The 57,671-nt window shown below is 52.9% G+C and carries 49 protein-coding genes (1 of these 49 only partly in view); 45 read left to right on the top strand and 4 right to left on the bottom strand.

Annotated features, from left to right (window positions below; genetic code table 11):
* From ACTNC3_RS00765 to ACTNC3_RS00755, 3 genes are all read left to right on the top strand, one after another.
* Positions 1 to 1,294, top strand: partial view of a 2-hydroxycarboxylate transporter family protein gene (locus ACTNC3_RS00765; RefSeq protein WP_441226152.1) — the 3' portion only. Its footprint begins 44 nt before the window's first position; the window shows 1,294 of its 1,338 coding nt (coding positions 45-1,338); its start codon lies beyond the left edge, outside the window; the stop codon is at positions 1,292 to 1,294.
* A gap of 127 nt (positions 1,295 to 1,421) precedes the next feature.
* Positions 1,422 to 2,330, top strand: coding sequence for a hypothetical protein (locus tag ACTNC3_RS00760; RefSeq protein WP_410042456.1), 909 nt, complete (start codon positions 1,422 to 1,424; stop codon positions 2,328 to 2,330).
* 205 nt (positions 2,331 to 2,535) lie between these two features.
* Positions 2,536 to 3,396: a YitT family protein gene (locus tag ACTNC3_RS00755; RefSeq protein ID WP_441226151.1), complete on the top strand. Its 861-nt coding sequence runs from the start codon at positions 2,536 to 2,538 to the stop codon at positions 3,394 to 3,396.
* 142 nt (positions 3,397 to 3,538) lie between these two features.
* Here ACTNC3_RS00755 and ACTNC3_RS00750 read toward each other — a convergent pair whose 3' ends face one another.
* Positions 3,539 to 4,465: a LysR family transcriptional regulator gene (locus ACTNC3_RS00750; protein WP_410042458.1), complete on the bottom strand. Its 927-nt coding sequence runs from the start codon at positions 4,463 to 4,465 to the stop codon at positions 3,539 to 3,541.
* Positions 4,466 to 4,733: 268 nt separating this feature from the next.
* On the opposite strand from ACTNC3_RS00750, the gene ACTNC3_RS00745 reads away from it, so the two are divergent.
* From ACTNC3_RS00745 to ACTNC3_RS00720, 6 genes are all read left to right on the top strand, one after another.
* Positions 4,734 to 5,387, top strand: a complete 654-nt coding sequence (locus tag ACTNC3_RS00745) for an HAD hydrolase-like protein (protein ID WP_410042459.1) — start codon at positions 4,734 to 4,736, stop codon at positions 5,385 to 5,387.
* A 15-nt stretch (positions 5,388 to 5,402) separates the two neighbouring features.
* Positions 5,403 to 5,987, top strand: coding sequence for a nitroreductase family protein (locus ACTNC3_RS00740; RefSeq protein WP_410042460.1), 585 nt, complete (start codon positions 5,403 to 5,405; stop codon positions 5,985 to 5,987).
* Between the two features lie 337 nt (positions 5,988 to 6,324).
* Entirely contained in the window at positions 6,325 to 8,307 is a 1,983-nt protein-coding gene (locus ACTNC3_RS00735) for an aconitate hydratase (RefSeq protein ID WP_441226150.1), read from the top strand.
* A 192-nt stretch (positions 8,308 to 8,499) separates the two neighbouring features.
* Complete coding sequence (locus ACTNC3_RS00730; protein ID WP_441226149.1) at positions 8,500 to 9,375, top strand: LysR family transcriptional regulator; 876 nt, start codon at positions 8,500 to 8,502, stop codon at positions 9,373 to 9,375.
* A gap of 220 nt (positions 9,376 to 9,595) precedes the next feature.
* The gene (locus tag ACTNC3_RS00725; protein ID WP_441226148.1) at positions 9,596 to 10,771 is read left to right on the top strand and encodes an isocitrate/isopropylmalate family dehydrogenase; all 1,176 of its coding nucleotides are present in this window, start codon (positions 9,596 to 9,598) and stop codon (positions 10,769 to 10,771) included.
* Positions 10,772 to 11,010: 239 nt separating this feature from the next.
* Positions 11,011 to 11,955, top strand: a complete 945-nt coding sequence (locus ACTNC3_RS00720; protein ID WP_410042464.1) for an AEC family transporter — start codon at positions 11,011 to 11,013, stop codon at positions 11,953 to 11,955.
* A 66-nt stretch (positions 11,956 to 12,021) separates the two neighbouring features.
* On the opposite strand, the gene ACTNC3_RS00715 is transcribed toward ACTNC3_RS00720, so the two are convergent.
* Complete coding sequence (locus ACTNC3_RS00715; RefSeq protein ID WP_441226147.1) at positions 12,022 to 13,089, bottom strand: LysR family transcriptional regulator; 1,068 nt, start codon at positions 13,087 to 13,089, stop codon at positions 12,022 to 12,024.
* Between the two features lie 177 nt (positions 13,090 to 13,266).
* Between ACTNC3_RS00715 and ACTNC3_RS00710 the strand changes: the two genes are divergently transcribed.
* On the top strand, positions 13,267 to 13,482 hold the full coding sequence (locus ACTNC3_RS00710; RefSeq protein WP_441226146.1) for a type II toxin-antitoxin system Phd/YefM family antitoxin: 216 nt from the start codon (positions 13,267 to 13,269) through the stop codon (positions 13,480 to 13,482).
* A 118-nt stretch (positions 13,483 to 13,600) separates the two neighbouring features.
* Here the strand turns inward: ACTNC3_RS00710 and ACTNC3_RS00705 are convergent, their stop codons facing one another.
* Positions 13,601 to 14,518 (bottom strand): LysR family transcriptional regulator, encoded by a 918-nt coding sequence (locus ACTNC3_RS00705; protein ID WP_441226145.1) that lies wholly within the window; start codon positions 14,516 to 14,518, stop codon positions 13,601 to 13,603.
* Between the two features lie 257 nt (positions 14,519 to 14,775).
* Here ACTNC3_RS00705 and ACTNC3_RS00700 point away from each other — a divergent pair, with 257 nt between their 5' ends.
* The 29 genes from ACTNC3_RS00700 (at position 14,776) to fsa (ending at position 50,480) form a co-directional block, all read left to right on the top strand.
* The gene (locus ACTNC3_RS00700) at positions 14,776 to 17,073 is read left to right on the top strand and encodes a hydratase (protein ID WP_441226144.1); all 2,298 of its coding nucleotides are present in this window, start codon (positions 14,776 to 14,778) and stop codon (positions 17,071 to 17,073) included.
* A 325-nt stretch (positions 17,074 to 17,398) separates the two neighbouring features.
* Positions 17,399 to 17,698: a citrate lyase acyl carrier protein gene (gene citD / locus ACTNC3_RS00695; protein WP_441226143.1), complete on the top strand. Its 300-nt coding sequence runs from the start codon at positions 17,399 to 17,401 to the stop codon at positions 17,696 to 17,698.
* On the top strand, positions 17,698 to 18,600 hold the full coding sequence (locus ACTNC3_RS00690) for an aldolase/citrate lyase family protein (protein ID WP_441226217.1): 903 nt from the start codon (positions 17,698 to 17,700) through the stop codon (positions 18,598 to 18,600). The genes citD and ACTNC3_RS00690 overlap by 1 nt, the downstream gene beginning before the upstream one ends.
* Before the next feature lie 2 nt (positions 18,601 to 18,602).
* Positions 18,603 to 20,165, top strand: coding sequence for a citrate lyase subunit alpha (gene citF, locus ACTNC3_RS00685; protein WP_441226142.1), 1,563 nt, complete (start codon positions 18,603 to 18,605; stop codon positions 20,163 to 20,165).
* Between the two features lie 242 nt (positions 20,166 to 20,407).
* Entirely contained in the window at positions 20,408 to 20,941 is a 534-nt protein-coding gene (gene citX / locus ACTNC3_RS00680) for a citrate lyase holo-[acyl-carrier protein] synthase (RefSeq protein WP_441226141.1), read from the top strand.
* 108 nt (positions 20,942 to 21,049) lie between these two features.
* Positions 21,050 to 22,159 (top strand): triphosphoribosyl-dephospho-CoA synthase, encoded by a 1,110-nt coding sequence (locus tag ACTNC3_RS00675; RefSeq protein WP_441226140.1) that lies wholly within the window; start codon positions 21,050 to 21,052, stop codon positions 22,157 to 22,159.
* 10 nt (positions 22,160 to 22,169) lie between these two features.
* The gene (locus ACTNC3_RS00670) at positions 22,170 to 23,342 is read left to right on the top strand and encodes a [citrate (pro-3S)-lyase] ligase (RefSeq protein ID WP_441226139.1); all 1,173 of its coding nucleotides are present in this window, start codon (positions 22,170 to 22,172) and stop codon (positions 23,340 to 23,342) included.
* A 303-nt stretch (positions 23,343 to 23,645) separates the two neighbouring features.
* Positions 23,646 to 24,203, top strand: a complete 558-nt coding sequence (gene efp, locus ACTNC3_RS00665) for an elongation factor P (protein ID WP_410042475.1) — start codon at positions 23,646 to 23,648, stop codon at positions 24,201 to 24,203.
* 171 nt (positions 24,204 to 24,374) lie between these two features.
* Complete coding sequence (gene argS / locus ACTNC3_RS00660; protein ID WP_441226138.1) at positions 24,375 to 26,189, top strand: arginine--tRNA ligase; 1,815 nt, start codon at positions 24,375 to 24,377, stop codon at positions 26,187 to 26,189.
* 25 nt (positions 26,190 to 26,214) lie between these two features.
* Positions 26,215 to 26,778, top strand: coding sequence for a phosphodiesterase (gene yfcE / locus ACTNC3_RS00655; RefSeq protein WP_410042477.1), 564 nt, complete (start codon positions 26,215 to 26,217; stop codon positions 26,776 to 26,778).
* Positions 26,779 to 27,041: 263 nt separating this feature from the next.
* Entirely contained in the window at positions 27,042 to 28,187 is a 1,146-nt protein-coding gene (fucO, locus tag ACTNC3_RS00650) for a lactaldehyde reductase (protein ID WP_410042478.1), read from the top strand.
* 78 nt (positions 28,188 to 28,265) lie between these two features.
* The gene (locus ACTNC3_RS00645; RefSeq protein ID WP_441226137.1) at positions 28,266 to 29,768 is read left to right on the top strand and encodes a hypothetical protein; all 1,503 of its coding nucleotides are present in this window, start codon (positions 28,266 to 28,268) and stop codon (positions 29,766 to 29,768) included.
* 382 nt (positions 29,769 to 30,150) lie between these two features.
* Positions 30,151 to 32,742, top strand: a complete 2,592-nt coding sequence (locus ACTNC3_RS00640) for a heavy metal translocating P-type ATPase (RefSeq protein ID WP_441226136.1) — start codon at positions 30,151 to 30,153, stop codon at positions 32,740 to 32,742.
* A gap of 126 nt (positions 32,743 to 32,868) precedes the next feature.
* On the top strand, positions 32,869 to 33,183 hold the full coding sequence (locus tag ACTNC3_RS00635; protein WP_410042481.1) for a metal-sensing transcriptional repressor: 315 nt from the start codon (positions 32,869 to 32,871) through the stop codon (positions 33,181 to 33,183).
* A 209-nt stretch (positions 33,184 to 33,392) separates the two neighbouring features.
* The gene (ftsH, locus tag ACTNC3_RS00630; protein WP_441226135.1) at positions 33,393 to 35,465 is read left to right on the top strand and encodes an ATP-dependent zinc metalloprotease FtsH; all 2,073 of its coding nucleotides are present in this window, start codon (positions 33,393 to 33,395) and stop codon (positions 35,463 to 35,465) included.
* A gap of 281 nt (positions 35,466 to 35,746) precedes the next feature.
* Positions 35,747 to 37,708: a fructose-1,6-bisphosphatase gene (locus ACTNC3_RS00625; protein ID WP_441226134.1), complete on the top strand. Its 1,962-nt coding sequence runs from the start codon at positions 35,747 to 35,749 to the stop codon at positions 37,706 to 37,708.
* A 98-nt stretch (positions 37,709 to 37,806) separates the two neighbouring features.
* Positions 37,807 to 39,171 carry an MATE family efflux transporter gene (locus tag ACTNC3_RS00620; protein ID WP_441226133.1) on the top strand — a complete coding sequence of 455 codons (1,365 nt, stop codon included), beginning with the start codon at positions 37,807 to 37,809 and terminating at the stop codon, positions 39,169 to 39,171.
* A gap of 373 nt (positions 39,172 to 39,544) precedes the next feature.
* Positions 39,545 to 40,249, top strand: a complete 705-nt coding sequence (locus ACTNC3_RS00615; RefSeq protein ID WP_441226132.1) for a FadR/GntR family transcriptional regulator — start codon at positions 39,545 to 39,547, stop codon at positions 40,247 to 40,249.
* Positions 40,246 to 41,589, top strand: a complete 1,344-nt coding sequence (locus tag ACTNC3_RS00610; RefSeq protein ID WP_441226131.1) for an ABC transporter substrate-binding protein — start codon at positions 40,246 to 40,248, stop codon at positions 41,587 to 41,589. Before ACTNC3_RS00615 ends, ACTNC3_RS00610 begins: the two co-directional genes overlap by 4 nt.
* A 121-nt stretch (positions 41,590 to 41,710) precedes the next feature.
* Positions 41,711 to 42,583 (top strand): carbohydrate ABC transporter permease, encoded by an 873-nt coding sequence (locus tag ACTNC3_RS00605; RefSeq protein ID WP_441226130.1) that lies wholly within the window; start codon positions 41,711 to 41,713, stop codon positions 42,581 to 42,583.
* Positions 42,583 to 43,416, top strand: a complete 834-nt coding sequence (locus ACTNC3_RS00600; protein ID WP_441226129.1) for a carbohydrate ABC transporter permease — start codon at positions 42,583 to 42,585, stop codon at positions 43,414 to 43,416. Before ACTNC3_RS00605 ends, ACTNC3_RS00600 begins: the two co-directional genes overlap by 1 nt.
* A gap of 120 nt (positions 43,417 to 43,536) precedes the next feature.
* The gene (locus ACTNC3_RS00595; RefSeq protein ID WP_441226128.1) at positions 43,537 to 44,337 is read left to right on the top strand and encodes a transketolase; all 801 of its coding nucleotides are present in this window, start codon (positions 43,537 to 43,539) and stop codon (positions 44,335 to 44,337) included.
* A 5-nt stretch (positions 44,338 to 44,342) separates the two neighbouring features.
* On the top strand, positions 44,343 to 45,275 hold the full coding sequence (locus tag ACTNC3_RS00590) for a transketolase family protein (RefSeq protein ID WP_441226127.1): 933 nt from the start codon (positions 44,343 to 44,345) through the stop codon (positions 45,273 to 45,275).
* Between the two features lie 111 nt (positions 45,276 to 45,386).
* Positions 45,387 to 45,788 carry a cupin gene (locus ACTNC3_RS00585; RefSeq protein WP_441226126.1) on the top strand — a complete coding sequence of 134 codons (402 nt, stop codon included), beginning with the start codon at positions 45,387 to 45,389 and terminating at the stop codon, positions 45,786 to 45,788.
* A 227-nt stretch (positions 45,789 to 46,015) separates the two neighbouring features.
* Positions 46,016 to 47,125, top strand: a complete 1,110-nt coding sequence (locus ACTNC3_RS00580; protein WP_441226125.1) for a TRAP transporter substrate-binding protein — start codon at positions 46,016 to 46,018, stop codon at positions 47,123 to 47,125.
* Positions 47,126 to 47,174: 49 nt separating this feature from the next.
* Positions 47,175 to 47,705 carry a TRAP transporter small permease gene (locus ACTNC3_RS00575; protein ID WP_441226124.1) on the top strand — a complete coding sequence of 177 codons (531 nt, stop codon included), beginning with the start codon at positions 47,175 to 47,177 and terminating at the stop codon, positions 47,703 to 47,705.
* Positions 47,705 to 48,973, top strand: a complete 1,269-nt coding sequence (locus ACTNC3_RS00570; protein ID WP_441226123.1) for a TRAP transporter large permease — start codon at positions 47,705 to 47,707, stop codon at positions 48,971 to 48,973. The genes ACTNC3_RS00575 and ACTNC3_RS00570 overlap by 1 nt, the downstream gene beginning before the upstream one ends.
* Before the next feature lie 15 nt (positions 48,974 to 48,988).
* The gene (locus ACTNC3_RS00565) at positions 48,989 to 49,666 is read left to right on the top strand and encodes a FadR/GntR family transcriptional regulator (RefSeq protein ID WP_441226122.1); all 678 of its coding nucleotides are present in this window, start codon (positions 48,989 to 48,991) and stop codon (positions 49,664 to 49,666) included.
* Positions 49,667 to 49,817: 151 nt separating this feature from the next.
* A complete protein-coding gene (fsa, locus tag ACTNC3_RS00560) occupies positions 49,818 to 50,480 on the top strand; it encodes a fructose-6-phosphate aldolase (RefSeq protein WP_441226121.1) in 663 nt (220 codons plus the stop codon).
* Between the two features lie 52 nt (positions 50,481 to 50,532).
* Here the strand turns inward: fsa and ACTNC3_RS00555 are convergent, their stop codons facing one another.
* Positions 50,533 to 51,765, bottom strand: coding sequence for a 6-phosphofructokinase (locus ACTNC3_RS00555; protein ID WP_410042487.1), 1,233 nt, complete (start codon positions 51,763 to 51,765; stop codon positions 50,533 to 50,535).
* A 282-nt stretch (positions 51,766 to 52,047) separates the two neighbouring features.
* Between ACTNC3_RS00555 and ACTNC3_RS00550 the strand changes: the two genes are divergently transcribed.
* From ACTNC3_RS00550 to ACTNC3_RS00525, 6 genes are all read left to right on the top strand, one after another.
* Positions 52,048 to 53,622 carry a glycoside hydrolase family 28 protein gene (locus ACTNC3_RS00550; protein ID WP_441226120.1) on the top strand — a complete coding sequence of 525 codons (1,575 nt, stop codon included), beginning with the start codon at positions 52,048 to 52,050 and terminating at the stop codon, positions 53,620 to 53,622.
* Between the two features lie 75 nt (positions 53,623 to 53,697).
* Positions 53,698 to 53,949: a hypothetical protein gene (locus ACTNC3_RS00545; protein ID WP_441226119.1), complete on the top strand. Its 252-nt coding sequence runs from the start codon at positions 53,698 to 53,700 to the stop codon at positions 53,947 to 53,949.
* Entirely contained in the window at positions 53,876 to 54,565 is a 690-nt protein-coding gene (locus ACTNC3_RS00540) for a carbohydrate ABC transporter permease (protein WP_441226118.1), read from the top strand. The genes ACTNC3_RS00545 and ACTNC3_RS00540 overlap by 74 nt, the downstream gene beginning before the upstream one ends.
* Before the next feature lie 3 nt (positions 54,566 to 54,568).
* Positions 54,569 to 55,735: a glycoside hydrolase family 88/105 protein gene (locus ACTNC3_RS00535; protein ID WP_441226117.1), complete on the top strand. Its 1,167-nt coding sequence runs from the start codon at positions 54,569 to 54,571 to the stop codon at positions 55,733 to 55,735.
* A gap of 55 nt (positions 55,736 to 55,790) precedes the next feature.
* Entirely contained in the window at positions 55,791 to 56,750 is a 960-nt protein-coding gene (locus ACTNC3_RS00530) for a helix-turn-helix domain-containing protein (RefSeq protein WP_441226116.1), read from the top strand.
* Positions 56,747 to 57,604 (top strand): sugar phosphate isomerase/epimerase family protein, encoded by an 858-nt coding sequence (locus ACTNC3_RS00525; RefSeq protein WP_441226115.1) that lies wholly within the window; start codon positions 56,747 to 56,749, stop codon positions 57,602 to 57,604. Before ACTNC3_RS00530 ends, ACTNC3_RS00525 begins: the two co-directional genes overlap by 4 nt.
* Positions 57,605 to 57,671: the final 67 nt, after the last annotated feature.

The raw sequence follows: 57,671 nt of genomic DNA, 5'->3' as shown, positions 1-57,671 counted from the left end.
CCTTCCTTGGTGGCAGGCTCTCATTTGTATCGTACTGGTACTTCTTCCGGTCTATGTGACGAAGATGAAGGACGGTAACCCGGTGATGCTGGCCGCAACGACCATGACATCGGTACTGGGTATCTGCTTCGGCTTCGCAGTCATCTTTAACGAGATCGGTGAGCGTGTTCCGATCTGGAACAAGTACATCGGTGGCGGACTTCTCGCAACCTTCTTCGGTGTCGCTCTCCTCAGACAGTTCGGTCTGATTCCGGAGGCAGGACTCGATGCAATCAACTCCTTCATCTCAGATGATGCGAATTTCCTTGAACTCTTCATCGTTATGCTGATCGTCGGCTCTGTGCTTTCACTTGAGCGTGACATCCTGATCCGTTCCTTCGCAGGTTATATCCCGGCGATCCTCGGCGGACTTCTCGCAGCAGCGATTCTCGGTGGTATCACAGGTGCCATCTTCGGTATTCCGTTTTCAGATACCCTGATCAAGTACACACTTCCGATCATGGGTGGTGGTAATGGTGCAGGTGCCGTTCCACTTTCTCAGATTTATGAGCAGGTAACCGGTGATGCTGCAGCGAACTACTATTCCTTCGCGATCATCGTACTGACCATCGCAAACATCTTCTGTATCATCGCTTCCGCAGCGCTGAACGCACTCGGTGAGAAGGTTCCGACCCTGACCGGTGATAAGAAGACCCTGATCCGTGGTGCAGAGGAGCTTGCAAGAGACGATCAGAAGGTGAAGACCGACAACACCGACCTCGCAGGCGCACTTCTTCTTGCATTCGCATGCTTCGCTGTCGGCGAGCTCATGAGCGGTAAGATCCTTCCGAAGATCGCAGGTGCACCGATTCATAAGTATGCGTACATGATCGTGTTCGTCGTTATCCTTGCAGCAACCGGTCTCATCCCTGCCAGAGTACGTGCTGGTGCGAAGAGACTGCAGAGCTTCTTCTCCGGTCAGCTCGGTATCATCATCATGGTCGGCATGGGCGCAGACTTCAACCTCGCAGAGCTCTTTAACGCGATCGCTCCGAAGAACATCATCATGGCACTCATGATCGTGATCGGTGCCATCATCGGTTCCGCAGCGGTTGGTTACCTCGTAGGCTTCTATCCGATCGATTCCGCGATCACCGCTGGTCTTTGCATGGCAAACCGTGGTGGTAACGGCGACCTCGCGTGCCTCGGTGCTGCAGACCGTATGGATCTGATCGCTTACTCACAGCTTTCTTCTCGTCTTGGTGGCGGTATCGTCCTCATCATCGCAGCCTTCGTATTCTCCTTCATGCTGTAATACGCGCTGTAGAGAAACTGACAATTGAATATGGCAGAACCATAAGCAGCTGGTTCAGTATGGGTCGTCCATCGCGGGCGACCCTTTTTGATAAGAGCTTCATCACATCCATAAAGGGGGATTTTCTATGATCGTTTACTACAAGCGGATGGCGAACGCCATCATGCTTCTCGGCGCGGTGCTCGGCGGTGTCTTCGGCCTCATCTATTTTCACGGGCGGATTCTGAATAATCCGGATAAGACAGCGGTGTTCGTCTGGGCACTCTGGGTATTCACCGGCGTCATCGTCGGGCGTCTGCTCGCCGCGATGCTCGCGAATAAGCGTCTGCAGGCCGTGCAGAAACAGCTCTATACCGATACGGATCCGGCCGGCTTCCTGCAGAACTTCGAGGCGGTCAATGCCCGTGTCCCAAAGAATCTCGCAGAGTATGCGAACGGTCAGCACTGGATTTCCTTTGCGAAGGAAGCGCTCGGTGATTTCGAGGGTGCCTGGGATGCGGTGAAGGATCTGAAGCCGGACGAACTTCGTATCCATGCGCTGACGAGCTCTGCGCTCATCGTAAATCAGAAGGCAAATCTGCAGATTCTGCGCGGTGATCTCGAGGCGGCGAGCTTTCAGATCGAGGATCTGAAGAAGCTGAAGGTGGTTTCGGAAAAGCGTGCCGCACGGCTCGCTGAAAACCTCGCGCAGCAGATTCGTGTGCATGAGGCGCGGATCGCGGCGGCAGAGGGACGCCTGGATGCGGACATCCCGTATCTCGAGGAGGAGGTTCAGTACGCCGGAAATGCCATCTACCGGAAGGAGATGCAGCTTGAGCTCGCCGAGTATGCGCTTCGTACCGGTGATCAGGAGAAGGCGAATGCTTATCTTGAGGCCATCATCGCAGACCGGAAGGGTCTGTATACCGAGAAACGCGCCGATGAACTCCTCGCACATCCGGAGGCATATACGAAATATACGAAGGCCTTCCGCGACGAGCACGGTGAGAAAATCGGCGAAGAGGACAGTGACGGCTTCGTGGTTATCCGGGAGTGATGACCGGTGCGTCTTTTAAGCGTAAGCGTTCAGCTAAGGGGCCCCTTAGCTGAACTGTTACCCGAACGATAAAGAGAATAGAGAAAAAAGTGGATTTATCTTGCAAGATATATGAATATCTGATATGACTAATATGTTTGCGGGTTCTGATGGGCCTGCTTTTTATGTGTTTTATCATATCTGCCATGGGGCAGGAGGAGTAGAAATGAAAATCGAAGCGAAGAAGGATCTGCGCCGTCTGATTACCGTGGTGCTGGCCTCGCTCTTGATGGCGATCAATATCAAAACATTTGTCCGTACCGGTGGACTCTATCCGGGTGGTGCGACGGGACTGACGATCCTGATCCAGCGTATCAGCCAGATGTATCTGCCACATGAGATTCCATACTCGCCGATCAATATCCTGCTGAATGCGATCCCGGTCTATATCGGTTTCCGCTTCATCGGAAAGAAGTTCACCTTCTTCTCGCTGATCATGATTCTCCTGACCGGCTTTTTCACCGATATGATGCCGGCGCATGTAATCACCTATGACACCCTGCTGATCGCCGTCTTCGGCGGTATCATCAACGGTGTGGTCATCAGCCTCTGCCTGAGTGTAGATGCGACCACCGGTGGTACGGATTTCATCGCCATCTACCTCAGCCAGAAGCGCGGCATGGAGACCTGGAACCTGATTCTCGGCTTCAATGTCCTGATTCTCGGTGCCGCTGGTGTGCTTTTCGGCTGGGATAAGGCGCTGTATTCGATCGTGTTCCAGTATGTGTCCACCCAGACCCTGCATACCCTCTACCGTGATTTCCAGCGCCAGACGCTCTTTGTCGTTACGGATAAGGCAGAGGAGATCGCGAAGATGATCTTCGATGAAACCCATCATGGTGCGTCCATCATGCACGCCGAGGGTTCCCATGAGCATAAGGATCATCAGGTGCTCTACTCCGTCATCGCGGCGGACAGCGCCCGTCATGTGATCAAGCGCATCCGTGATATCGATGCGCATGCCTTCGTGAACTCCATCCGCACGACCGAGCTCTCCGGACGCTTCTACATGAAGCCGAAGGATTAAATCTGAATAAACGTAAAAGCCGCGCACAGTCGTATGCTGTGGGCGGCTTTTTATGTCCGGGCAATGTCTCCGGCGGGTATGTCATCTCGTCACGGGAATTTCGTGCTTCGCCCGGCGACTCCGGGCGGCGAGGACGGGAGTCTCAGCTGAATTTCTTTCGGAGAATCTCGAGCAGGTACTCGTCGGCCTTCGAGAGAAAGGCACCCTTCAGTGTCGCGATGCAGAGATCCCAGTAGGCCGGGTAGGAGGCATCGATCGAGAAGAAGGCCGGCGGGTTTTCGAAACTGTTTGCGGCGACATACTCGGATGGGAGCATGGTCACGCCCATGCCCTCGGCGGCGAGCTTCTCGAGGCTCATGTAGTTTCGGCACAGAAGGCGGATCTCTGGCTGGATCCCGGCCTTCCGCAACACGGAATCCGTGACATGGCGGATACGCTGCTCCTTATGCAGCGTCAGCAGCGGCTGGTCGGCGAGCAGCTTTACATCCAGCACCGGATAAGGATAGCCCGGCGTCGGTACAGCCTTTTCAGTCAGTGGATTATTCCGGGACATCGCGATGATAAAGGAATAGCGCTTCAGTACCTCGTATTGAAGTGACGGGTTCGCGAGCACATCGTAGACCGGCGCATGCATGATGGAGAAGTCCATCTCGCCGGAGATCAGATGCTGCTCCTGCGGTTCAGTGGAGCCCTCGAACAGGTCGATGGAGATGCCCGGATAGAGTGCATTGTACTCTGGAAGAATCTGCGGCAGGACGATCGCACCGAGGTGATGCGTGACACCGAAGCTGATATGACCGACCTTCAGATCATTGATATCCGTGATTTCCGATGAGAAGTCATCATAGATCTTCAGCACCTGGCAGGCCATCTGATAGTACTTTTCACCGGCGAAGGTGAGCTTCAGACCATCGGGGCTGCGCACGAAGATCTTCGTGCCGATCGAGTCCTCGATGCGCTGCAGTGACTGCGAGAGCGAAGGCTGCGTGACGAAGAGCTTCTTTGCAGCCTTCGAGATATTGCCGGTGTCGGCGGTGGTTTTTACATAGAGAAGTTCACGTGTGGTCATAATCTATCCTTCCATCTGGTTTACGTGTGGCGGAAAAACATGCCTGCTGCTCCCGAAAGATACAGATGTATACCGGGAGTTCATCACTGCCTTTGCGTTTTATACAAACAGATAAACTTAACTGTACCACAGCCGGAATCAATATGCTAAGATAAATTGCATACGAAATAAAATCAGCATTTACGGATGCCGACTGAGAACGAACCGAGAGACGCTATCTTCGATCATTCTCATTACGGGATCATCAGAAAGCAGAAAGAGAAATGATATGAAGAAGAACTATACCGCCATTCTTTTCGACCTCGATGGAACGATCATGGACTCCGGTCCTGGCATCATGAAATCTGTACAGTACGCGCTCGACCACTTCGGCTACCCGAATGAGCCGGAGGAAAAGCTTCGGAAGTTTGTCGGCCCGTCCCTTATGGACAGCTTCACAAACTTCTATGGCATGAATCCGCAGGACGCGGAGCGTGCCGTCGCCCTCTACCGCGAGGTCTATCCGACCGATGGCATCTTTGACGCCACCCCATATGCCGGTATCGAGGACGTTTTCCGTGCGATTCAGGCGAGTGAGCGTAAGCTCGTCCTCGTGACCTCGAAGCCGCACATCTTCGCAGAGCGTATCCTCGAGCACTTCGGCTTCGCGCCGTACTTCTGCTATCAGACCGGCCCGGAGCTTGGTGACCATGACAGCCGGAAGGCACGCCTCATCAACCGGGCCGTCGAAGCGCTTAAGCTCGACAAGGCGGACTGCGTCATGATCGGTGACCGCATGTTTGATATCGAGGGTGCCGTCGAGGCAGGTGTCGATTCCATCGGCGTCACCTACGGCTTCGGCGACCGTGCAGAGCTGGTCAATGCAGGCGCCATGTACATCGTGGATTCCCCGAAGGAGATCCTCTCCGTGATCGGGATTTAGTAAAAGGAGAAAGCTATGCTGAAGGATCTGGTATTAAAAGACAGAAGCTATCGTGGCTATCATGAGGATCGCAAGGTGACGAGAGACGAGCTCATCGATATGGTGGATATGGCCCGTCTGACCGCGTCCGGCGGTAACAAGCAGCCACTTAAGTACTATATTTCGACGGAACACGAGGAGGTGGAGGCCATCCTCGCGACGACGAAGTGGGCAGCCGCCCTTCCGGAGCTCCACCTTCCGAAGCCGGGCACGCATCCGACCGCGTTCGTGATCATCCTGCAGGATAGTGACATTCAGCCGAACATGCAGGCGGCGATGATCGACGTCGGCATCGCCGCACAGACGATTACGCTGGCAGCGACGGAGAAGGGTCTCGGCTGCCTCATGATTCGGAACTTCGGTCTGAAGCCACTGACCGAGGTGCTGGGACTTTCAGAGAGTCTCGTGCCGGTGCTGGTCATCGCCATCGGTGCGCCGGCAGAGAAGATCGAGCTGGTTCCGGTACTGGAGAACGGCGACGTGAATTATTATCGCGATGAAAACGGCACCCACTACGTGCCGAAGCGCGCGCTCGAGGACATCGTGCTGGAAAAGGAATAAAATCGATTTTACTCAGTTTTACTTGAGTCAGGTAAAACTGAGTAAACACTGGTAAACTGTAATACGACGGTTGAGCAGATGAAATCTATGAATAAAAGAAACATTCAGGTAAGGACATTCCATTATGGAATGCCCTTATTTGTTAATTGCATTTCCTTTTCACATGCGTGGCACAGTACAATCGAAGTACAGAATGATAAATAAATAACCACTTTCATGACGGATAGTGACATAAACTATTTCTTTTTGCCCCTGCGTCGCACATGCGAGAATATCTGAGGACAGACGGCCGCATGAAAAGAGTGGATGGAAACATGGTTTATTTCAGGAGGTAAACATGGGCGATTCATTAACGAGAAAGATCATCCGTTCCCACATGGTGAAGGGGGCGATGGTACCGGGCGAGGATGTATTTGTAATGGTCGATCAGACCCTGACCCACGATATCAATGCGGTCATGACCTATCTCGGCTTCGAGCAGCTGGGCATTCCGACGCAGGTGAAGACTTCAGTATCGTATCTGGATCATAATCTGCTGTATATCGATTTCAAGACGCCGGACGATCATAACTATCTTAGGACCATCGCAGAGAAGACCGGCGTATATGTATCGAGACCGGGAAACGGTATCTGCCACATGGTACAGACCTCCCGTTTCGCGATCCCGGGTGAGCTTCTGATGGGTGGTGACAGCCATACCCCATCGGGTGGTGCCGTCGGCATGCTGTCGATCGGTGTCGGTGGCATGGACATCACGACCGCGATGGCAGGCATTCCGATGCGTCTTACGATGCCGAAGGTTGTCAAGGTGAACCTCACGGGCAGGCTGAAGGCCGGTGTGAACGCAAAGGAAGTCGTCCTCGAGATGCTTCGCCGTGTCACCATCAAGGGCGGTCTCGGAAAGGTCTTCGAGTACGTCGGCGAGGGTGTAAAGACGCTGTCTGTACCGGAGCGTCTCACCATCGCGAACATGGGTGCGGAGATGGGTGCCACCACCTCGATCTTTCCGGCGGATGAAATCGTGAAGGCGTTTATGGAGGCACAGGAGCGTGGTGAGCAGTATAGAGAATTCCTTCCGGACGAAGATGCAGAGTACGATGAGGAGATGAACCTCGACCTGAGCAGTCTCGAGCCACTCATCGCGCTGCCACATCAGCCGGATAATGTTGTACCGATGAGCACCCTCGAGGAGCATCCGGTGGTCGAGCAGGTCTTCATGGGCTCCTGCACCAACGGCTCCTACAGCGATTTTGCAAAGGCCGCCCTCGTGATGAAGGGACGTCATGTCCATGAAAATCTTCAGTGTACGGCAGGGATCGCCAGCAAGCAGATCTATAAGCAGCTTCTGAAGGACGGCTACCTCGATATGCTGATCGACGCCGGTGTGCGTATCCTGGAGCTGAGCTGTGGACCATGCTGTGCGATCGGTCAGGTGCCACCGACGAATGGTGTCGCCGTTCGTACCTCGAACCGTAACTTCCGTGGCCGCGCTGGTTCACCGAATGCCAATATTTATCTGGTGTCTCCGGAGACGGCGGCAGCAACGGCCATCAAGGGCACATTCGCAACGGCGGAGGAAATCATGGGCGCGGATGTGGAAAAGCTCGCTGCGATCCAGGAGCCGGTACACTACATCGTCGATGATGCGATGATCATCCCGCCACTTCCGGAAGAGGAGCGTGCGAAGGTGAAGGTTCTGAAGGGACCGAATATCGCCTTCCTTCCGGTACCGGAGAAGCCGAAGAAAAACCTGAACGTACGAATCTCATTAAAAGCTGGGGACAATATTTCGACCGATGATATCACACCGGCCGGTGCCGAGTTCTCCTCGATGCGTTCGAACATCCCGCTGATGTCGAAGTACTGCTATAACCGTTATGATCCGGAATTTTCAGAGCGTGCAAGAGAACTCGTGCAGTCGATCATCGTTGGTGGTGAGAACTATGGACAGGGTTCCTCTCGTGAGCATGCCGCCATCAACCCGATGTACCTCGGTGTGAAGGCGGTCATCGCAAAGAGCATCGCCCGTATCCATAAGGGTAATCTCATAAATCACGGCGTTGTGCCGATGATGTTCGAGAATCCGGCGGATTACGAAAAAATCGAGCAGATGGACGAACTCGCCATCGATGATTTCACCGCGCAGATTCCGACGAGAGAGGTCATCGTACGCGACGTGACGAAGGAGTTCAGCTTCAAGTGCCGACTCGAGCTTTCCGATGCCGAGCTCGCCGTCGTGCTCGCCGGTGGACAGCTCCGCTACCTGAAGCAGCAGCTCGTCGAGATGGGGGTTCTCAAGGCAGAGGAGCTCGAACAGTAAAGAGAATATGATGCTGGAAGCGGCGGCTTCGTGACCGCAGAGGCATCGTGAGGATGTCGCGCCGGAAGCATTGGCTGAATGGTGTGAAGGACAGGCCGATAGAAAAAACCGGATACGTCGAATCAGCAGAATAGTATGAGGCAAACCTCTCTCGTGATGGTATGATAGATGACATCACGAAGGAGGTTTTTTATGCGGGACAGTGACTGGAAGATTATCTATGAGCTGCACCAGAATCCGAGCATCACGAAGGTGTCGGGGCTTCTCTATAAGTCGCAGTCGGCGATTACGAAGCGGCTGCAGTCGATGGAGGAGGAGCTCGAGTGCCGGATCGTGGAGCGGACGCCACAGGGCGTGACGTTTACAAAGGAGGGGGAGTTCCTGTTTCAGATGGCGGAAAAGTATCTGCAGCTGGAAAACGAGACGCAGGAGGGGCTTCGGAAGCTTCGGGAGGAACACAAGGAGACGATTCTTCTCGGGTCAGCGTATACCTATACGAAGTACTCACTTTATGATGTGCTGAATCCGTTTACTGCAGCGCATCCGAACATCAGTATACGTGTCATCAATAAACAGAGTAATTATCTGTATGAGATGCTGATGGAGGGGAAGCTCGATGCGGCGTTTATCCGCTCGGACTATACCGCCGGTGTATACCATGAGCTCGTCGATCATACCGCAGCATACTGTGTGACGAAGGATCCTGTGGATATGGACCAGTTGCCCGCGATGGATCAGGTGGCCTACCAGACAAATCAGAAGACCATCGGCCAGATTGCGGACTGGTGGACAGAACGCTTCGGTACGGAACTTCCGGCACCATCGGAGGATGCAGGTTATATCGAATTTGCATTCCGAAGCATCGCCGAAGGAAACAAGTATCTTCTGTGTTTTCTGCCGGATAATTTCGTCAATGAGTATCATCTGACGCTGACGCCTCTTTTTACGAAAGATAGGAAGCAGATTTCGCGTAACAGCTGGTTTATCTATAAAAAGGAGAAAAACCGGCGGGCGGTGGTCGATGAACTGATTCGTTATGTAGAGAAAAATGTAAAGATCAGAAGATGATCGATGCGACAGAAATTTATCATCACTGTAGCCGTTGTGATGCATCAGTCATTGATTCCATCATAGAAGAAATGTGATAATATACATACTTCTTTATATATTTTACTATATATGAGCTCGCCATTATACTTTCTATAAAAGAATGTACGGATAGAAGGTAGTGCATTCGGTGATGAATACAGCAAAGCGTCTGAAAAGGCGAGCGAAAAGGAGAAAAACGATGATTACAGAAGAGCAGATCAAGGCAGCAGAAGCGAAGTTCGGTGAGCTGATCCGTAACGAGAATGCACGCATCGAGGCGATGAAGAAGGACAGTGAGGTGAAGGACTTCTCGAAGCTTTCACATATCAAGGTCGGCATCCTGCCGGGCGATGGCATCGGCCCGATCATCATGGAGCAGGCGGTTCGTGTCGTAAATGAGCTTCTGAAGGAGGAGATCGCCTCCGGCCGTGTCGAGCTTCACGAGATCCCGGGCATGACCATTGAGCGCAGATCCGAGCTTATGGAGTCACTTCCAGAGGACGTGATGGAGGAGTGCAAGAAGTGTGACGTACTCGTGAAGGGTCCGTTCGTGACCCCGAGACCTGGCGATCCATATCCAAACCTTGTATCCGCAAACTCCCTGCTTCGCAGAGGTCTCAACCTCTTCGCAGCCGTACGTCCGATCAAGATGCCAGAGAAGGGCATCGACTGGACCTTCTTTCGCGAGAACATCGAGGGTGAGTACATCTGGGGAAACAAGGGCATCGAGGTCAATGAGGATCTCGGCATCGATTTCAAGGTTTGCACGAAGCCGGGCGCAGAGCGCATCGCACGTGCCGCGTTCGAGTTTGCGCGTAAGAATGAAAAGACCAACGTGACCGTCGTTACAAAGTCCAACATCGTAAAGCTTGCGGATGGTAACTTCCTGAAGACCGTTCACCGCATCGGTGCCGAGGAGTATCCGGAGATCGAGGTTCAGGACAAACTCGTCGATGCGATGGCAGCGAAGATGACGGATCCGGAGTTTAACGCCGGCATCCAGGTCGTGGTTCTTCCAAACCTTTACGGTGATATCGTAACCGATGTCGCAGCGGAGCTTCAGGGTGGTCTCGGTACCGCATCCAGCTCCAACATCGGTAACCAGTACGCACTCTTCGAGGCAATCCATGGTACCGCACCATACCTCATGAGTCATGGTCGTGGCAATTACGCAAACCCATGCTCCCTCATCCGTGCGATGGGTGAGATGATGGCGCACATCGGCTATGGTGACCGGAAGGCCATCCTCGATCAGGCACTGGAGATCTGCACCGTCACTGAGCGCAAGGTCGTACTGACCACCGAGACCAAGGATGCATCCGCAGCCGAGTTCACCGATTACCTCATCGAGACCATCCAGGGTCTGGAGAAGTAACGGAATCTGGAACAGCACCAGAAACTGTATGAGACCGAAAAGCACATGTTGAAAATCAAAAAGAGTGTATAAGCAGTCTGTATGACTTCGATATGAAATATCGATTATCCATCGAAGAAAAGTCGGCGTATACTAGGGGACAGCTCCTTGTGCCGGACCGAATCGGGTATGCTTCCGAAATCGGGCGCAGCTCAAGGGACAGCCTTTGGGGTATGATGTGAAAGGATATAGAGAATTCTATGGAAAATCTGATCTTCAGTCTCAATGCAACGATGCCGATCTTTCTTATGATGGTACTGGGCTATGCGCTGCACCAGATCGGCTGGCTTGATACAGATTTTGCAAGTAAGTTAAACAAGTTTGTATTTCTGATACCACTGCCGGTGAACCTGTTCGTGCAGGTATCGGCACTCGACATCCGCGAAGCCTGGGATACCCGTTTTGTCGTATTCTGCTTCGTCGCGACGCTGCTGAGCGTCCTCATCGCTGCACTTCTGTCACGGATGCTTCATAACCATGCAGAGCGCGGCGAATTTGTACAGGCGGCGTACCGTTCGAGTGCCTCCCTGATCGGGGTGGCTTTCATCGAGAATATCTATGGTACCGCCGGCATGGCGCCGCTTATGATCATCGGTGCGGTACCGCTTTATAATGTGATGGCCGTCGTGGCACTCAGCCTGACCGATCCGGAGAATACGGGACTCGATAAGAAGACGCTCTCAAAGACCGCCCGTGGTATCGTGACGAATCCGATCATCATCGGTATTCTGGTGGGTCTTCTCTGGTCGCTTCTCCGTATCCCGCAGCCGAAGATCCTGATCACGACCTGCAGCAAGGTCGGGGCACTCGGCACCCCGCTCGGCCTGATGGCGATGGGCGCGATGTTTGATTTTAAGAAGGCCTTCGGCAAGCTGGGTCCGGCCTTCGGAGCCACGTTCCTGAAGCTCATCGGCTTTAATATCCTCTTTCTGCCGATGGCGGTCGCGCTCGGCTTCCGTACCGAGAAGCTGGTGGCGATTCTCGTCATGCTCGGCTCTGCCACGACCGTGAGCTGCTATGTGATGGCGAGGAACATGCACCACGAGGGTACACTAACCTCGTCGGTGGTGATGCTGACGACGCTCTTCAGCGCGTTTTCCCTCACCTTCTGGCTGTGGCTCGTGAAGACGCTCGGACTGATCTGAACTTCCTTTATTTTTGCTGTATAAAAAAACCGCCGGTCATCGGCGGTTTTTGTTTATCAGTCGTTTTTAAAGTGGTTGATCAGGCAGCCGCTCATGAGGATTTCTCTTTCTTCCTCCGTCAGCGTGTCGAGCGTTGTGTGGATGGTTTTCTGCGTATATGCCGCACTGGCGTCGGCCATCGCCGCTTTCCGCTCCAAACACCTGTTGCATCGTTTCGATCAGGCCGCGCTCTGCCTCGCCGAGGTAAATGCTTTCCTTATAGACCGCATTGACTTCCCAGCAGTCCGGCGTCGGGCCGTAATTGTAAACACTGAAATTCGGATTCTGGAACGGCACGATGGCACGTTCCGGCACGATGGTTACGCCGAGACCGGAGGCCGCCAGCTGCGTTGCAGAGATGCAGCTCGATACCTCCATGATTTCCTTCGGCAGAAAATCAAAGCGACGAAAAATATCATCTACCTTTCGCCGGATGTACTGGCCGCGCTTCATGATGATGAACGGAAGATCCCGCAGCTTCCGAAGGTCGACCTCCGGAAGGTCTTCGAGGATGTTCGAGGCATCACGCGCCATACGTCCACCCGGGGAAACCAGCATCTCCTCCGCAATCATATCCTTTCCGGCGACGAGAAACAGACGCTCCGTATAGATGTACTCCGTCTTCACGCCCACCGGCAGATGATCTGTGCCTCCCGGCAGCACACAGAAAGCAATCTTATCATTTATGAGATTCGTGATAATCTCCTCGGATTTTGATTCCTGAAGATGGATCTCGATGTTCGGAAACTGTGCCCGGAACGGCCCGATCACCTTCGGCAGCATGTAGCCCGCCCGCTCCGTCGGGATGCCAATGTTGATGCGCCCTTTCTGCCCATGGCCGATATCTGCGAGCTCCCGCCGGAGATTATCCTTCAGCAGCATAATCTCCCGCGCTGTCTTCACATAGCGCTCACCGGCATAGGTCAGCGAGATCGGATTCGTCTTCCGGTCAAGCAGCTTCACCCCGAGATCCTCCTCCACCTTCGAGATGATGTAACTCAGGGAAGGCTGTGAAATATACAGCTTCTTCGCCGCTTCCGTCACGCTATGATGATCCGCCACCGCGATGATGTAGCTCAGCTCCCTGAAGTCCATACGCATGCCTCCGTCAGATAAATGTCAAAGTCTATTATATATTAAAACCTGTATTATTCATAGATTAATTCTATATGCTAGTATGGAATCGTACAAATCTCAAAATAAATAGTGCGTAATATCGAAGAAATCGTACGGTGATGGTATGATGAAGACGCAAAAGGGAGGGACAGTCATATGTTGATAACGGCTACGGAATTAAAGAGTAACCTGGGAAAGTATCTGATGCTTGCCAGAACGGAAGATATTTATATAACGCGTAATGGAAAAATCGTTGCAAAGCTGTCGAATCCACAGCAGGACAAAATTGACGTTGCAAAGTCTCTGTTCGGTGTGCTTCCAGCTGACATGACACTTGAAGAAGCAAGAGAGGAGCGACTGAATCAGATATGAATATTACAGCAAATCGTCCCTACCGGTTTTTACTCCGAAAGAATTTATCAGTCTCCTCGTAAGTCGTGAAGAAGGATGATGTACTAAAAACCGCCGTTTACCGGCGGTTTTTGCATGCTTACATCAGGATCTCATGCATCACATTCCGAAGCGCGAGTGTGGCTTTGCTGTGGTAGCGTCCTGGTGCCAGTGCCGTCGAGATCTCGATGGTACCACCATCCTTTCCGAGGGACAGGAACTCCGCGTTTCGGAAGTAGTGACGGGAACTGTAGTAGGTGAAGGCGAGCCCCTGCCCGGCGGCTCCGAGCGAGGAAGCCAGCAGGACCGACATGTTATCATTATACGTGATGGGCGTGAGCTCATTTTTCAGAAAGATACGACGGGCATATTGCCCGAGCATCGTATCCGTGCCACAGAGATTAAATTCATAGTTCGCCGCATCCTGAAGATCGACATACATCGGAATCCGCGAGGTTCCGCTGTGCTGCCGATTTTTTTTCGCCTTTTTCATGATCGGATGTGTCGGGCTCGTGATGAGACAGATCTCATCCGTCATCAGGTACTCCGCCTCGATCCGACTGTGTTTATCCGGGGTGGCCAGCAGGGCGAGATCGAGATCTCCATTCGTGAGGAGCTGCTCGAGCATACGCGTACGACCATCGACGACCTTCACATGGATGTTTGGATACTTCATATGAAAGGCATTCAGCACCGGCGGCAGCATATAGGATCCCCGAAATGTATTGATGCCGAGAATAACACTGCCGCTTTTCAGATTCGCTGTATCCTGCATCTCATCCTGGACGCGCTTGTACTCCGCCGTCGCTTTATAGGCATAGGAGAGTAGCAGCTCCCCCGCCTCCGTCGGACGCACACCACTCGCCGTGCGCACGAAGATCCGGTACCCAAGCGCCCGCTCATAATTCGAGAGAAACTGCGACAGACTCGACTGCGCCATATTGAGACGCTCCGCCGCCCGCGAAATACTCCTCTCCTCATAAATCGCAATCAGAAAATTAAGATCCTTCAGTTCCATTTGCTGGTCTCCAGATGAAATTTAGTAGTGATTATTAGTTATCTTGAATTAGCTTGAAAACATGCTTAATATCGATATTTCCGATATTAAGCATATCAAAATATCGGATTCTGCGATATGGCTTTTTAGGATACAATTCATATAACAGAAAGAATTCAAATGTTCATATTCAGCCAGGGGGACTCGAAGTACTGTGCTTCTGATGTGAGCCCTCCGAGTCCTCCGGCTGAACATAACGAAAACCCAAGGAGGTTCATATGGTAAAGTTACATGAGGGCGGCGTCTACCTGGTGCACGGAAGCGAGATCGTTCCGGCATCGGAGTCCGCAAGAGTCGAGCAGCTGACCGGAAAGGCGGCAAACCAGGAAGAGGCGAAGAAGGGCACGATTGCCTATGGTATCATGAAGTCTCACAATACGGCGGAGACCATGGATCAGCTGAAGATCAAGTTCGATGCGATGGTATCTCATGATATCACCTTCGTCGGCATCATCCAGACTGCACGTGCATCCGGTATGGAGAAGTTCCCGCTTCCATACGTGCTGACCTGCTGCCATAACTCACTCTGCGCGGTCGGTGGTACGATCAATGACGACGACCACTACTTCGGACTCTCCGCTGCAAAGAAGTACGGCGGAATCTACGTTCCACCTCATATCGCCGTATGTCATCAGTTCATGCGTGAGAACTTCGCCGGCTGCGGAAAGATGATCCTCGGCTCCGATTCCCATACCCGTTATGGTGCCCTCGGTACCATGGCGATCGGTGAGGGTGGCGGAGAGCTCAGTAAGCAGCTCCTCAAGCAGTCCTATGACGTCGCTTATCCGGGCGTGGTAGCCATCTACCTCACCGGTAAGCCACAGCCATTCGTCGGTCCGCACGATGTCGCACTTGCGATCGAGCGCGCGGTTTTCAAGAACGGTTATGTGAAGAATAAGGTGATGGAGTTCGTAGGCCCTGGCGTATCCAGCATGACGGCAGACTACCGTAACGGTGTCGATGTCATGACGACGGAGACCACCTGCCTGTCCTCTATCTGGAGAACCGATGCCGCAACGAAGGCGTTCCTTGACCAGCATCACAGAGGTGCAGAGTTTAAGGAGCTGAATCCGGCAGATGTCGCATACTATGACGGCTGCGTCGAGGTCGATCTTTCCAGCATCCGTCCGATGATCGCGCTTCCGTTCCATCCGTCGAACGCATACGAGATCAGCGAGCTCTATGATAACCTCGAGGACATCCTCCGTGCGACCGAGCAGGAAGCCGAGAAGGTCGCAGAGGGCAGAGCACACTTCACTCTCCTCGATAAGATCACCGCGGATCACCGTCTCCAGGTACAGCAGGGCATCATCGCCGGCTGTGCAGGCGGTAATTATACCAATGTCGTCGAGGCAGCGCATGCACTGAAGGGCAGAAACATTGGCGACAGCGAGTTCTATCTCAGCGTCTACCCGTCCTCGCAGCCGGTCTATACCGACCTCGACCGCAAGGGCCTGCTCGCAGACCTCATGGATGCGGGTGCCATCATCCGTTCCGCCTTCTGTGGACCTTGCTTCGGTGCAGGTGACACACCGGCGAACAACGCACTCTCGATCCGTCATACGACCCGTAACTTCCCGAACCGTGAGGGCTCGAAGCCGGGCGCAGGTCAGATGTCGGCCGTATGCCTCATGGACGCTCGTTCCATCGCCGCGACCGCAGCCAACGGCGGTAAGCTGACTTCTGCCGAGGAACTCGACTGCTGGGGCGATATCCCGGAGTATAACTACGATGATAAGGCATACCAGAACCGTGTATACCAGGGCTGGGGGAAGGCGGATCTCGAGTTGCCGCTTCGCTTCGGACCGAACATCAAGGACTGGCCGGAGCAGGAGGAGATGACCGACAACATCCTTCTGAAGGTCGCTTCGAAGATCCTCGATCCGGTTACCACGACCGATGAGCTCATCCCGTCCGGTGAGACCTCGTCCTATCGTTCGAACCCGCTCGGCCTCGCAGAGTTCACGCTTTCGAGACGTGATCCGGAGTACGTAGCCCGTGCGAAGGCAGTACGTGATCTCGAGGATGCACGTAAGGCCGGTAAGAACGCCGCTGAGGTAGAAGAGGTATTCAAGCTGATCCACCAGATCCCGGGCCAGGAGAACGTACAGGCTTCCGAGGTCGAGATCGGTTCCACCATCTACGCGAACAAGCCGGGTGACGGCTCTGCCCGTGAGCAGGCCGCTTCCTGCCAGCGTGTACTCGGTGCCCTCGCCAACATCACGAAGGAGTATGCAACCAAGCGTTACAGAAGTAACTGCATGAACTGGGGTATGGTCCCGTTCCACCTGAAGGGTGAGCCGGACAGCTTCGAGGTCGGCGACTACATCTACGTACCAGGCATCCGTCATGCACTCACGGAGAATAAACTCGACGATATCAAGGCTTATGTTCTGAAGAATGGTCAGGCGACCGAGATCGAGCTCTATGTCCTTCCGATGACCGAGAACGAGCGGAGAATCGTCATGGATGGCTGCCTTATCAACTTTAACAGGCTGGGCCATGCCAATGCTTAAATCACGCCATCATCACAGAGCCAGGGCGTTCTGAACTCGCTTCGGATGATGAAAAACGGGGAGATCCATGTCATCTCCCCGTTCGTGTATACAGAATTGTATAAATATAGGAACAACTTATGCCATCCATAATGATATAACTATTTTACTATGTCCCCCGACTGCTATATTATGGAATTACCACAAAAAATAAGAATTATCCGGCGCTCTGAAGGGTATAATTACTATAGCTTAAACACAGAAAAGCGTTGGTTAAGTCGAAACACGTAACTTATGGAGCTGCGGGAGCGATTGGGGGATCGCTTCTGCTGACAAGGAGGAAACTATGGAAATTAAGAAACCTGCTGTAGCGGGCACGATGGAATCCAGTGACTGCCAGGTAACGGTTGAGCCGGGAGACGGAAAGATCGATTTCACTCTCGATTCCGCAGTTGCACATCAGTTTGGTAACGAGATCCGCAAGGTCACCATGGAAACCCTGAAGAATCTGGGCATCGATAATGTCAAGATCTCCATCGTCGACAAGGGTGCACTCGACTGCACGATCAAGGCGCGTATCGAAGGTGCTGTATACCGTTCGGTAGATCAGTACACGAATTTACCATGGGGAGGTGCCATCCGATGATTGAGAATCCGAACAAGAAGAGACTGAGAAGATCCATGATGTTCCTGAACGCACAGAAGCCGTCACTCATCAAGGATCCGTACATCTACAAGTGTGATTCACTCATGCTGGACCTCGAGGATGCGGTTGCGGTAACCGCGAAGGATACCGCGCGTTTCTCACTCTACCATGCACTGACCACCATCGACTACCGTGGATCTGAGCGTGTCGTTCGTATCAACGGCCTCGATACCGACCTCTGGCAGGAGGATATCCGCTGCGTCGTAGCTGGAGGCGCGGATGTCATCCGTATCCCGAAGACCGAGTCGGCCGACATGGTACGTGCCGTAGAAGAGAAGGTCGTAGCAGCCGAGGAAGAGTTCGACCGTGAGCCGGGTTCCACCCTCATCATGTCTGCACTCGAGTCCTGCAAGGGCATCATGCATGCCTACGAGGTCTGCACCGCTTCAGACCGTATGATCGGTGTCGCTCTTTCTGGTGGTGACTACACAAAGGATCTGCAGACACACATCACCGGTACCGGCGTTGAGCTCATGGGTGCCCGTCAGCAGATGATCATCGCTGCACGTGCCGCTGGCGTACAGTGCTTCGATACCGTATGGACGAACCTCGATGACATGGAGGGCTTCCGTAAGGACGTTCAGATGATCCATGACATGGGCTTCGACGGAAAGTCCTGCATCAATCCTCGTCAGATCGATGTCGTGCATGAGATCTTCACACCGACCACAAAGGATATCATCTTCGCAGAGAAGGTAATTAAGGAAATCGATGACAAGAAGGCAAAGGGCATCGGTGTCTTCACCGTTGACGGTAAGATGATCGATATCGCTTTCTATGACGGCGCACAGAGAACCATCAAGCTCGCAAAGGCAGCCGGTGTGTATAAGGGGGATCTTTAATTATGATAAATGCAGTAGGAAGAGATATTCCGGAGGAGATTTTAAAGGCAACCGGTAAGGAAGTATTCCAGGGAACCCACCATTTCGACGGCCATGAGTATGAGACCGCTTCCCATAAGGTGAAGTGCGTGATCAATTCAAACGGCTCCAAGCTCGTAGATTCCATCCATGATGTACTCGTAAAGTGCGGCATCAAGGACGGTATGACCCTTTCCTTCCACCACCACTTCCGTAATGGTGACAAGGTGCTCAACATGGTCATGGAAGAGGTTCATGCCATGGGCATCAAGAACATCACGATCTGTGCTTCTTCCCTTGGCGGACAGAACGATCCGATCGTGTACATGCTCGACGATGGCACCATCACAAACATCGAGTCTTCCGGTGTGCGTGGTGAGATCGGTAAGGCGATTTCAAACGGTCGTCTTCAGGGACTTGCGATCATGCGTTCCCACGGTGCCCGTTCCAGAGCCATCATGAGCGGCGAGACCCACATCGACATCGCCTTCATCGGCGCACCAACCGCGGATGAGTATGGTAACCTGAACGCCAACGGCGGTAAGGCAGACTGTGGTGTGCTTTCCTACTCCGCAGTGGATGCAGAGTATGCAGATCGCGTAGTTGCGATCACCGATACACTGGTACCATTCCCGAACCTTCCTGCACAGATTTCTCAGGTGAAGGTCGATTATGTCGTAAAGGTCGACGAGATCGGTGATCCGACGAAGATCGCCACCGGCGCAGCGAAGCCGACGACGGATCAGAGAAAGCTGCTCATGGCGAAGTACTGCACAGACTTCGTTGTCAACACACCGTACTTCAAGGATGGCTTCTCCTACCAGACCGGTGTCGGCGGTGCTTCCATCGCTTCCACCAAGTACCTCGCAGAGATCATGCGTGAGCGGAATATCCACATGTCCTTCGGCGTCGGCGGTATCGCGAAGCCAATGTGTGACCTCCTCGAGGAAGGCCTCATCGGCTGCCTCGTGGATACCCAGGATTTCGACCAGGATGCGATCCGCTCCGCAGCGACCAATCCGCGTCACTTCTACATCACCGCAGATGAGTATGCAAACCCGTTCAACAAGGGCGCATACGTCAACAAGCTGGATTTCGTCATCCTCGCTGCACTTGAGGTCGATACACACTTTAACTGTAACGTGGTTGTAGGCTCTGACGGTGTCATCACCGGTGCACAGGGCGGACATCCGGATACGGCTGCCGGTGCGAAGTGCACCATCGTGATCGCTCCGATCATGCAGGGAAGAATCCCGACGATCTGCAGCGACTGTACGACCGTCACCACTCCGGGTGAGGATGTCGATGTCGTCGTAACCGATTATGGTATCGCCATCAATCCGAAGCGTCAGGATCTCATCGACGCTGTCGCTGGTAAGGGTCTTCCGATCAAGACCATCGAGGAGCTTCGTGACATCGCATACTCTATCACCGGTGAGCCGGAGAAGGTTCAGTTCGGTGATCGTGTTGTCGGTATCATCGAAGCACGTGACGGCTCTGTCATGGATGTCGTTCGTCAGATCAAGCCATTCGAGTTTAAAGACTGATCATACAGGACCTGAGTTTTGATTCGGGTCAGCAGATCATGACCTCTCCGTGCATAACACGGTCTTCTCATGAACGAAGGCGCTCTGGTTAGGGGGATAACTAGAGCGCTTTTTTCGTATCCGTCCATGCGGGCGCTGTGCAACGCCGTGCCGGGATGATTTCGAACGGAGGGATTTTCTTCGCCTCATATCCCTGTCGTGTGTTAGAATAGGCTGTAAACAGAAAGAAGAGGAGGCCTGCTATGGAAAGGAAACTTGATTTTACACATGAGGTGACAGTGCCGGAGATGCTGGCCGCGCGGGATCATCGGGTGGAGCAGCAGCGGGATTTCATCGCGCGCTTCCATCATCCGGTGATCTGCTTCATGCTGAACATCCCGGGCCCACATAAGGTGGGAGAGGATTTCTACTGGGCCTTCGAAACCGGGCTGCAGCGCATAGGGCACAGCCTCGACCAGAATGGTATCCGTATCGAAGCAGAGGAGAAGGACGTCGAGGTGACCGGATATGTGTATTACGCTTCCGTGGATGCGGAGGCGATCCGTGTGAAGGAACTCATGTGTCTCATCGAGGATGCGGACCGGCTCGGACGCATCTTCGACATCGACGTCATTCAGAAGGATGGACAGAAGGTGAGCCGCGAGGAGTTCGGCATGCCACCGCGGAAGTGCCTCATGTGTGAAGAGGAGGCGCATCTCTGTGCACGAAATCGAACCCATGCGGTGCCGGAGATGGTCGCGGAGATCCACCGCATCATCGAACAGGCGAGAGGCTGAGAGCTGATCAGTGACGAGTGTAGTGGAGACGATAGGGACGCTCGGGAAGTGGCAGATCATCTGGATCGATGGAGCGCACGCTGCGTGCGCAGGATGAGGAGGGCAGATGTGAGGACAGGAACAGACAGAAACCCGGCAGCACGTGCGGCTCTTCTCGAGCGCATCGGCTGGCAGGTGCGGAACGCCCTGCTCGGCGAGGTCTATGCGACACCGAAGCCGGGCCTCGTGGATCGTCGGGATACCGGCGCGCATCGTGATATGAATTATGAGACCTTCCTCGCGAGCACGGAAGCCATCACACCGTACATGGTGCGCATGTTTGCGGAGGGGATGGATGCGACAGCAGTTGGCCATACGCCGGAAGAAGTATTCCGGGCGATTCGCGGCATCGGCCTCGAGGCGGAGCAGGCGATGTATGCGGCGACCGATGGCGTGAATACGCATAAGGGCATGATCTTCACCATGGGCATCGTGCTGGCGGCGGCGGGCATACTGTACGCACGCGCGGATACGACGAGCGAGCAGCTGGTGGAAAAAGAATTACAGCCGAGTGACGATGTGACGCCGGAAGCATTGGCTTCAGCGGATGTGCAGCCGATGGACGCTGCCGGAGAGTCGGTGATGCCGAGTTCGACCATCATCGCCGGGCAGATCACGGTGGATGCGATCCTCGACATGGCGCGTCAGATGACCGCACGGAGTATGGCGGAGGATTTCCGGAAGATGCTCGGGCACCCGCCGAAGACGCATGGGGAGCGGCTCTTTCAGGCGTATGGGGAGCGGGGCATCCGCGGACAGGCGATGGAGGGCTTTCCGATCCTCCGGGATACCGCCGTGCCATGGCTGCGTCGTTTTCGGAATCTGAGCAGTGATGAGGCGCTGCAGCAGGCCTTCGCTGCGCATGCGACGCTCCGCCGCGGACTCCTGCAGGATACCGGCAGCATGCACGCCGAGCATTTCGAGAATGCGGTGCATGTCAGCACACTGATCGCGATTATGTCGGTGCTGAACGACACGAACGTGTTCATCCGAAGCTCCTATGAGGATATGTGCTGGCTGCAGGCAGAAAGCAGTACGATCCTCGACATGGGTGCGATGTTTACGGAGGAGGGTGTGCGGGCGATCGAAGCACTGAACATGGCCTGCATCGAAAAGAACATCAGCCCGGGGGGCGCTGCGGATATCCTCGCGGTAGCGATCCTGCTTTTGAAACTGTAAAGAGGTAATTATGTCAGATACAACGTATGCGATCTCATCGGTCGGTCCGGGTGACCGCTACATACAGGCAGAGGTGGACGCGCTCCTCGAGCGGGAGGGTATCCACCGGGATCAGCATCTCGACTATACGGCTGCGATGCTCGACGAGGACTATCATGTCATCGCGACTGGCAGCCTGTTCGGAAACACCCTCCGTTGTATGGCGGTGAGCTCCGATCACCAGGGCGAGTCCCTCATGAACGCGATCGTTTCCCATCTCGTCGAGGTGCAGTACAGCCGTGGAAACTACCATCTCTTCCTGTATACGAAGTGTGATTCCGCGCGCTTCTTCGGAAACCTCGGCTTCTATGAGATCACGCGCGTGCCGGAGGAGAACATCGTCTTCATGGAGAATAAGCGGACCGGCTTCCGGGATTACCTCGCGGCGCTTCAGCGGGAGACGCAGCAGGTGGAGATCACCGCCCGGGATGAGGCCAATGCAGGCGAGCCGGATCCGTCGCACCCGGCCGAAGCCGTTGTGCTCCCGGGAGGGTCATGTGCAGTCGGCCCTGCAGCATTGAACCAGAGCGGACGTGTCGGGGCGATCGTCATGAACGCGAATCCGTTTACCCTCGGGCACCGCTACCTCGTCGAGCAGGCGCGGACGGCCTGTGGGGTCCTGCATCTGTTTATGGTGTCGGAGGATGTGAGCCTCGTACCGTTTTCCGTGCGGAAGAAGCTGATAATTGAAGGAACGAAGGATATCCCGGGCATCGTTTACCATGAAGCCGGCTCATATATCATCAGCTCCGCGACCTTTCCGGCGTACTTCCAGAAGGGAGACAACGCGGTGATCCGAAGCCAGGCGGGCATCGATGCACAGATTTTCACACAGATCGCGGCGGCGCTCGGCATCACGGATCGCTTCGTCGGGGATGAACCGACGTCGGTGGTGACGGGCATCTATAATGAAATCCTGTCGACGGCGCTGCCGGAGGCCGGCGTGGCGTGTCACATCATCCCGCGGAAGGAAGCGGACGGAAAGGCCATTTCAGCCTCCACGGTACGGAGCTGCATCCATGATGGACGGCTCGAGGAGATCCGCGGCCTCGTGCCGGAAACGACCTACCGCTACTTCACATCGCCGGAAGCAGCACCCGTGATCGGGCGGATCCGGGCAGCAGAAGAGGTCGTACATTACTGATTGGTTTCGAAAATGGCAGCAGTTCAGACCGGCGGACCCGGAGGGACAGTCTCGAAGTACTGTGCCTCCGGGTCCGCCCTCCGGCCTCCTCGATCTGAACAGTTACGGAAAAACAGTGGAGAATAGGCCGGAAACCTAAGAAATGCTTGCATTGCTGATGTATTTATATTAAAATACATCAGTATTTTGTGAGCTTGGCGCATCCGAAGGGACGTTGATTCGGGCCTGAAAGTACGATTAGAATATAAAAACTTCATGTTTCCAGAATAGAGATATTTTGGTTTTTCATTTTAGGAGGATTTTATGGTATCAGCAGGTGATTTCAGAAACGGTGTCACACTTGAGATTGATGGTCAGGTTGTTCAGATCGTCGAGTTCCAGCATGTAAAGCCTGGTAAGGGCGCAGCTTTCGTAAGAACGAAGCTTAGAAACGTTATCAACGGTGGTGTAATCGAGCGTACATTCCGTCCGACCGAGAAGTTCCCGCCAGCACACATCGACCGTCAGGATATGCAGTATCTCTACGATGATGGTGACATGTACAACTTCATGAACCCGGAGACCTTCGAGCAGATTTCCCTTTCCCACGAGCAGATTTCAGATGAGATGAAGTTCGTAAAGGAGAACGAGACCGTTCGTGTAGACTCCTACCAGGGTAAGGTATTCGCTGTTGAGCCGCCTCTGAAGGTTACCCTCGAGGTTACCCACACGGAGCCGGGCGTAAAGGGCAACACCGCAACCGGTGCTCAGAAGCCGGCAACCCTTGAGACCGGTGCAGAGATCATGGTTCCGCTGTTCATCAACATCGGTGATAAGGTTATCGTATCTACCCAGACCGGTGAGTACGAGTCCCGCGGCTGATATCTGCGTGATCAGAACATATACGGAGCGATCCGTTTGTGAGAAGGTTTCCCAAACGGGAAGCCTTCTTTTTTTCGAGTTTATGGGGTCAGACCCCCTTACGAAATTCTTAAGAAACCGTCGATTCATGGGAGGCCGCGTCTCTCATGGCATAGTTAAAGGAGTATTGATTTGACTACGATTCTGAATGTTATCACCGACGCCGTGCGGACTGCGTTTGTGCTGGCCGGCTATGACGCAGAGCTCGGCCGCGTGTCGATTTCCAACCGTCCGGACCTCTGTGAGTACCAGTCGAACGGAGCGATGGCCGGTGCGAAGCAGTATCATAAGAAGCCGATGGATATCGCAGGCGAGGTGGTGGAGAAGCTGAAGACCATGCAGCAGGGCGATATCGTGATGTTCTCCGAGGTGTCTGCGGTGATGCCGGGCTTCATCAACCTGAACGTGTCCGAGGAGCTCACCACGAAGTATCTGAACGAGATGAACTTCCATGAGGACCTCGGTCTCGATGCCCATGAGGGAAAGAAGATCATCATCGACTACGGCGGAGCCAATGTGGCGAAGCCGCTCCATGTCGGCCACCTTCGTTCGGCCGTCATCGGTGAGGCGATCAAGCGGATGGCGATTCAGCAGGGCAATGATGTCATCGGTGACGTACATCTCGGTGACTGGGGTCTTCAGATGGGCCTCATCATCACGGAGCTCGAGGACCGCGGACAGCTCGATGCAGATCTCGAGATCTCCCAGCTGGAGGAGATCTATCCGTTCGCCTCTGCAAAGGCGAAGGCGAAGTATGAGGATGGCCCGCATAAGGGTGAGCTGATCAACCCGGAGTATGCCGAGCGTGCACATCAGGCGACGCTGAAGCTGCAGAATGGTGATCCGACCTACCGTGCGGTATGGAATAAAATCATGAAGGTTTCCATCGCGGATCTGAAGAAGAACTATGGAAACCTCGACGTTCACTTCGACCTCTGGAAGGGTGAGAGTGATGCGCAGCAGTACATTCCTGGTCTGATTCAGGAACTGATTGATAAAGGACTTGCGTATGAGTCCCAGGGCGCGCTGGTGGTGGATGTCGCGGAGGAGAGCGATGCGAAGGAGATTCCGCCATGCATGATCCGTAAGTCGGACGGTGCGGCACTGTATGCGACCTCTGACCTCGGCACCATCGTCGAGCGTGAGAAGCTGTATCATCCGGATGAGTACATCTACATCGCGGACAGCCGACAGTCTCTTCACTATACCCAGTTCTTCCGTGTGGCACGGAAGGCAGGCCTCGTACGTTCGGAGGAGGAGCTTCGCTTCATCGGCTTCGGTACGATGAACGGCAAGGACGGAAAGCCGTTTAAGACCCGCGAGGGTGGTGTGCTCCGTCTCGAGAAGCTGATCCAGGAGACGAATGAAAAGGTCCTCGAGCGTGTACGCGCATCCCGTGGTGAGGAGCTCAGCGAGGAGGAGGCAGCCGCCATCGCCGTTCGTGTCGGTCTCGCCGCACTGAAGTACGGTGATCTCTCGAATCAGGCGACGAAGGATTACATCTTCGACATCGATAAATTCACGTCCTTCGAGGGCAACACCGGTCCATACATCCTCTACACCATCGTACGGATCAACTCGATCCTTCGGAAGTTCATGCAGGAGCGTGGCGTAAGCGATGACGTGCATGTAAAGGATTATGTGAAGGCCCATGCGACCGACTTCCAGATCCTGCCGATGAAGGAGAAGTCTGCTCATGATGTACAGATGCTGCTGACCCGTTACCAGGATGAGATCAATGGTGCATGGAAGGACCTCGCGCCGCACCGCATCTGTTCCTATATCTATGCACTGGCGAACAACTTCAACAGTCTCTACCATGATGTGAAGTTCCTGAGCCTGCCGGAGAAGGAAAAGGAGAGCTGCATGGCGCTTCTGATGCTGACCTTCCGTGTACTGAGCACCTGCATCCATATACTGGGATTCGGTGCACCAGAGCGGATGTAATCGAGAATAAAGGAGAAGACAGAATATGAAATATTTCATTGCAAGTGATATCCACGGCTCTGCATACTGGTGCCGCAGGACCCTGGAGAAGTTCGAGAAGAGCGGCGCAGAGCGCCTGATCCTCCTCGGAGACATCCTCTATCACGGACCACGTAACGACCTTCCGCAGGAGTATGCACCGAAGGAGGTCATCGCGATGCTGAATCCGCTGAAGGACAGAATCTGGGCGGTACGTGGCAACTGTGAGGCGGAGGTCGATCAGATGGTGCTGCAGTTCCCGGTGATGGCGGATTATGCGATCCTCGCACTGAACGGTCATACGATTTTTGCGACCCATGGGCATCTTTTCGATGAGACGAAGCTTCCGCCACTGATGGCGGGCGATGCACTGCTGCATGGCCATACCCATCTTCTGAAGGCGGAGAAGCTGACGGCAGAGGATGGACGTACGTTCTTCCATCTGAATCCGGGCAGCACCTCCCTTCCGAAGGGTGGAAACCCGAATACCTATGCCATCCTCGATGAGGATATGTTCACGGTATATGACTTCGATGACCACACGATCGCCTCGATTTCACTGAATGCGTAAACGACATATTGACGAGATGTTTTATCGTACCCTTCGGCATATTCACGGCTGAAGGGTATTTTTTTAAGCCGAAGAAGTAGAATTTTGTCATATTCTGCGAGCTTATTGATAATTAATCTACAATCTGTTAAGATAAAAAAGGTTTTGGTTGTGCATAGTAAACAAAATGCACAACGTAATCGAATGGTTGGTATCATTATGCCAGCACAGGAAGAATGGGTCTTTCTGCCAGGGCATTCATATTATTTTAAAGGAGTAGAATTATGGCTGTGAATCGTTTCGTCTTAAATGGTATTTCTTATCATGGACATGGTGCAATCAAGGAGATCCCGGGTCTCATCAAGGCAAGAGGCTATCATAAGGCTTTCGTTGCATCCGATCCTGACCTCGTAAAGTTCGGCGTAACAGCCAAGGTGACGGATCTTCTGAAGGAGAACGGCATCGACTTCTTCCTGTATGATGACATCAAGCCGAACCCAACCATCGAGAACATCCAGCACGGTGTAGAGGCATACAAGTCCTGCGGCGCAGACTGCATGATCACCATCGGTGGTGGCTCTTCCATGGATACCGGTAAGGGCATCGGTATCGTCATCAACAACCCGGAGTTTGCAGATATCCGTTCGCTCGAGGGTGTCGCACCGACCAAGCATCGTACCGTATTCACCATCGCCGTTCCGACAACCGGTGGCACCGGCGCAGAGTCCACCATCAACTATGTCGTAACCGATGTTGAGAAGAAGAGAAAGTTCGTCTGCGTCGATGCAAACGATATCCCGGATATCGCCGTCGTTGATCCGGATATGATGTCCTCCATGCCGAAGGGCCTCACGGCTTCGACCGGTATGGACGCGCTGACACATGCGATCGAAGGCTACACCACCAAGGGTGCATGGGAGCTCGCAGATGTACTCGACCTCGAGGCCATCAAGCTCATCGCAAAGAACCTTCGTAAGGCTGTAACGAACGATCCGGATGGACGTGAAGGTATGGCACTTGCACAGTATGTAACCGCGATGGCATACTCGAACGTAGGCCTCGGTATCGCACACTCCATGGCACATACCCTCGGCGCGGTTTATGACACACCGCACGGTGTTGCATGTGCGATGATGCTTCCGATCGTGATGGAGTTCAACCAGGAGTACACTGGCGAGAAGTTCAAGGCCATCGCAGAGGCCTTTGGTATCGACACGACCGGTATGGATGCAGCGACCTATCGTAAGGCGGCCATCGATGCCGTGAAGCAGCTCTCTGTAGATGTTGGCATCCCGACGAAGCTGGAGGCACTCAAGGAAGAGGATCTTCCGTTCCTGTGTGAGTCCGCTGCCGCTGATGCATGTGCACCTGGTAACCCGAGAGAGGCAAGCATCGCTGACTTCGAAGCTATGTTCAGAAAGTTAATGTAAATATTCCCCCCGGAGTTTTCTCCGGGGGCTTTTTTGTGCTACCATAGGCATCAGAGTTTATCAGAAAGAAAAGGCCAGATGATGATGAAAAAAGCATGGAAATACAGGATGATCCCGGTAGCCCTGATGCTGCTCCTGTCCGGATGTGGACACTTTACGGAGCTTGTGGAGCATGTCGCGTCGAAGCAGGAGACGACGGCGGAAGAAACGCAGGCGATCCTGGAAACGACCATCCCGGCGGAACAGGTCGTGGAGCCGGCAGATTCAGATGCGATGCGGATCGAGCTTTCCCAGGGGGCAGCAGCCCTCGGCTTCGCGCATCTCATGGAGGAGTCCGAGCTGGGTGCGACACAGGGAGACTACCATTTCGATTTGAAGAGCAGTGAAGCAGAGGTCCTGTCGGACTTCATCACCGGAGCGGCGGATGTCGCGGTCCTTTCACCGGAAAGTGCAGCACGGGCCTACCATGATGCGAAGGACGGTGCGGTCATCGTCAATATCAATGCAGGCAACGAGCTGTACTGCATCACCGGCAACAGCGAACTGAAGAGCTTTCAGGGACTGAAGGGACAGACCGTACTGAGCGTCGGACAGGGCGAGCAGCCGGAGTATGTGCTTCGGTACCTGAAGAGTCAATATGGCACGCAGTTCGATGTACAGTATACGAGCATCGAGGACATCACGGCGCAGCTTACGGCGGATCCGTCGAAGGCCGCCATCGTCGCAGAGCCGGATGCCTCGAGCCTTCTGGCCGGCGTGCCGGGTACCGTGCGTGCGTTTTCACTGAAGGACAGCTGGGAGAATGTCACCGCGACTGGCAGCCTGATCTCCAGTGTGACCCTCGTACACCGGAATGACTATGAGAATAAGCGCTCATCTGTAGATCATCTTCTTCGAGAGACCGCGATGTCGATCGTAAAGGCGGAGCGGGCTGCAAATCAGACGGCGAAGCTCGCCGGAAAGTTCGGTATCACACAGGCTGCGGTCGTTCCGCTGGCCCTCCCGTATGCGAATCTCAAGTGCATCACCGGTGACCAGATGAAGAGTCAGATCGGTGCCTACCTCATCGCCATCGCGGAGGCTGATTCGGCAGCCATCGGCCGCAGTATCCCAGGTGAAGACTTCTACTATGGATATGTTGTGACGGAGCCGGAGGAAAGCAGTTCCGTGAGTCGATACGATGATGCGGCATCCTATGGAAATGATTCAGAAGACGAAGATGAGGACGAGTACGAGAATACCGAATCGAAGAAGCGTGAGGACACAGATACAGAGCAGGATCAGAAGCAGGATGACATAAAGCGCGAAAATCATACAAAACGCGAAAACGAAACAGAAGAGGAGAGCGAGAAGAAAAAGAACGACGAAACGAAGGCGGAAAGCGAGAAGAAGGAAACGGAAAAGAAGCACGAAACCGAAAAGCACGTGGAGATCGAAGAGCCGCAGAAGCCGGCAGAAACCGCCGCTTCTCCTGCACCTAAGCCAGCCGCACCGGCCGGCCCGGATCCGTCCGCCGCACCCGCCGGCCCGGGCAGCCAGGCCCCGTCAGATGAGCTCCTCCCGGGAGGACCACTAGGCTGATGGATGCAACCTGGTCGCTGTGAAGCAAGGAGCCCCGGAGGGCAGTCACCGGAAACCATACGTAGAGGTCGTGAAGAATCAAAATCCCATCCCTTAGAAGTACTTGGAGTAATTTTTCCTTAGCACCCTCTGCAACGCTGAGTTTTCATGAAGAAAACTCAGTGATTGCAGAGGGCCTAGTACTTCTTAGGGATGGGATTTTAGAGTCTTCCGAACTCTGAGTACTGTGTTTCAGGTGACTGCCCTCCGGGGCTCCTTGCGTGGCATGCGACAGAGAAATTCCTATTGACAGCATATACCCCTAAGGGGTATATTGGTGTCGGCTAAATATACGGGGTGGGGGTATATCCCTACCGTGACTTGTACACAGAAAGAGGCATCTATGAAACAGTATATCGTGACCGGTATGAGCTGTGCAGCCTGCCAGGCGCGTGTCGAGAAGGCCGCGCGGGCAGTGCCGGGGGTGCGGGAGGCGACGGTCTCTCTGCTGACCAATACCCTCGCCGTCGAGGGCGATGCGGCACCGGAGGACATCATAAAGGCCGTGGTGAACGCGGGCTATGGCGCCAGCGAGAAGGGCGGGCATCCAGATGGAGGCATCCGCCCGAGAAGTAAACAGGATGTGGGGATGCAGGGGGCAGCCTGCTCCGCTGCGGGCTGCGGTCTCGATCCGATGGCGGCAGAGGAAGAGGCCCTGCGGGATCATGAGACGCCGAAGCTGAAGAAGCGTCTCCTTCAGTCCGTTCTGCTGCTCGCCGTGCTGATGTACTTCAGCATGGGCCATAATATGGCGGGCTGGCCGCTTCCGACTGTTTTTGAAAATCCGGTAAATGGTGCCATCGTACAGATGCTGCTCGCGCTCACCGTCATGTATATCAACCGGAAATTCTTCGTCGGTGGCTTCCGCTCGCTCCTTTACCGGGCGCCGAACATGGATGCCCTCGTCGCACTGGGCTCGAGTGCTGCTTTTCTGTATTCGCTGGTGGAGCTCTTTCTGATGAGCCTTGCGTTGGCGGGCGGACAGATGGAGACCGTGCATCACCTGCACCACAATCTGTATTTCGAAACCGCGGCGATGATTCCGGCGCTGATCACGGTCGGAAAAATGCTGGAAGCGATGTCGAAGGGACGGACGACGGATGCGCTTCGAAGTCTCATGAAGCTGGCACCGAAAACCGCGGTGCTGCTGCGGGATGGGAAGGAAGTGACGGTGCCGATCGCAGAGGTGCAGTCCGGGGATATCTTCGTGGTACGTCCGGGCGAGAGCATCCCGGTCGATGGCGTCATCCTCGAGGGCAGCAGTGCGGTCAATGAAGCCGCCCTCACCGGTGAGAGCATCCCGGTGGATAAGACCGTCGGTGATCCTGTATCCGCGGCGACCATCAACACGGATGGCTTCCTGAAGCTGCGGGCGACGCGTGTCGGAGAGGACACGACGCTCAGCCAGATCATCCGGATGGTGTCGGACGCAGCTGCGACGAAGGCACCGATCTCCCGGATCGCGGATCAGGTGGCCGGTATCTTCGTGCCGGCCGTGATCCTCGTTTCGCTGCTGACCTTCATCGCCTGGATGCTGGCCGGGAAGGGTGTGGAATTTGCGATTCCGCGAGCCGTCGCCGTGCTGGTGGTGTCCTGCCCGTGCGCGCTCGGCCTGGCGACACCGGTGGCCATCATGGTCGGCAGTGGACAGGGTGCACGAAACGGCATCCTGTTCAAGACGGCAGCGGCGCAGGAGCAGGCCGGTCGCATCGAGATCGTCGCGCTGGATAAAACCGGTACCATTACGTCGGGGCAGCCGGTGGTGACGGATGTTCTTCCGGCCGCCGGGGTATCGGCGGAAACGCTCCTGCAGCTGGCCCTCGACCTCGAGCAGTACTCCGAGCATCCACTGGCAGGTGCCATCGTGCGCTACGCGGAGACGCAGGCCATGACCCCACGCGTGGTGACGGAGTTCTCCGCATTGCCCGGCAACGGACTGCACGCGATGCAGGATGCGGCGGAGCTTTGCGGAGGTTCCTATACGTATATGAAGAAGCGCTTCAGTGTCACGGACGGGATGGAGCAGCAGTATGAGGCCCTCGCGGAGCAGGGAAAGACCCCGCTTTTCTTCGTGCGTGACGGGCATCCGGTGGGGATCATCGCGGTCGCGGACGCCATCAAGGAGGATTCCGCGCAGGCCATCGCAGAACTTCAGCATATGGGCATTGACGTCTATATGATCACGGGCGATAATGAAAAAACGGCGCGGGCCATCGCGCAGCAGGCTGGTGTCACACATGTCATCGCTGGTGTCCTGCCGGATGGAAAGGAAGCGGTGATCCGTCGACTGAAGACCGAGGGGCGTGTCGCGATGGTCGGAGACGGCATCAACGATGCGCCGGCCCTCACCCGCGCGGATCTCGGCATCGCGATCGGTGCCGGTGCAGATGTCGCGATCGATGCGGCGGATGTGGTACTGATGAAGAACCGGCTCACGGATGTGTCGGCGGCGATCCGTCTCGGGCGGGCGACCCTTCGGAACATCCATGAAAACCTGTTCTGGGCCTTCTTCTATAACGTGATCTGTATCCCGCTGGCGGCCGGCTTCTACACGGCTGTGCTGGGACTCGGATTCGAGATGAGCCCGATGGTCGGCGCGGCGGCGATGAGCCTGTCGAGCTTCACCGTATGTATGAATGCGTTGCGTCTCAACCTCTGTAAGGTACATGACGCTTCACAGGATAGAAAAATCAGAAAGAGAACGAAAAAGGAGAGTAAAAAGATGACAGAGACTGTAAATATCAAGGGTATGATGTGTGGACACTGTGAGGCCAGCGTAAAGAAGGCTCTCGAGAAGCTGGATGGTGTCGAGGAGGCCGTGGTTTCCCACACCAGTGGTACCGCAGAGCTGAAGCTGAGTGCGCCGGTTGACGATGCGGCGATTCAGAAGGCGATCGAGGCCCTCGATTTCGAGTTCGTATCGATCGTAAAGTAAACGCTGTGCCGCATGGGGCGGAGGACAATGCAGACGAGCGGGAGGGTAGTTGCCGCCCCGGGCGATGACGTTGGCCTCTGCTCTGTGTATGGCTGTCGAAAGCTTGTGGAAAGAGGAGGTGGAAACATGGCATGCTGCTGTGGACAGGATGAAAGCGGAAGACAGAAGCATAAGCCGCGGACGCCGGAGCAGGTGAAGTCGCTGGTGACGCGCCTGAACCGCATCGACGGGCAGATCCTCGGCATCAAAAAAATGATCGAGGAAAATCGGTACTGTCCGGATGTTCTGATGCAGGTCAGCGCCGTGCAGTCCTCGCTGAATTCCTTTAATAAGGAGCTGCTCGCGACGCATATCAAAACCTGCGTCGTCGATGACATCCGGGAGGGGAAGGAGGAAGCGGTGGACGAGCTCTGCGAGCTGCTGAAGAAAACGATGAAGTAGGCCCACGAGAGCGTCCGCTGGTGCCTGGGCCACCGGTACATTTGATGGCGTCGGCTCTGTGCATGTGACATAAGGATAGCGTGATTAGCAGTCTTTTGAAAAGACTGCTAATTTTTTGCTTCGTTCACATAGTTAACACATTTCTGCTTTATATTTAGGAGCATCAGATGGAGGAAAGGTATCCTCTGTCACATGAAAGGATGAATCTTATGGGAAATATAGTACAGATCTTCCAGCGGCATCGGCTGAAAAGGCAGATGACGCTCGCAAATGGAAACAACGGCCAAAACCATCCAGAGGACGATCATGGTTTCGGTAATTTCAATGATTTCTTTAACCAGTTCACGAACGGTCAGAACGGCGCGAATGGTGGAAATCATGGGAACAACGGAAATAACAGCTATCAACCGAAGAATAAAAAGCCGCTGATTTTCTATTATTTCATCGCGCTTCTCATCATCCTGCTGCTGAATACCTTCGTATTTCCGTCGCTCCTGACACGGTCGATCCGGCAGACGAGCTATACGGAGTTCATGAACGCCGTGAACAACCAGGCCATCACGAAGGTGAATCTGAGTGATGATACCATCACATATGTCGCGACGGTAAACGGGGAGGATCTCACCTGCCAGACCGGCCGACTGAAGAACGAGTACACCGAGGCACAGGTACTGCAGGAGCTCTACCGGCAGGGTGTCAACTTCGATGAGACGATCCCAGTGGAGACCAGCCCGCTGCTGAATTTCCTGCTGACCTGGATCTTCCCGATTCTTCTGTTCTGGGCGCTCGGCAACTGGCTCAGCAAGCGCATGGCGAGCTCGCTCGGTGCGGGCGGCGGCTTCGGCGGTATGGGTGGCTTCGGCAAGTCGAACGCCCGTGAGTACGAGGCGAAGGACGGAAACAAGGTGACCTTTAAGGACGTCGCCGGCGAGGATGAAGCGAAGGAGCTTCTGTCCGAGATGGTCGACTACCTGAAGGAGCCGGATAAGTATACGAAGATCGGTGCGCATATCCCGAAGGGCGCGCTGCTCGTCGGCCCTCCTGGAACCGGTAAGACCCTGCTTGCGAAGGCCGTAGCCGGTGAGGCGAACGTACCGTTCTTCTCCATCGCCGGCTCCGAGTTCGTCGAGATGTTCGTCGGTATGGGTGCGGCGAAGGTACGTGACCTGTTCGAGCAGGCGAAGAAAAAGTCGCCATGTATCATCTTCATCGATGAGATCGATGCCATCGGTAAGAAGCGTGGCAACGGTGCGATGGGGGGCAATGATGAGCGTGAGCAGACCCTGAACCAGCTCCTGACGGAGATGGACGGTTTCGACAGCTCGAAGGCCATCATCATCCTGGCAGCGACGAACCAGCCGGATTCCCTGGATCCTGCACTGCTTCGTCCGGGCCGTTTCGACCGTCGTGTACCGGTCGAGCTTCCGGATTTCCAGGGACGTGTGGACATCCTGAAGGTGCACTCCAGAGGCATCAAGATGGCGGAAAATGTCGATCTCAGTGCCATCGCGAAGGCAGCCGCCGGCGCGAGTGGTGCCGAGCTTGCGAACATCATCAACGAGGCAGCACTTCGTGCGGTACGTGCCGGTCGTGAGCGCGTGATCCAGTCGGATCTCGAGGAGTCGATCGAGGTCGTCATCGCCGGTTATCAGAAGAAGAACAACGTGATGACGGATAAGGAGAAGCTGATCGTTTCCTACCATGAGGTCGGTCATGCACTGGTTGCTGCACTTCAGAAGAACTCGGCACCGGTACAGAAGATCACGATCATCCCGAGAACCTCCGGTGCACTGGGCTACACCATGCAGGTCGAGGATGAAGGAAACCACTACCTCTACTCGAAGGAGGAGCTGGAGAATAAGATCGCGACGCTCACCGGTGGACGCTGTGCCGAGGAACTGATCTTCCATACCTGCACGACGGGTGCAAGCAACGACATCGAGCAGGCAACGAAGTATGCCCGTGCGATGATTACCCGTTATGGTATGGCGGATGATATCGGTATGGTGGCGATGGAGCAGGTCCAGAACCAGTACCTCGGTGGCGATGCATCCCTCACCTGCTCGCCGGAAACGCAGACGAAGATCGACCAGATGACCGTGGACCTCGTAAAGAAGCAGCATGATAAGGCCTATCAGCTGCTGAGTGACAACATCACGAAGCTCCACGAGATCACGAAGTACCTCTATGAGAAGGAGACCATCACCGGCGCAGAGTTCATGGAGATCCTGAACCGGAAGGAGATCGATCCGTCGGTAGTGGCACCGGGCACACAGGCCTGAGCATCCTGCCTGAAAGGATGCGGATGGAGGATGTGTACATCGGATAGAAAATCCGGATAAATCGATCGTATCCCATATGACCATATATGTAGAATGTGAAGACTCGTTACAGTTTGAGAAAACTGTAACGAGCCTTTTTTTATTCTGAACAATCTGCCGGAACGGTGACAAAACCGGTTTAGTTTACGTATAATAAAACCAACTATAGATACCATTCAGGCAGGGACCGCCAGGGCCTTCGCGGAAGGGGTATCTGCGATTTCTTTTACAAGGGAAGTAATATGCGTGATCTTGATTATTTGAAGCTGCTCGCGAAGCAGTTTCCGACTGCAACGGCTGCAGGTGCGGAGATTATCAACCTGCGTGCGATCTGTGCACTCCCGAAGGGCACAGAGTATTTCTTTTCAGACCTGCATGGTGAAAGCGACGCCTTCATCTACCTGATGCGGTCGGCCTCCGGAATCGTTCGTGATAAGATCGATGAAACTTTCGGAAATCTGCTGCCGGAGGAGGAACAGCTGGAGCTTGCAAACCTGATCTACTATCCGAGAGACATTCTTTCGAATCCGGCACACAAGGCGAAGGATACACCGGAGTGGCAGCGCATCACGATCAATCGTCTCGTGAATATCTGCCGCTGCGTCAGCTCCAAGTACACCCACTCGAAGGTGCGTAAGAAGATGCCACAGCAGTATGCCTACGCGATCGATGAGCTCCTGCACCTCGACAGTCATGATGAGGATAAGCGGGGCTATCTCCGCGGCATCATGGATGCCATCATCGACATCGACATGGGCGATGATTTCATCGTGGCCCTGTCGGAGCTGATCCAGAACCTCGTCGTCGATAATCTCCATATCATCGGCGATGTCTTCGACCGAGGCCCGCATGCGGACCAGATCATGGAGGAGCTGATGAGCTTCCATGATGTGGATATCGAGTGGGGAAATCATGATGCCGAGTGGATGGGGGCCGCCTGTGGTAATCCGGCCTGCATCGCAAGCGTTCTCCGCATCGCCACCTCCTATAACTCCTTCGATGTGCTCGAGGACGGCTATGGCATCAATCTGCGCCCGCTTTCGATGTATGCGGAGGAGGTGTATGGTGATGATCCATGTGACTGCTTTCAGCCGCATCTCCTGGATACCAATGTCTCTGACTCGGTAGATCCTCGCCTCGCCGCGAAGATGTGCAAGGCCATCAGTATCATCCTGTTTAAGGAGGAGGGGGCACTGATCCGCCGCCATCCGGAGTATAAGCTCGACCACCGTATGCTCCTCGATAAGATCGATTATGAAAAGGGCACGGTGACCATCGATGGAGAGAGCTATCCGCTCCGGGATACGAATTTCCCGACCATCGACCCGAAGGATCCGTATAAGATGACAGAGAAGGAAAAGGAGCTGATGAACACCCTGGTGTACAGCTTCACCCACTCGCAGCTGCTGCAGAAGCACATCCGTTTCTTCTTTACGAATGGCGCGATGTATAAGGTGGTCAATAACAACATCCTTTACCATGGCTGTATCCCGATGAATGTGGACGGCTCCTTCCTGCAGCTCGAGACGGCGAAGGGCAGTGTCGGCGGAAAGGCCCTCATGGATTACTTCTATGAGCGGGCGATCGATGCCTATTTCCTGAATGGAGAAAATGACCCGAAGGGTAAGATCTATGCAACGGATCTTTTCTGGTACATGTGGTGTGGACCATGCTCACCACTCTTCGGAAAGGATAAGATGACGACCTTCGAGCACTGCTTCATCGAGGATCCGGATACACATGTGGAGAAGTTTAACATCTACTATGAATTCTCGAAGGAGGAGCGCTATGTCGACCGGATCTTCGCGGAATTCGGTGTGGATCCGGAGAGGGGCCATGTGGTAAATGGCCATGTGCCGGTGAAAACGAAGCGTGGCGAGTCTCCGATCAAGGCAAACGGCAAGCTCTTCGTCATCGATGGCGGTATCTCGAAGGCCTACCATTCCCGCACCGGCATCGCCGGCTATACGCTCATCTTCAACTCCCGCCATCTGGCACTGGCAGAGCATAAGGGCTTCCGAAAGGGATCCGAGAATACGCCGGAGATTCAGATCGTGGAGCAGATGAAGCACCGCATCCATGTCGGTGAAACCGATAATGGACAGGAGCTGCAGCGTCAGATCGCCGACCTCGAGGAGCTGCTCACAGCGTATCGCAACGGTGATATCCGTGAAAAGGGCGAAATTGTGCAAAAGAGACGTTGATTCAAAAAAAGAATGGTGCTATAAAAAACGGGATCAAATCGAGATCCCGTTTTTTGATGATTTCATCAAGAACGCTGACAGAAAAGAAGAGGAAACAAGTGGATACAAAAAAGACAATCAGGGATATGACATCAGGGAGTCCGATGCGTTTAATTCTCGGCTTTGCCGTGCCGATGCTTCTAGGCATTCTTTTCCAGCAGCTTTATAGCATGGTGGATACCGTAATGGTCGGACGCTTTCTCGGCGCGGATGCACTTGCGGCAGTGGGATCTACCGGTGCCATCAATTTTATGGTGAACGGTTTCGTCATCGGTGCGACAGCAGGATTCGCGATTCCGGTCGCTCAGCGATTCGGTGCGCGTGATTTTGATGGGATGCGGCAGTATGTCGGAAATATCGTATGGCTGACGATATTGTTTTCCGCGGTGATGACGGCGTGCATGAGCGTGCTCGCACATCAGGTGCTGGTATGGATGCATACACCGGATGAAATTCTGGAACAGGCGTATAGTTACATCGTTATTATATTTATGGGGCTTTCGGCGACCTACCTCTATAATATTACGGCTTCCATCGTGCGATCTCTGGGAGATTCGAAATCGCCGGTATATTTCCTGATGATTTCGTCTGTACTGAATATTATTCTTGATTACGTAACGATTCGAATTTTAGGAATGGGCGTGCGCGGCCCGGCGCTGGCGACGATTATCAGTCAGCTGGTCTCCGGCGTTCTCTGCTTCTTTTATATGGTAAGACGATTCGACATTCTGACATTGAAACAGGATGACTTGCGTATGCGGGCAGAATGTGTTCAGCGCTTACTGTGGATGGCGATTCCGATGGGACTTCAGTATTCAATCACAAGTATCGGAAACATCATCCTGCAGACGGCAGTCAATACACTGGGTGTTATTTCGGTTGCAGCAGTCACGGCAGGTGATCGTATCATCGTTTTATTTGCATGCGTCTTTGATTCTCTGGGCGGTACAATGGCAACCTATCAGGGGCAGAATCGAGGTGCGCTTAAATACGACCGTCTGAAAGCAGGCGCAGCATCGGCGATGAAGATTGGCGCCGTGTATTCTGTGATTGCGGTGGCTGTTCTTGCGACGATTGGCTGGAAATTACCACTTCTGTTTGTAACCAATGGAAATGCAGAGGTTGTGGCCGGTGCACATCAATATCTGATGACGCAGGTGCTGTTTTTTATTCCGCTTTGTGCGGTAAATGTATTTCGCTTTTCTATTCAAGGCATGGGATTTTCCGGTATTGCGATTATCGCGGGCATATGTGAGATGTTCGGCAGAGGGCTGGCTGGATTTCTGGGCGTTCGTTATTTCGGATATACAGCAGCCTGTCTGGCGGCACCGCTTGCATGGCTGTTTGCCGATGCCTTTTTGATTCCCTGCTTCTACCGCTGCGTGCGTAAACTGGGAAAAGAAGAAACAAATTCGATGTCATGACGTAAAAATTTCTAATTACATTTTTGCTGTCTAAAAAGATGAAAATAATTTTCATAAAATACAAATTTTCGACAAGTTATCAGAGTGGATGTGTGAATTTAAACGATGTGATATTCGTTTGAAACACGGAAATCGGACATGCTGGTGTGGCTTTCGCTGGAAAAACGCGGAAGCCACTTTTTTTGTATAATCAAGTCTATTAAAAGATCATACAAATATATAACATAAACTTCATGATAGCCAACAAAAAACACTAAAGACTGTGAAAAAAACGATAAAAATAAGTAATAATGCATAAAAACTGTTTTACAAAAGTCGGACAAGGTGTTATCATAATGACATACAAATTAGAACGGCTTGGAGAGGAAAAGATATGCAGGATGTAATAATGAACCCTCAGGATTCTGTTCTCCATATGTCTGTTGCGCAGCAGTTGAAAGCAGTGATTATCAAGCGCAAGATGCAACCGGGTGATAAGCTTCCGACGGAAAAAGAACTTATGAAAGAATTTGGTATTTCACGTTCGACTTTACGTGAAGCTATGAAAATTCTGAAGGCGGAAAATGTTATTGTTTCCCGTCAGGGTTCCGGAACGTTTATCAGCCAGGAAACAGGCATCGGAGAAGACCCGTTGGGGCTTCATTTTACGAATCAGGACAAACTTCTTTACAATCTTCTGGAAACAAGGATGATGATTGAACCACAGATCGCAGAGCTTGCAACGCACAGGGCGACAGAATCGGATATTCAAAAACTGAAGACGATTGTGGATGCCATGTATGCGTCGGATTCCAATGACTCTTATACGGAGGAAATGGATATACGTTTTCATACTGCGATTGCAGAGTGTACCCATAATGATGTGCTGACAAGAGTGGTTCCGATCATCAACGAATCTATCCGGCGGGGACATGTGGAAACCCATGATGACACGGCCAGCTTCTATAGAGCGAAACGAAGCCATCTCGGCATCTACAGAGCCATCGCAGAACGGGATTATATGGAAGCGAAGTTTCTGGTGGAACGCCATATCTGGGAAACTCTGAACGACATTAAATCCAAGGAGGACAAATCATGAAAAAAAGACTTCTGGCAAAGAAAGTGACCGCAATTGCTGCGACGACAGCCATGGCTGTAAGCATGCTTGCGGGCTGCGGATCATCGAAGACAGAGACGACGGCAGCCGCAACACAGGCGGCGGCAGAGACGAAGGCGGCAGAGACCGAGGCGGCGAAGGAAGAAAGCGCAGAGCCGGTGACCATCAAGTTTCAGTACTGGGCAGATAATACAGACTATTCTGCATTGATGCAGGACATCATCAAAAAGTTTAACGATGAAAACGGTAAGGGCATTACGGTTGTCGGTGAAGAGCAGCCATGGGATGGCGGCGCGTATGCGGAAAACCTGTTCAATGCAAAGATGGGTGGATCCGATGTCGATGTTTCTACCTGGAAGCTGACTTCCACACCGCTTTTTGCAAACAATGATCTCCTTCTGGATCTCACACCGTATGTCGATGCGATGGATACCAAGGCGGATATCGATGACAATATCTACAGCGTTATGAGAGAAGCTGGCGGTGACGACACAAAGATGTTCGTTATGCCATGGAACATCCAGGTGCTGTATGTTTACTATAGACCATCTATTTTTGAGAAGGCCGGAATTACTGATGTTCCGAAGACTTATGAAGAGTTCCTTGAGGATGTGAAGAAGTGCACACTGGATACGGATGGTGATGGCAAGACCGATGTATATGGCTTCGGTATGAGAGGCGCCAAGGGTGGTCAGGAGCCATGGGGTTCCTTCATTTATGGCGAGGGTGGTTCCTTCGAAGATCTTACTTCTGCAGAATCTGTAAAGGGTATGCAGGATTTCATCGATCTTTATCAGAATGGATATGTTCCGTCTACAGCAACATCGGATGGATTTAATGAGATTATCGCAAACTTCCAGTCCGGCCTTACGGCGATGACCATTCATCACACCGGTTCTTCTGCGAAGATGGAAGAGATTTTCGGTGATGATGTATCTGCATTTGCTTTCCCGGCAGGTAAGGGCCAGTGGACATCCATGGGCGATACCGAGACCGTTATCTTCAGTTCCTGCAAGAATCCGGATGCTGCCTTTGAGTGGTGTAAGTATCTCGCAACCGGTGAAGGTCAGAAGATGTGGTGCGAGGGTACAGGTAATGTTCCTGTTTCTAAGACCGTAGCACAGGGTGACTACTTCCAGAGCAACCGTTTCATGAAGGCATCGATTGAAGGAGAGGGTTATGCTGGTATCCTTCCGATTCGTGATACGACAACGGAGTGGATCAGTAATCTCTGGCCGAATACCGTTTCACAGGCTCTGACAGGTGCCATTTCTGCAGAGGATGCCATGAAGACGCTCCAGAGTGGCCTTTGGGAGAATTAATGTTCTGCATGTTCTTTTGACCTCGTTTGTTACTTATATATGTAGACTTGTAAATTACGGATTTGTGAGAATGCATTTGCATTCTCACAAATCATGTAAAGATAAATAGGAGAAGATGGACATGAGTAAAAAACGTTCAATATGGCCATATTTGCTGGTCGCACCGGCAACACTGATCATCCTTTGCATTGTGTTTGTGCCGGTTATAAACGCCATTATGATGAGCTTTCAGAGCTATGATCTCAGAAGACCGAAGCAGATTGCGTTTATCGGGCTGGCAAACTACATTCAGGCATTCGGTGATCCACAGTTCCTGAATGCGGTCATCCGTACGATTATCTGGGTCGTATTCGGTGTTGGATTGCAGTTTCTGTTTGGATTCATGTTGGCACTTATATTGAACTCGCACTTCAGCGGACGTGGAGTTGTCAGAGCAATCAGTATGGTTCCTTGGGTGACTCCAGGTGTGTTGATCGGCCTCATGTGGCGGTGGATTTATGATGGAAACTCCGGCGTGCTGAATGATATTCTTATGAAGCTGCATTTGACCGACGGAAAAATTGCTTTCCTGAGTCAGACAACGACGGCATTTCCGTCTGTTATCGTGACCATCATCTGGCAGGGAATTCCGTTCTTCGCACTGATGCTTCTCGCGGCGCTGCAGGGCGTTTCGACGGATATGTATGAGGCTGCGGAAATCGATGGCGCAACGAAGTCGCAGAAGCTCTTCTATATTACGATTCCGTCGATTAAAAATACGATTTTCATTACCGGTCTTCTTCGTATCATCTGGGTGGCGAATTCCGTTGATGTCATCTTTAATATGACGGAGGGTGGTCCGGCGTACAGCACGCAGACATTGTCTGTATATATCTATAATAAGGCCAATGCTTTGAACCTGGGCTATGCATCCGCCATGGCGATCAGTCTCGCCATCATGCTTCTGGTGGTCGTCATCCCGTATCTGAAATCAAGCTTTAAGGAGGAGAAGTGATGAAATGTGAATCGATGAGTATCCGCATCCTCCGGACCGTGCTTCTGGCGCTTATGCTCTTGTTCCTGCTCTTTCCGTTTTACTGGACGTTCCTTACATCGATCAAACCGGAAAATGAGCTATATGGAAAGGTTGTGACGTACTGGACAGTACATCCGACCTTTGAAGCATATAAAAAGCTGTTTACCAGTACGGTAGATTTCCTGTCTGCGATGAAAAACAGTCTTCTGGTTGCGGCATGTACTACATTGCTGACACTGGTTGTGGCGACGATGGCAGCGTATGCGTTTTCGAGATACGATTTTGTGGGACGAAAGGTGCTGATGAGTATCTTCCTGTGCAACAACATGTTCCCGACCGTACTGCTTCTGATTCCACTGTACTCTATCATGCGAAAGCTTCAGCTTCTGTTTACACCGGTATCGCTGATCCTTTCCTATACCACCTTTACGATTCCATTCTCTGTATGGCTTCTGATCGGATTTATCAACGATCTGCCGGCTTCGCTGGAGGAAGCAGCGATGGTGGATGGATGTAACCGTGGGCAGGCATTTATGAAAATTATCTTCCCGTTACTTCGACCGAGTATCATTGCGACCGGCGTATATATCTTCATGCAGTCCTGGAATGAGTATACTTTTGCGATGATGTTTACGAATACATCAAGCAGAACGATTCCGGTGGCACTGAAGTCGCTGATCGGTCAGCTGGGTGTTCAGTGGGATCTGCTGACGGCGGGAGGTATCCTTACGATCATTCCGGTATGTATCATGTTCTTCTTCGCACAGAAGAGGCTGGTAGAAGGATTGACTGCGGGTGCTGTAAAGGGATAATATCCTACAATTTGTAAAATTATAATAATGAATCTGGGAAAACACATTGATTGTCATACATTTCATAAGTACAATATAATCATGTCGTAGAAGGACGGCTGATAAAAAGGAGGAATTTTTATGGATTACGAGAAGAAGGCGAAAGAAATCCGCGCAGAAATTTTAAAAATGCTGTATGCGTGTCAGTCAGGACATCCGGGCGGATCTCTTTCATGTGTTGAGATGCTGATGGCTCTCTATTATGACACGATGAAGAATCTGGATCCGAAGAATCCGAAGAATGAAGACCGAGATCGTTTTGTATTAAGTAAGGGTCATGCCTGCCCGACACTCTATGCGATTCTTGCAGACCTTGGCTACTTCCCGAAGGAGGATCTCGCAAATCTTCGTAAGCTTCACTGCCATCTTCAGGGTCATCCGGACTGCAAGAAGACACCGGGCGTGGACGTGAATACCGGCTCTCTCGGTCAGGGTGCATCGATTTCAATCGGCCTTGCACTGGGTGCGAAGCTGAAGAAGGCAAGCTGGCAGACCTATACGGTTCTCGGTGATGGTGAGTGCCAGGAGGGTCTTGTATGGGAAGCTGCGATGTCTGCCGCACACTACAAGCTTGATAATCTGACCTGGATGCTCGACTTCAACCATCTTCAGATCGATGGTTCAAACGATCAGGTTATGAGCCTCGGCGATGTGAATGCGAAGTTCCGTGCATTTGGCTGGGAAGTATATGATGTAGATGGTCATGATATCAAGGCGATCGATGAGGCACTTGCTGCTCCGCATAACGGAAAGCCGAAGTTTATCTGCTGCCATACCATCAAGGGCAAGGGTGTTGATTTCATGGAGGATCAGTTCCAGTGGCACGGAAGTCCGATGAATCAGGAACAGTTTGAGAAGGCACTTGCACAGCAGGAGGTTTGAGAATTATGGGAAAGTCATTAAGAGTCGCATTTGGCGAGACACTGGCACAGTTAGGTGCTGAAAATGATAAGATCGTCGCACTGGATGCCGATCTTGCAAATGCAACACAGTCAAAGTTCTTCAGAGATGCATTCCCTGAGAGATTCTTCGATATGGGTATCGCAGAGGCGAACATGGTAGATACAGCAGCCGGACTTGCACATGATGGATTTATTCCGTTCGTATCCACCTTCGCTTTATTCGGTACCGGTCGTGCGTATGAGCAGATTCGTAACTCGGTTGCATACGAGAACCTGAATGTGAAGTTCGCTTTATCTCACTCTGGACTCTCTGTAGGTGAGGATGGTGGTTCACACCAGTCTGTAGAGGATATCGCACTTATGAGAGTAATGCCGAACATGAACGTTATCGTGCCGGCAGATCCGAAGGAGACAGAAAAGGCGATTCGAGCAGCGGTTGAGATCGATGGACCGGTATATGTGCGTGTCGGAAGACCGGTGGTAGAGGATGTTCCAGAGCTGGATGACAAGCCATTCGAGTTCGGTAAGGCAACGATCGTGAAGGATGGTAGCGATGCTGCGATCATCGCCTGCGGTCTTATGCTGACGAGAGCACTGGAAGCTGCGAAGCAGCTCGAGGCAGAGGGCATCAGCACTGCCGTTATCAATATGCATACCATCAAGCCGATCGATGCTGATACAATTCTGAAGTATAACGATAAGGTCAAGGCGATGGTGACGATGGAAGAGCATTCTATCATCGGTGGACTCGGTTCTGCAGTGGCAGAGGTTCTGGCTGGCCATGCAGGCGCAAAGTTCAGTCGCATCGGAATCAATGATGTATTTGGTCAGTCCGGTACACCGGATAGCCTCTTCGATGAGTATGGTTTAACTGCAGAGCATGCAGTTACAGATATTAAGAATCTGCTTTCTAAGTAAGACCACAATAAATTCCTGTACCTGTGCTGTCTGTCATAGGACAGCGCGGGATTTCCTGAAGCCGTGAGCGACTTCATATCAGATGACTTCTATAAAAGGAGAATAAGAACGATGGATATTCAGAATTTTGAATTCACAGGCGAAGGTATGCACCGCGTATACGAGAATGAAAAGTGGTGTGTAGGTATTAAGAACTGGAAGCCGGCCAATGATGTGACGGGCATCAGCAATCTCGAACGTCATAATACGACGGATGAGATGTTTGTGCTGGTGGAGGGTCACTGTACACTGATTCAGGCCGATGAGCAGGCTGACGGAAGTCTGAAGTTTAAGCCAGTCTATATGGAGAAGGGTAAGCTTTATGTTATTCCTCGCTCTGAATGGCATAATACCATTACGGAGAAGGATACCAAGATGTTCCTGATTGAAGATTCGAACTGTTCCGGTGACAACAGTGATGTGCGCGATCTTACACCGGAGGAGATTAAGGAAGTACAGTCGCTTGCGAAATAACAGGCGATATATGCGTTTAGCGCTCTGAAATGGGCAGATTTCATTCGAATGAAATCTGCTCATTTTTTGTAAGACAGCATTTGTGCAAATAAAACAAAATAATATTTAAAAAATCTACACAAATAGTGTTGAATTACTATAAATTGTATGTTAATTTATAACCAGCAAAGATAATTGTCATACACTTTTGGCGAAAGTAATGGCAGAATTCATGGAGGAATGTAACTATGAAAAAAAGAGCACTTTCACTGGTTCTCGCAACTGCGATGGTAGCATCATTAGCAGCTTGCGGAAACTCTGCTAAGCCGGCAGAGACCACGGCAGCCGCGAAGGCGGAGGAGACCACGGCAGCAGCAGAGAAGGCAGAGGGAGAGACAGAAGCTGCAGCATCTGATCTGGATGCACTGGATCCTGTAACCCTTACCATTTATTCACCTGGAAATGAGAACTCTGTTCCGACCAAGACCATCATCGAGTATGCGGACCTCGTAAAGGAAGCTTCGGATGGAAAGATCACCCTGGAGGTTCATCACTCCAACGAGTTAGGTAATGACTCAGAGGCACTTGCTTCTACACGTCTTGGCACCATCGACATCATCTTTGCAGGAACATCCGGTTATACCGAGTTCTACGATAAGGCAAAGCTTCTCGACCTTCCGTTCCTTTTCAAAGATGCAGATCAGGCTTATGAAGCAACCAACGGTGAAGTTGGTGAGCAGATTTTCGCAAATCTTGAGGATGCAGGCCTGGTATTCCTGTCCGAGGGTGATAATGGTATGCGCCAGATCTCTACCACAGAAGCTGGTGGCCCGGTTCATGAGGCTGCGGATGTTGAAGGTCTGAAGATCCGTGTACCGACCAGCCAGATCTACCTCGATGTATGGCAGACACTGGGTGCAAACCCTGTAGCACTCGCTCTTCCGGAGCTTGCAATCGCACTTTCAAACGGTACTGCTGAAGGTCAGGACAATGCAACCTACCATCTGGTAGCAAATGCAACCTATGACTCCATCAAGTACTTCAGCTTTATCAACTACATGTGGATGGGCTGCACGATGTCTGCAAACAAGGATAAGTGGGATTCTCTTCCTGAGCAGTATCAACAGATTCTGAAGGATCAGGCGAAGGCAGCTGCGAAGTATTCCTTCGATACCATCAAGGCTGATAACGAGACGGCAAGAAAGACCCTTGAGGACGCAGGTGTTCAGTTTGATGATAATCCTGACGTTCAGTCCTTCAAGGATAAGCTCGGCGGAACCGATTTCTATAAGAAGTATGAGAACGAGGCCTGGTACGATCAAAGCATTGTAGATGCATTAGTAGCGCTTAACCAGTAATGTAATTGCGCTTTCCACGAGCAGGGTGCAAGCGCACCCTGCTATTTAAATGGAATCGCGAGAAAAGGAGATTGATTTGACAGCATATCGTAAATTACTTGATCTTTTAAAGAAGCTATCATTGCTCATCGTACTTGTGTGCATTCTGAGCATCGTGACAATTATGCTGGCGGAGCTGATTACGCGAAATACGATCAACAGCTCATTCCGCTGGTCGACAGAGCTGAATGGCTTTTTGTTTATGTGGATGGCATTTATGGGATTAATCAGCTTGATTGATGAAGATCGAATGATCAATCTCGACATGGTATATTCTCGCGTTCCGAAGAGTGTACAGACGATTTTCTGGATTCTGATTCGTGTTGCCGTTATTTTCCTCGGTGTCATCATGGTTGTATCCTATAAGGATATGTATCCGATTCTGAAAACCAGTAAATACTCCACGATGCAGTGGCTCAGTAAGGCATGGTTATACCTTCCGAGTGCCGTTACCGGTGTATACTTCGTGCTGGTTTCGGTATATGGTATACTGAACCATTTCCTCGGTGAGAAGAAGGACAGTGAAGGAGGAAATGCATAATGGCTATATTTCTTATATTTTTCGTAGTGCTGTTACTGATTGGTGCGCCGATCAGTATCGCGATTGGTGCCGGTGCAACCGCAGGCTGCATCGCGCTTGGGTATCCGCTTCAGATCGTCGGACAGAAGATGGTAACGGGTGTGGATTCGTATCTTCTGATTGCGGTCCCGCTGTTTATCTTCGCCGGGAACCTTATGAATGAAGGAAAAATAACGACGAAGATCTTCGATTTCGCACAGTCGCTGGTTGGATGGATTCCGGGTGGCCTCGGTCATGCCAATATCGTCGCAAGTATCATTTTCGCAGGTATGTCGGGATCCGCGGCGGCAGATGCCGGTGGACTCGGTGTCATCGAGATGAAGGCGATGCGTGATAATGGTTATGATAATGCCTTCTCTGCTGCGGTTACGTCCGCATCCTCGGTTATCGGACCGATCTTCCCACCAAGTATTCCGCTTATCATCTATGGATCCGTTGCATCGGTATCTGTTGCGAAGCTCTTTATGGGTGGTGTGCTTCCTGGTCTTCTGATGGGGCTTGCACTGATGATTCTCGTATTCATCTTCGCTGTCAAGAGAGGATATGAGCGTACTCCGTTCCGTCTTAAGGTTTTATGGGAGAGCTTTAAGGGCTCGATTTTATCTCTGATTACACCACTGATCATCCTTGCCGGATTTACAACCGGATGGGTTACCCCGACCGAGGCTTCCTGTATCGCCGTAGTGTATTCCCTGGTGATTTCAGCATTTGTATATCGTTCTCTGGGCCTTAAGAAGTTCCTGGAGTGTGCAAAGGAATCCGCATTAGGTGCGGCCAATACACTGTTTATCATCGGAACATCCACGCTTTTTACCTATGTCATGGTTAAGGAAGGCATCTCGAAGGATATTGCAAACTTTATCCTCGGCATCAGCTCGAATCCGGCAATCATTCTTCTGATAATCAACATCATCCTTCTGGTACTTGGTATGTTTATGGAGCCAGGTGCGATTCTGACCCTGATGCTCCCGGTACTGGTACCGATCGCTCAGGCCATCGGACTGGACCTCGTTCATTTCGGTGTTGTGATGGTTCTGAACCTGATGATCGGTCAGGTTACACCACCGTTTGGTGTCTGCCTGTTCATTATCTCGGATCTTGCACGCGTGAAGCTCGAAATTCTCTATAAGAGCATCCTGCCGTTTATCATTCCGCTAATCGTAACCCTTCTTATGTGCACGTATATTCCGGGCATCGTTACATGGCTTCCGAATATGCTGATTAAGTAAGTTGAGAGGAAAAGAATGTCTCAAAAGATATCTGTAACAGAAAAAACAATCGAATATCTGAAAGAAAAAATTCTGCAACCGGAAACGAAAATCGGTGATAAGCTTGCGACAGAGCATGAAGTCTGTGAAACGCTGAATGTAGGCAGAGGCTCTGTTCGTGAGGCGTTTCGAAACCTGGAAGCGCAGGGATACATCGAAATCAAACCGGGACGTGGCGCGTTTGTGGTGCGAAAAACCGGAGATGATGAAGTATCTCTTAGCGAGTGGTTTGATCGAAACCGTCTGAAGCTGAATGATTACACAGAAGTGCGTGAAATCGTTGAGCCGAAGGCGGCCCGCCTTGCTGCAGAGCGTAGCACAGAAGCAGAGCTGGAACACCTGACGGCGATTCATACGCAGTTTGTGGCGGAGGTGCATGGAAAGGCAAGAGCGAAAGAACTTGCCCGTCTGGATGAACTTTTTCATCAGGAAATCATCAGTATGACGAAAAATGAAATGCTGATTTTTATCAATGATCGAATTCGAGAACGTCTGGTGCCGTTCCGTTTAAAAACGTTTCAGATTAGGCATAACATTGAAAATGCGATTCCTGCGCATGAGAAGATACTGAGCGCACTGCGAGAGCATGATATGGAAATCGCAGAAGTGTATATGCGGAGACACATTGATCTGATAACAGAAGATATGCTGTAGTCTGAGTGAAAAAACTGCAGTACGAGGCAGTAAAAGACAAAGTAAATATGCTGAAATGATTGTTTGTATAGCGCGAATTTATTAGGCTTTGCACTGAAAAAGAGGTACACTATATGCAGTTGTTCAGCCGATATTTTAGGAGGAAAAATATATGAGATTCTTTATTGATACGGCAAATGTAGATGAGATTCGTGAAGCGAATGATATGGGGATCATCGCAGGTGTCACCACCAACCCTTCCCTGATCGCAAAGGAAGGAAGAGATTACATGGAGACCCTGAAGGAGATCACAGAGATCGTCGATGGTCCGATTTCCGGTGAGGTGAAGGCCAGCACGACGGATGCTGAGGGCATGATCGCCGAGGGCCGTGAGATCGCGAAGATTCATAAGAATATGGTAGTGAAGATTCCGATGACCACCGAGGGACTGAAGGCCGTCAAGGTGCTTTCAGCGGAAGGCATCCACACGAATGTGACCCTGGTATTCTCTGCGTCACAGGCACTTCTCGCAGCCAGAGCCGGAGCGACCTATGTTTCCCCGTTCCTGGGCCGTCTGGATGATATCTCCACAGACGGTATCGCTCTGATCCAGGACATCGAGGATATCTTCCAGATGTACCCGGATATCGAGACCGAGGTGATCTGCGCCTCCGTACGTCATCCGATGCACGTCGTTGAGTGTGCGAAGACCGGTGCAGATATCGCCACCGTTCCGTTCAAGGTACTCATGCAGATGGTGAAGCATCCGCTCACCGACATCGGCATCGAGCGCTTCCGCAAAGACTACGAAGCCGTATTCGGAAAACAGAACTGATAAAAGAAAATGGGGCTGTCGCTCGAGCGACAGCCCCATTTTCTTTTAAGCGTTATTTATCAAAGACGACGTACTTCGGAATGCCGTTCTCGAACTTGCAGGAGCGCTCACCCTGCACAAGCGGACGCAGATACTCGAGCATTTCTTCGGTGACACCGTTGCCCTCGGAGGTGATCCAGCTGTCCGGGACCTTCTTCTCCCGATCCGCGATGTCGGCGATGTCCGCGGCACCGTAGGCTACACTGTACGGGTGATTCGAAGTACGGGTCAGTGTCGACATCACGCCATTCTGTCCATCGACAGCGAGGCGGACAGCATTGCGACCAAGTTCGGTCGACTCCGTGATGTCGGTCTCGGAGAGGAGATGGCCTGCGCAGCGCTGCAGGAGATTCAGCTCGATGTAGCGCACTTTACAGCCGATGTTTGAGCGGATCGCGTTCTCCAGCACCTTGCCGGCACCGGTCGCGATGGTATGACCGAAGGCATCCGTCGACTGGTCACGATCAGCATAATCGCAGATCATCTTTCCGCTTCGGTCACGGATACCCTCGCTGATAGCGACGATGACGTCCTTGCCGACCGCGAGCTCGCCCCGGAGATCAGAGATGAAGTCATTGAGATCGAACGGACGCTCCTCGAGATAGATGAGATACGGAACGTTGCTGTTTGCGCTCTCGGCGAGTGCGGCCGCTGCCGTCAGCCAGCCGGCATTCCGGCCCATCATCTCGACGACGATGACATACGGTGTGTCATATACCTCGAGCTCACGCTCCAGCTCGGAGATGGAAGTTGCGATATACTTTGCGGCAGAACCGAAGCCAGGACAGTGATCGATGCCGAAGAGGTCGTTATCGATGGTTTTCGGCGCTCCGACCACGACGATGTCCGGGATGTTATGCTTCTTAATATAATCCGAGAGCTTCCAGACGGTATCCATCGAGTCGTTTCCGCCGATATAGACGAAATAGCCGATCTCATGCTTCTGGAAGATGCGGATGAGCTCCTCGAACTCCGACGGGTCCTGCGCCGGATCCTTCAGCTTGAAGCGGCAGGAGCCGAGTGCGGCGGCCGGGGTCACGGCCAGGGTGGCGAGCATGTCCTCGATGTGTTCGATACCGCTCAGATCCAGGAACTGCTCACGCAGCACGCCCTGGATACCATAGCGTGCACCGAGCACATCGCTTACCTCCGGGTTTCGGATCGCGGCCTCGATGACGCCGGCCAGCGTAGCGTTGATGGCAGACGTCGGTCCGCCGGACTGTGCGACTAAAAGCTTCTTTCCCATAGCTTCTCCTTCAAAACGGTGCATACCTGCAGATGATGCCCAGGCATGGCATACTATATATGATGATTCGGACGGGCCCCGGTACGCTGTACCGACGATGGATTTCCAGAGATATGCGTGATGCAGGCCCCGATTTGTCAGTATATCATACTTTTTCCTTCTTTACTGCAAAAGAGACAACCTTTTCAAGCGCATATTCGGCGGCAGCGCCATTTGTATAAATTTCTTAAACATCGTCCTGTCTATTATAAGACTTTATCATGCTTGCTCAAACTTTCGGACATGAAATTCACGATCAGAGCGGTGTTTAAGCGGAGCGTCACCATCGAATGTGACAATCAGACGATCTGCTATGCACCGGAGGAGTACAGTGTGCTCCTCGATGGTGAGGAACGTGCGCGATCGACGCTGAACGTTCTCACGATCGATGGTCTCCAGCCGGACAGTGATTATACCCTGAGCTTAAGGACAGAGGATGGAGAGGAGACACAGTCCTTCCATACGGAAGCCGAGTCGGTGCTGCTCGATGTCCGGAGCTTTGGCGCTCATGGCGACGGTGAGAGCGATGACACGATTTACCTGCAGGCGGCGATCAGTGCCTGCCCGAAGGATGGAACCGTGTACGTGCCGGCAGGAACCTACCTGTCGAGGCCACTCTTCCTGAAGAGCTACATGAGCTTATGGATCGACGAGGGGGCCGTGCTGAAGGGCGATCCGGACCGGAATCACTATCCGCTGATGCCGGGTATGACGAAGACGACGGATGGAACGGGCGAGTATAATCTCGCGAGCTGGGAAGGAAACCCGGAGACCTCCTTCGCCTCCCTCATTTCGGCGATCGGTGCAGAGCACGTCGACATCGTCGGTCGGGGGCACATCGATGGTGGCGGTGCCGAGGGTGACTGGTGGCAGAATCCGAAGGTGATGCGAACCGCATGGCGTCCGAACACCATCTTCCTGAATCACTGCCGCCATGTACGTCTTCAGTCCATCACGGTGAAGAATTCTCCGAGCTGGACAGTCCATCCGTACTATACCGATCATATCGGCGTATACAACATCACGATCTGGAACCCATCCGATTCACCGAATACAGACGGCTTCGATCCGGAGAGCTGCGATGATATCCTGATCCTCGGTACGAAGATTTCTGTCGGCGATGACTGTATCGCCCTGAAGTCCGGAAAGTACTATATGAGTCAGAACCATCATAAGATCTCGGATCACTTCACGATTCGGAACTCCTTCCTCGAAAGAGGACACGGCAGTGTGACGGTGGGCTCGGAAGCGGCCGGTGGCGTGATCAACGTCGAGGTGGCACAGTGCATCTTCGATGGGACGGACCGGGGACTTCGGATCAAGACCCGCCGCGGTCGCGGACCGGAAACACGGTATGATGGGGTATATTTCCACGACATTATCATGAAGGACGTGCACATGCCGTTTACCTTCAACATGTTCTACTTCTGCGATCCAGACGGTCACAGCGACTACGTACAGAACCAGAGCTTCCATCCGGTGGATGATAAGACCCCGACGATCGGAACGATCCGGGCCGAGAACATCACATGTACCGGTGCCGATGCCTGTATGCTGGTGGCGTATGGATTGCCGGAGCGCTACATCGAGAACATCGTTCTCAAGAACATAAAGGTCGACTTCCTCCCGAAATCGGAGAGAAAGCCGCGCCAGACCATCATGATGGATCACTTCCCGGAGATGAGCGGAAGAGCCATCTATGCGAGAAATGTAAAGCGTCTCACCCTCGAAAATGTCGAGATCACAGACTCCGACGATACCGAGCCGGTGCTTCAGGATGTGCTGGATTATGACAGCGTCCATGTCTCAATCAACTGAGACCATAAAATCATCAACCTGGACCGAAAGGTCTTTATATAGAGGAGCTGCAGAGCGGCTCCCGAGGAGGTAAATATGAAAAAGTCATTCACAAAGGTACTTGCAGGTTCACTCGCTGCATCCATGGTGCTCGGACTTGCCGCATGTGGTTCTTCTGATTCCGGATCCACCACACAGGCCGCCGCAGAGACCACAAAGGCGGCGGAGGCTGCAGCTGCGACGACGGCAGCTGCACAGGAGGCTTCCAGTGGCGATGCAACGCTTCGAATTGTTGAAAGGCTACGGCGGAGATATCAATATCTGGACCTCCATGCTGAACACCTATAAGATCGTCATCCCGAAGGTCATCCTGACCATCGTATCCTGCACCTTTACGGCATACGGCTTCGCACGTTTCAAGTTCAAGGGTCATGACTTCATGTTCATGCTTCTGATGGCGACCCTCTTCCTGCCGAACGTCGTACTGAACGTTCCGCAGTTCATCATGTACAACAAATGGGGCTGGGTAGATTCCCCGCTGTACCTTCCGCTGATCGTGCCGACGCTCTTCGCACAGGATACCTACTTCGTCTTCATGCTGATCCAGTTCCTTCGCAATATCCCGAAGGAGCTCGATGAGGCGGCGAAGATCGATGGCTGCTCCGCCCTCGGTACCCTCTGGCATGTCATCGTTCCGGTGCTGAAGCCGGCCATGACCTCTGCGGCACTGTTCCAGTTCATGTGGTCCACCAACGACTTCATGGGACCGCTGCTTTACGTTTCCACGCCGAAGCGCTATCCGGCCGCCATCTTCGTAAAGATGTCCATGGATGCAGATACCGGCTTCTCCTGGAACCGTATCCTCGCGCTGTCCCTGATCTCCATCATCCCGTCCCTCGTGGTCTTCTTCCTGGCACAGGATCAGTTCATCGATGGTGTCACCGCGGGTTCTGTAAAGGGGTAAGCAATGGATCAGAAACGACATCACCTTCAGGGTGATCGGGCAGCGACCGAACAGCTTCTCGACGAGTACATCGACTATCTCATGGCCCACTCGGATTCCGCGCATCCGGCCTGGAATCTCGAGATGATCCGAAGCTGGAAGAGCAACAAGTGGAACTATATCGACGGCTGCATGATCACCGGCATTCTCGAGCGCTATGAGATCACCGGCGAGGCACGTTTTCTTGACTTCGCGGACCGCTTCCTGAGCGGCTTCGTCGAGGAGGATGGCCGCATCCGTACCTATGATCCGGCGGAGTACTCGCTCGATAATGTGAACCCGGCCAAGAATCTTTTTACGCTGTATGATCTCACCGGAAAAGAGAAGTACCGGAAGGCCCTCGAGCTCGTACGCTCTCAGCTCAGCACCATGCCACGGACCCCGGAGGGGAACTTCTGGCATAAGCTGATCTATCCGAACCAGGTCTGGCTCGACGGCATCTATATGGCCCTTCCGTTCTATATGGAGTACGAAAAGCGCTTCGACGCACAGAAGGACTGTGAGGATATCTGTCGTCAGATCGCCAATGTTGAGATCAGGATGCGGGACCCGAAAACCGGTCTCTACTATCATGGCTATGATGCCTCCCGGAAGATGTACTGGGCAGATCCGGACACCGGCTGCAGCCCGAACTTCTGGCTGCGTGCGGAGGGCTGGTTCATCCTGGGCCTCGTCGATGTACTGGAGATCATGAAGGATCTTCCGATGGGGGCCGAAAGCGTACATCTCCAGCACATGCTGCTGGACCTCGCGAAGGCACTCTCGAAGTATCAGGATCCGAGCGGCCTCTGGTATCAGCTGATCGCCCTTCCGGAGCTTGCGGGAAATTACCTCGAAACCTCCGGCACCGCGCTGATCAGTGCCGCACTGCTGAAGGCGGTACGCCTCGGCTTCCTGCCGGAAAGCTTCCGCGCGGTAGGTGAAAAGGCCTTCTATGGAATCGTCGATCATCGCCTGACGAAAAACGCAGATGGAACACCATGTGTGACGGGCATCTGCCTCGTCGGCGGGCTCGGAGGAGATCAGCATCGCGATGGTTCCGCCGCCTACTATCTGTCCGAACCGGTGGTGCAGAATGATGCGAAGGGCGTCGGCCCGTTGCTTCTTGCCTACACCGAGATGCTACGATAAACTAAAGGGTGTGCATGGACTCCATGCATGCCCTTTTTGAAATCTGGAGGAAACCATGGCTGAGCACCGAGATGTCAATCTTCATAACTCGCGACTGGAGCTCGTGTTTGAAAAGCGAATTCCGGGTCTGCGCGTATCCGAGGCAGTGCGTCATCATCGCTTCATCATGCGGAGTCGGCATGTACACGAGACCATCGAGCTGCACTTCATCCTCGAGGGACAGCGACTCATGTTCGTAGACCGGGAGACCTACCGCCTGTCGCCGCACTCCGCCATCGTCGTCAATCATAATCTCATCCATAAGACCTCGACGGCACCGGGCTTTCCACCGGATCATCATAATTTCATCCTGCAGCTGGACCGTTCACGCTTCGATCAGATCCTGCGGGTCGCCGGGCTCCGGGGCTTCGACGATTTCGGTGACCGCTTTAACGGCGTCGCAACGTTCAACGACAGCGAGTGGCGGCTGATTCTTGCCGTGATAGCCGAATTTAAAGCGATGTGTACAGAGGATAAGAACGGCGGCACCGTCTCCATGGAGGACGCTCACGCCTTTTTATATCTTCAGGCGCTCGAGCTGGCCAGCATCTTCGCGAAGGCGAGACGCCGGCTGCTCCATGCGGAGCTCGAGGCAAACCAGAAAGTCGTACCGGAAACCGTCGTGAAGACGGGTGTGCATCAGAAGGTACATGAGGTCGCACTCTATCTGCAGACCCATATCCACGAGAGCGTTTCGCTCGAGGAGTTGGCCCAGCGCTTCTTCATGAGCCGCTCCTATCTGACCCGGAGCTTCCGGAACGTCACCGGTTTCTCCGTCGTCGAGTATATGACCTACATCCGGATCCAGAAGGCGCAGCAGCTCCTTCGGGAGTCCGACCGTTCCATCACCGAAATCGCGGATCTCTGCGGCTTCGGAAACATCACGTATTTCGAAAAGGTATTTAAGACGACCACCGGCCATACGCCGGTACAGTATCGTAAAACCGTCGACACCAGTATAAAGGAGAAAAGATGATTCAGTTTGGTATGCGTGTACATGACATCTGTCCGAAGGGCAGTGTGTGCGAGGTGCTGGATGAGGTGCAGAAGCTGCACATCCACTATATTCACCTCGCGATGAATAAGAGCTTTTCTGATGTGGATACCTCCGTCGGCCATTTTAGTGCAGGCCTCGGCGATTATGTCGCTTCGGAGTTACGGAAGCGGGACCTCCATGTCTCCATCCTCGGCTGCTATATCAATCCGGCCCATCCGGATGAGGAGAAGCGACTTCAGCAGGTACAGCGCTTCATCGAGCATATGAAGTATGCGAAGCTGATCGGCGCAGACATGGTGGGGACCGAAACCGGACGCGCCGATCCGGAGATGAAGGTCGTACCGGAAACCTATACCGAGGAAAACTACCTGCGTGTACTGGACAGCTTTAAGCGGATCCGCGATGCGGCGGAAAAGCTCGGCGTGATGGTCGGCGTCGAGAGCGTGTATAACCACACCTTACGCTCACCGGAGATGATGCGTCGCTTCCTCGATGACATCGATTCCGTAAACTTCGACGTCATCCTGGATGCGGTGAATCTCATCACCCCGGAGCTTGCGCACGACCCGGCCGGTCAGAATGCCCTGATCCGTCAGGCCTTTACGCTCTATGGCGACCGCATCACGACCCTCCATATGAAGGACTGTGTCTTCGAGGGCGAGGACCAGAAGTACCGTCATCCGGGCGAGGGTATCTTCTGTTATGAAGAGCTGATGCGGCAGGTAGCACAGTGGAAGCCGTACATCATCGGTACCCTCGAGAATTCTTCTCCGGACCGCTATGCAGCGGACTGCGCTTATCTCCAGGCCATGTACGAGAAGTACGCCATCTGACGCCGGCCCTCCGGGTCCCCTGCCTGGGCGGCTGAGCGGCTGTCCGCAAGAAGGGGCTTGTATTTCT

Origin of the sequence: Oribacterium sp. HCP3S3_B9, from assembly GCF_052064255.1 — a bacterium.
Taxonomy (GTDB): domain Bacteria; phylum Bacillota; class Clostridia; order Lachnospirales; family Lachnospiraceae; genus Oribacterium.
The sequence above is the reverse complement of the archived record's forward strand: the minus strand, read 5'-3'. Positions and strand labels throughout refer to the sequence as shown.

What these genes read in the sequence shown, in the direction of transcription:
- ACTNC3_RS00740 (WP_410042460.1), top strand. Translation starts at nt 5,403, where the DNA reads ATGCTGAAGGATCTGGTATTAAAAGACAGAAGCTATCGTGGCTATCAT.
- ACTNC3_RS00640 (WP_441226136.1), top strand. Translation starts at nt 30,151, where the DNA reads ATGAAACAGTATATCGTGACCGGTATGAGCTGTGCAGCCTGCCAGGCG.
- citX (WP_441226141.1), top strand. Translation starts at nt 20,408, where the DNA reads ATGGAAAGGAAACTTGATTTTACACATGAGGTGACAGTGCCGGAGATG.
- ACTNC3_RS00760 (WP_410042456.1), top strand. Translation starts at nt 1,422, where the DNA reads ATGATCGTTTACTACAAGCGGATGGCGAACGCCATCATGCTTCTCGGC.
- ACTNC3_RS00710 (WP_441226146.1), top strand. Translation starts at nt 13,267, where the DNA reads ATGTTGATAACGGCTACGGAATTAAAGAGTAACCTGGGAAAGTATCTG.
- ACTNC3_RS00645 (WP_441226137.1), top strand. Translation starts at nt 28,266, where the DNA reads ATGATGATGAAAAAAGCATGGAAATACAGGATGATCCCGGTAGCCCTG.
- ACTNC3_RS00635 (WP_410042481.1), top strand. Translation starts at nt 32,869, where the DNA reads ATGGCATGCTGCTGTGGACAGGATGAAAGCGGAAGACAGAAGCATAAG.
- ACTNC3_RS00575 (WP_441226124.1), top strand. Translation starts at nt 47,175, where the DNA reads ATGGAATCGCGAGAAAAGGAGATTGATTTGACAGCATATCGTAAATTA.
- ACTNC3_RS00755 (WP_441226151.1), top strand. Translation starts at nt 2,536, where the DNA reads ATGAAAATCGAAGCGAAGAAGGATCTGCGCCGTCTGATTACCGTGGTG.
- ACTNC3_RS00530 (WP_441226116.1), top strand. Translation starts at nt 55,791, where the DNA reads ATGGCTGAGCACCGAGATGTCAATCTTCATAACTCGCGACTGGAGCTC.
- ACTNC3_RS00625 (WP_441226134.1), top strand. Translation starts at nt 35,747, where the DNA reads ATGCGTGATCTTGATTATTTGAAGCTGCTCGCGAAGCAGTTTCCGACT.
- ACTNC3_RS00700 (WP_441226144.1), top strand. Translation starts at nt 14,776, where the DNA reads ATGGTAAAGTTACATGAGGGCGGCGTCTACCTGGTGCACGGAAGCGAG.
- ACTNC3_RS00595 (WP_441226128.1), top strand. Translation starts at nt 43,537, where the DNA reads ATGGATTACGAGAAGAAGGCGAAAGAAATCCGCGCAGAAATTTTAAAA.
- ACTNC3_RS00540 (WP_441226118.1), top strand. Translation starts at nt 53,876, where the DNA reads ATGCAACGCTTCGAATTGTTGAAAGGCTACGGCGGAGATATCAATATC.
- ACTNC3_RS00545 (WP_441226119.1), top strand. Translation starts at nt 53,698, where the DNA reads ATGAAAAAGTCATTCACAAAGGTACTTGCAGGTTCACTCGCTGCATCC.
- citF (WP_441226142.1), top strand. Translation starts at nt 18,603, where the DNA reads ATGATAAATGCAGTAGGAAGAGATATTCCGGAGGAGATTTTAAAGGCA.
- ACTNC3_RS00570 (WP_441226123.1), top strand. Translation starts at nt 47,705, where the DNA reads ATGGCTATATTTCTTATATTTTTCGTAGTGCTGTTACTGATTGGTGCG.
- ACTNC3_RS00725 (WP_441226148.1), top strand. Translation starts at nt 9,596, where the DNA reads ATGATTACAGAAGAGCAGATCAAGGCAGCAGAAGCGAAGTTCGGTGAG.
- citD (WP_441226143.1), top strand. Translation starts at nt 17,399, where the DNA reads ATGGAAATTAAGAAACCTGCTGTAGCGGGCACGATGGAATCCAGTGAC.
- ACTNC3_RS00585 (WP_441226126.1), top strand. Translation starts at nt 45,387, where the DNA reads ATGGATATTCAGAATTTTGAATTCACAGGCGAAGGTATGCACCGCGTA.
- ACTNC3_RS00715 (WP_441226147.1), bottom strand. Translation starts at nt 13,089, where the DNA reads ATGGACTTCAGGGAGCTGAGCTACATCATCGCGGTGGCGGATCATCAT.
- efp (WP_410042475.1), top strand. Translation starts at nt 23,646, where the DNA reads ATGGTATCAGCAGGTGATTTCAGAAACGGTGTCACACTTGAGATTGAT.
- ACTNC3_RS00615 (WP_441226132.1), top strand. Translation starts at nt 39,545, where the DNA reads ATGCAGGATGTAATAATGAACCCTCAGGATTCTGTTCTCCATATGTCT.
- fsa (WP_441226121.1), top strand. Translation starts at nt 49,818, where the DNA reads ATGAGATTCTTTATTGATACGGCAAATGTAGATGAGATTCGTGAAGCG.
- ACTNC3_RS00580 (WP_441226125.1), top strand. Translation starts at nt 46,016, where the DNA reads ATGAAAAAAAGAGCACTTTCACTGGTTCTCGCAACTGCGATGGTAGCA.
- yfcE (WP_410042477.1), top strand. Translation starts at nt 26,215, where the DNA reads ATGAAATATTTCATTGCAAGTGATATCCACGGCTCTGCATACTGGTGC.
- ACTNC3_RS00555 (WP_410042487.1), bottom strand. Translation starts at nt 51,765, where the DNA reads ATGGGAAAGAAGCTTTTAGTCGCACAGTCCGGCGGACCGACGTCTGCC.
- ACTNC3_RS00605 (WP_441226130.1), top strand. Translation starts at nt 41,711, where the DNA reads ATGAGTAAAAAACGTTCAATATGGCCATATTTGCTGGTCGCACCGGCA.
- ACTNC3_RS00535 (WP_441226117.1), top strand. Translation starts at nt 54,569, where the DNA reads ATGGATCAGAAACGACATCACCTTCAGGGTGATCGGGCAGCGACCGAA.
- ACTNC3_RS00590 (WP_441226127.1), top strand. Translation starts at nt 44,343, where the DNA reads ATGGGAAAGTCATTAAGAGTCGCATTTGGCGAGACACTGGCACAGTTA.
- ACTNC3_RS00565 (WP_441226122.1), top strand. Translation starts at nt 48,989, where the DNA reads ATGTCTCAAAAGATATCTGTAACAGAAAAAACAATCGAATATCTGAAA.
- ACTNC3_RS00610 (WP_441226131.1), top strand. Translation starts at nt 40,246, where the DNA reads ATGAAAAAAAGACTTCTGGCAAAGAAAGTGACCGCAATTGCTGCGACG.
- ACTNC3_RS00670 (WP_441226139.1), top strand. Translation starts at nt 22,170, where the DNA reads ATGTCAGATACAACGTATGCGATCTCATCGGTCGGTCCGGGTGACCGC.
- fucO (WP_410042478.1), top strand. Translation starts at nt 27,042, where the DNA reads ATGGCTGTGAATCGTTTCGTCTTAAATGGTATTTCTTATCATGGACAT.
- ACTNC3_RS00705 (WP_441226145.1), bottom strand. Translation starts at nt 14,518, where the DNA reads ATGGAACTGAAGGATCTTAATTTTCTGATTGCGATTTATGAGGAGAGG.
- ftsH (WP_441226135.1), top strand. Translation starts at nt 33,393, where the DNA reads ATGGGAAATATAGTACAGATCTTCCAGCGGCATCGGCTGAAAAGGCAG.
- ACTNC3_RS00600 (WP_441226129.1), top strand. Translation starts at nt 42,583, where the DNA reads ATGAAATGTGAATCGATGAGTATCCGCATCCTCCGGACCGTGCTTCTG.
- ACTNC3_RS00750 (WP_410042458.1), bottom strand. Translation starts at nt 4,465, where the DNA reads ATGACCACACGTGAACTTCTCTATGTAAAAACCACCGCCGACACCGGC.
- ACTNC3_RS00745 (WP_410042459.1), top strand. Translation starts at nt 4,734, where the DNA reads ATGAAGAAGAACTATACCGCCATTCTTTTCGACCTCGATGGAACGATC.
- ACTNC3_RS00735 (WP_441226150.1), top strand. Translation starts at nt 6,325, where the DNA reads ATGGGCGATTCATTAACGAGAAAGATCATCCGTTCCCACATGGTGAAG.
- ACTNC3_RS00525 (WP_441226115.1), top strand. Translation starts at nt 56,747, where the DNA reads ATGATTCAGTTTGGTATGCGTGTACATGACATCTGTCCGAAGGGCAGT.
- ACTNC3_RS00550 (WP_441226120.1), top strand. Translation starts at nt 52,048, where the DNA reads ATGAAATTCACGATCAGAGCGGTGTTTAAGCGGAGCGTCACCATCGAA.
- ACTNC3_RS00720 (WP_410042464.1), top strand. Translation starts at nt 11,011, where the DNA reads ATGGAAAATCTGATCTTCAGTCTCAATGCAACGATGCCGATCTTTCTT.
- ACTNC3_RS00730 (WP_441226149.1), top strand. Translation starts at nt 8,500, where the DNA reads ATGCGGGACAGTGACTGGAAGATTATCTATGAGCTGCACCAGAATCCG.